This window comes from Streptomyces sp. NPDC005004 (assembly GCF_053600675.1).
Map to the genome: position 1 here is coordinate 281,021 of NZ_JBSGAH010000007.1, position 55,904 is coordinate 336,924.

A 55,904-nucleotide genomic window follows, 5' to 3' on the forward strand; every position below is an offset into this window, starting at 1 on the left:
TCGCGACGCGGGAGCGCACCCCGAAGGCGTCGTACCGCTGGTACCGCGAGCTGCTGCGGACGCTGCGCGGCCAGGGACGCGGCTAGGGCCTGTCTGGGGAGAGGCCCCTACAGGTCGTACCCGCCGGACACCTCGATGTTCTGCGCGGTGACCCAGCGGCTCTCGTCGGAGAGCAGCGTGGCGATCAGCGCGCCGACGTCCTCGGGCTCGCCGACCCGTCCGAACGCGGTGCGTGCGGCGAGGGCCGGGATCACCTCCGGGAAGCGGGTGAAGCCGTCGTCGCCGAGCCGGGTGCGGGTCGGCCCGGGCGAGACACCGTTGACGCGGATGCCGCGCGGGGCGAACTCCTTGGCCATGTACCGGGTGAGGACGTCGATGCCGCCCTTCAGGGCGGCGTAGGCGGAGTAGCCGGGCTCCGGGGAGGCGGCCGTCGCGGAGCTGCTGCTCGTGTTGACGATCGCGCCCCCGTCGGCCATCAGCGGCAGCAGCCTCTGCGTCAGGAAGTACGGCCCCTTCAGCAGGACCCGCGCCAGCAGGTCGAAGGTGTCCTCGGTCATGTCCTCGATCAGCGCGGAATGAGCGAGCCCGGCGTTGTTCACGAGGTGGTCGAACGTGTCCCGCCGCCAGGTGTCGCGCAGCACGCCGGCCACGGTGTCCCGGAAGGCGTCGAAGGTGCCGGACGCGCCGAGGTCCAGCGGCAGCGCGACGGCCGTGCCGCCCTCCTTCTCGACGGCGGCCACGGTGTCGAGCCCGCCCTGCCGGTTGCGGCCGTAGGTGAGGATGACACCGATCCCGCGCTTGGCGATCTCGACGGCGGCGGCGCGCCCGATGCCGGAGCTGGCTCCGGTGACGATGGCGACCTGCATGGTATTCCTCCAGGAGTGAGGGCCGATGGGCTTCCTCCCTCCATTAGGCGCCCCTGACCTGCAGAAACGTAGAGCAATCCTCCTCCGTACCTGCACGATCCTCTCGTGTGCGGGAGCCGGGACGGCCGGAGGTGCTGCAATGGCGGTATGCCGGAGGAGAGACGAACGGAAGCACTGCTGGAGGAGCTGCGCGCCCTGCTGGAGCGGCATGTGCGGCCCGACTGGACCACGGCCGTCGAGGGCGTGCTCATCTCGCGGGTCGACCGCCCCGATCCCCCGGAGCCCTCGATGTCGGGGACCGTGCTGGCGGTGATCGCGCAGGGCGCGAAGCATCTGGCCCTGGGCGACAGGGTGTTCGCGTACGGCGCCGGGCAGTATCTGGTGGCGTCGGTCGACCTGCCGGTGACGGGCCACTTCACCCACGCGGACCCCGGTCACCCGGCCCTCGGTTTCGGTCTCACCCTGGATCCCTCGGCCGTCGCCGAGCTGCTGCTCGATGCGGCACCCGGGGACCTCCCCCGTGCGGCTCAGAGCGCTCCGTCGGGCATCGCCGTCAGCGACGCGCCCGTCGCGCTCCTGGACGCGGTGGTCCGGCTGGTGCGGCTGCTGGGCGAGCCGCGCGACCGGGCCGTCCTCGCGCCGCTGGTCAAGCGGGAGATCCTGTGGCGGCTGATCACCGGGGAGCAGGGCGCGACGGTCCGCCAGCTCGGCCTGCCCGACAGCGGGCTCAGCCATGTCTCACGGGCGGTCGGCTGGATCCGCGAGCACTACGCGGAGCCCTTCCGGGTGGCGGACGTGGCGCGGCTGTCCGGGATGAGCGTCTCGGCGTTCCACCGCAACTTCCAGGCGGTGACGGCGATGAGCCCCATCCAGTTCCAGAAGCAGATCCGGCTCCAGGAGGCGCGGCTGCTCCTCGCGACCCGCCCCGGCGACGTCACGGGTGTCGGCCGGCGCGTCGGCTACGACAACCCGTCGCAGTTCAGCCGCGATTACCGGCGTCGGTTCGGGGCCCCGCCGAGCCGGGACGCGGCGCGCCTGCGGGAGGCGGTGCGGAGCCCGGCGGGGGTGCTGACGTGAGCGGGGGTGCCCGTCAGAATCCGAGCTTGCGGAGCTGCTTGGGGTCGCGCTGCCAGTCCTTGGCGACCTTGACGTGCAGGTCGAGGAAGACCGGCGTGCCGAGCAGCGCCTCGATCTGCTTGCGGGACTTGATGCCGACGTCCTTCAGGCGCTTGCCCTTGGGGCCGATGATGATGCCCTTCTGGCTGGGGCGCTCGATGTAGACGTTGGCGTGGATGTCGAGCAGCGGCTTGTCCGCCGGGCGGTCCTCGCGGGGCAGCATCTCCTCGACGACCACGGCGATGGAGTGCGGCAGCTCGTCGCGCACGCCCTCGAGCGCGGCCTCACGGATCAGCTCCGCGATCATGACCTGCTCGGGCTCGTCGGTGAGGTCGCCCTCGGGGTAGAGCGCCGGACCCTCGGGCAGCAGCGGCACGATCAGGTCGGCCAGCAGACCCACCTGCTTGTCGCCGGTCGCCGAGACCGGCACGATCTCGGCCCACTCGAAGCCCAGCTCCTTGCCGAGCTGGTCGATGGCGATGAGCTGCTCGGCGAGGGTCTTGGAGTCGACCAGGTCGGTCTTGGTGACGATCGCGACCTTGGGGGTCTTCTTGATCCCGGCCAGCTCCTTGGCGATGAACCGGTCGCCGGGACCGATCTTCTCGTTCGCCGGGAGGCAGAAGCCGATCACGTCGACCTCGGCCCAGGTGGTGCGCACCACGTCGTTCAGCCGCTCGCCGAGCAGGGTGCGGGGCTTGTGGAGGCCAGGGGTGTCGACCAGGATCAACTGGGCGTCGTCGCGGTGGACGATGCCGCGCACCGTGTGCCGCGTCGTCTGGGGCTGGTTCGCGGTGATCGCGACCTTCTGCCCGACGAGAGCGTTCGTGAGGGTGGACTTGCCCGCGTTGGGACGGCCCACGAAGCACGCGAAGCCTGCGCGGTGGACGCTGTCGCCCGACCGCTCGGATGACTGGGTACGAACGCTCATGCCGACCATTCTCCCTGATCCTCGGAGCGGCGCCGCACGGGCGGGTGCGGGGGTCCGGTGAGGGGTCGCGGTACGGCCGGTCAGCGCGGCCCGCGTCGTCGGGCATCACGCTCCGAAACATCACGGTAACGCCCCCGTAGGCGACCGGAAACGCGGACCGGTGACCCTCTGACGAGCCCGCGCCCCCTCCCGACCTTCCCGACCGCTGGAGACGCCCGTGACCCTCGCCGCCGCGCACGCCGACTCCGGCGACACCGCCTGGCTGCTCGCCGCCACCGCCCTGGTCCTGCTGATGACCCCGGGCCTGGCACTCTTCTACGGCGGCATGGTCCGCGCGAAGAGCGTGCTCAACATGCTGATGATGAGCTTCGTGTCCATCGCGCTGGTCACGGTGGTGTGGCTGGCCGGGGGCTACTCGCTCGCGTTCGGCACGGACGTGGGCGCGGGTCTGCTGGGCGGCCTGCACGAGGCCGGCATGGCCCACATCGGCCCCTCCGCCCTGCACGGCACCGTCCCCACCCTCCTCTTCGCAACCTTCCAGCTCACCTTCGCCATCATCACGGCCGCGCTGATCAGCGGGGCGGTGGCGGACCGGACGCGGTTCCCGGCGTGGCTGGTGTTCGTCCCGCTGTGGACCCTGCTCGTATACGTTCCGGTCGCGCACTGGGTGTGGGGCCCGGGTGGCTGGGTCGGCGGCGGGGGTCTGGGCGCGCTGGACTTCGCGGGCGGGCTGCCGGTGGAGATCACCTCGGGCGCCTCGGGGCTCGCGCTGTGTCTGGTGCTGGGCCCGCGGCTCGGCTTCAAGAAGGACGCGATGCGCCCGCACAACCTCCCGCTCGTCGTGCTAGGCGCCGGTCTGCTCTGGTTCGGCTGGTTCGGCTTCAACGCGGGCTCCGCGCTCGGCGCGAACGGGCTCGCCGCGGCGGCCTTCCTCAACACCCTCGCGGCCGGCTGCACCGGGCTGCTCGGCTGGCTCCTGGTCGAGCAGAAGCGGGACGGCCATCCGACGACGCTCGGCGCGGCCTCGGGCGCGGTGGCGGGACTGGTCGCGATCACCCCCGCCTGCGGGGTGGTCTCCTTGCCGGGCGCGCTGGTGGTCGGGCTCGCGGCGGGCGTCGTCTGCTCGTACGCCGTGAGCTGGAAGTTCCGGCTCGACTACGACGACTCGCTGGACGTGGTGGGGGTCCATCTGGTCGGCGGCGTCATCGGCACGCTGCTGATCGGGCTCTTCGCGGACCCGGCGCTGACCGGCGGGGCGGAGGGGCTGCTGCACGGGGGCGGGTTCGCTCTGCTGGGCCGGCAGTCGGTGGCCGTCCTCGCGGTGGGCGCCTACGCGTTCACGATGACGTACGGCCTCGGGAAGCTCCTCGACCGGGTGATGGGCCTGCGTGCGAGCGAGGAGCACGAACGGACCGGCCTCGACCTTACGGTGCACGCCGAGACCGCCTACGATCACGGGGTCCTGGGCCATGGCGCCCCCGTCCGGAAGGCCGGCACCCCCGCATGAAGCTCATCACCGCCGTCGTCAAACCCCACCGCCTCGACGAGGTCAAGGAAGCCCTCCGCGCCCTCGGCATCCACGGGCTCACCGTCACCGAGGCGAGCGGCTACGGCCGCCAGCGCGGACACACCGAGGTCTACCGCGGCGCCGAATACCAGGTCGACCTCGTCCCCAAGGTCCGCCTGGAGGTGCTGGTCGAGGACGCGGTGTCCGACGACGCGATTACGGCGGTGGTCGAAGCGGCGCGCACCGGGCGCATCGGGGACGGCAAGGTGTGGGCGGTACCGGTGGAGACGGTGGTGCGGGTGCGGACGGGAGAACGGGGACCTGCGGCGCTTTGACCAAGTCCGCCCACGCACCGGGAGGGGCGGCAGCGGCCGGGAGGTTCGGGGGCTCCGCAGGCGCCGAGGGGGCTCGGGCCGGCCGGCTGCGCCGGAGGCGTTCCCGGCGCCGGGGCCCTTCTCGCCCACCCGAGCCGCCACCCCGTCACGGTGCCCTCTCAGCCTCCCGAGACGGGTGCGTGGGCGGGCGAGGTGGGGGGTCCAGGGGGCGGAGCCCCCTGGGGAGCCTCAGGGGGCGGGGACGGTCAGGTGGACGACTCCGTCGGGGGCGGCGAGGAGGACCGGCGTGCCCGCGCCTCCCAAGTCGGCAACCGCGGCCAAGTCCTCAGCCGCAACCCCCTCCGCCGCGCTCACCACCGCCGCCGCCTCGAGAGACCTCGCCCCCGAAGCCACGGCCATCGCAACCGCCGTACGCAGCGCGCTCAGCGACAGCGACGGCAACTCCACGGACCCCGCCGCATACGTCCGCCCCGTCTCGTCCCGTACCGCCGCCCCCTCGGCGACACCGTTCCGCGCCCGTACCGACCGCGCCAGCGTCACGATCTTCCGGTCCTCAGGATCAAGCTCGTTCTCGCTCATGCCCCGAGCATACGAACAGCGGAACCCGCCCCCGCCAGCCACTCCAGCTTGGCGGCGGTGTCCGCCTCGTCCAGCGGGGTGTGGAGGACGACGAGGAGGTCGGGCCGGGCGGGCACCTGCATCGCCGTGGACTCGACGACGAGCCGCCCGGCCACGGGGTGCTCCAGCTCCTTGCGGATCTGCCCCTGGTCCTCGATGTCCCGCTCGGCCCAGATCCGGCAGAACTCGGCGCTGGCCGCGCTGACTTCGGAGAGGACCGCCTGGAAGCCCTCGTCGTCGGGGGAGCCCGCGTACATCGCGCGGAACTGCGCGACGACCGTGCGCGCGTTCCGGTCCCAGCTCCGGCTGCGCGACCGGTAGAGCGGGTCGGTGAAGAAGTCGACGAGGCAGTTCCCGGGGGAGCCCCCGCGCCCCATGCCGAACACCACCGCGGCCGCGTGGTTGAACATCACGCAGTTGTAGTAGCGGTCCATGATGTGCGCCGGATACGGCATCCACGTGTCGATCAGCCGCCGCAGCCCCTCGCACATGTCCCTCCGGTCCGGGGCGACTTGGGGCGCGGGCGGGTTGAGCCCGGCGAGCAGATAGAGGTGCCGCCGCTCGGCGTCGCTGAGCCGCAGCACCCGCGCGACCGCGTCGAGGACCTGCGGGGAGACGGAGATGTCCCGCCCCTGCTCCAGCCACTGGTACCAGGAGGCGCCCACGCCCGCGAGCACGGCCACCTCCTCGCGCCGCAGCCCCGGCGTACGGCGCCGTACCCCGCCGGCCGGGAGGCCCGCCTCCTGGGGGCTCACCCGGGCGCGCCTGCTCATCAGGAACTCCCGCAGCTCGGTGCGCCGTTCGCTTCTCGCCGCACCCGTGCCCGTACTCGTGCCCGTACTCGTGCCCGCAGGCGCCACGTGCCGCTCCCCCGTCGTAGCCGTGTCTGGTGGTGCCACCACCACCATAAGTTCCGACTCCCCGCGTTTCTTCCCGTGCCCGCAAGCTCGTGCCATGGCGATCGACACGACCGAACCGACCACCGCACCGACTCCGGAAGCGGACCTCTCCGCACGCGAACTCCCCACCCCCGTAAGCCCCGTACGGCTGTCCACCCGCGACAGGCTCGTCCTCTTCGTCCTGTGTGCCGCCCAGTTCATGGTCGCCCTGGACTTCTCCGTCCTGAACGTGGCGCTCCCCCGGCTCGGCGCGGACCTCGGCATGAGCCGTACGGCACTCCAGTGGGCGGTCACCGCCTTCGCGCTGCCGTCCGGCGGCTTCCTGCTGCTGTTCGGCCGCGTCGGTGACCTCTACGGGCGCCGCAGACTGTTCCTCGGCGGGCTCGGCTTGTTCGGCGCGGCCTCGCTGCTGGCGACGCTGGCCTGGAACCCGGAAATCTTCCTCGCCGCCCGCGCGCTGCAGGGAGTCGGCGCGGCGGCCATCGTGCCGACCGGCATGTCCCTGCTGACGACCACCTTCACGGAGGGCCCGGCCCGCGACCGCGCGCTCGGCGTCTCCGGCGCCCTGCTGTCCCTCGGCTTCACCACCGGCATGATCGCGGGCGGTGTCCTCACCGACACGCTCGGCTGGCGCTCCACGATGGCCCTGCTCACGCTCGTCACGCTGCTCGTGCTGCCGCTGGCCCCGGCCCTGCTGCCGGAGTCCCGCACCGGCGCGCACCGTCACCTGGACGTGCCCGGCGCGGTCACCGTCACCGGCGGTCTGCTGTCCCTGATCTACGCCCTCTCCAGCGCCGCCGACCGCGGCTTCGGCCATGCCGACGTGCTGCTCTGCCTGGTCGCGGGGCTCGCCCTGCTGGCCGGGTTCACCGTGATCGAGTCCCGTACGCCCGCCCCGCTGGTCTCGCTGCCCATGCTGCGCCGTCGCACGGTGGCGTGGGGCAACCTGGGCGGCCTGGTGACCTTCTCGATGATGTCCGCGGTCATCTTCGTGCTGACCTTGTACCTCCAGGAGATCCTGGGCCTGTCCGCCTTCGAGACCGGGCTCGTCTTCGGCGCGCAGGGCGTCCTGTCGGTCGTCGCGGGCACCCTCGCCCCGAGGGTCGTCGGCCGCCTGGGCGCTCCGCGCACCCTGGTCGTCTCGCTGACCGGTCAGGGCGCGCTGGTGGCGACCCTGCTCCTGCTGGACACCGGCTCCTGGTCGGCGTGGCTCGCCACCGCCGCCGTCTCGCTGGCGAGCATGTGCCACCTGGGCGCGATCGTGTCGTACGGCCTGACCGTCACCTCGGGGGTCCCGGACTCCGAACAGGGCCTGGCCACCGGCCTGGTGACCTCCACCCAGCAGGTCGGCATCACCGTCGGCATCCCCCTGCTCGGCAGCCTCGCCGCCGCCTCCCCCGACCTTCTCTCCGGCGTCCACACGGTGCTGGGCCTGGACGCGGCGATCGTGCTGGCCGCCGCCGCGCTGGTCGGGGCGGGGCTGCGCCGGGGCCGGGCAGGGGTCTGAACCCCCGCGGCGTCACGGGCGGTCGAGCCGCAGCCGCTCCGCCCGTGGCAGTCCGGCCACGACCAGGTCGTAGGAGTCCTCGACCAGTTCGCGCAGGAGGGCGTCCGGGAGGGTGCCGTCGGCGGTGACGGTGTTCCAGTGGCGCTTGTTCATGTGGTAGCCGGGGACGATGAGGTCCTCGTACTCGGTGCGGAGCCGGATCGCGTCCTCCGGGTCGCACTTGAGGTTGACCGTCAGGGGCCGCGCGCCCAGGTTCGTGAGGGCGAACATCTTGCCCAGCACCTTGAAGACCGAGGTCTCCGGGTTGAACGGGAAGTCCTCCACGACCGCGTTGAAGGACAGGCAGAGGGCGCGCAGCTCCTGGGGCTTCACTCGGGTTTCTCCTCCCGGGCCCGGCCTCCGGCGGGCTCGACCAGCACCGTCACGATCTTGTTCCGGCGGCCCGCAGAGGACTCGGCGGTGAGCTTCAGGCGCCGCTCGTCGGGGAGTTCGACCTCGGCCGAGGCGCCCGCGATGGGGACGCGGCCGAGCGCCTTGGCGAGCAGGCCACCGACGGTCTCCACGTCCTCGTCGTCGTACTCCTCCAGGCCGTACAGCTCGCCGAGGTCGGTGATGTCCAGGCGGGCGGTGACCCGGTAGCGGCCGTCGCCCAGCTCCTCCACGGGCGGCAGCTCACGGTCGTACTCGTCGGTGATCTCGCCGACGATCTCCTCCAGGATGTCCTCGATGGTGACGATGCCCGCCGTGCCGCCGTACTCGTCGATGACGACGGCGACGTGGTTGCGGTCCTTCTGCATCTCGCGCAGCAGGTCGCCCGCGTTCTTGGTGTCGGGCACGAAGACGGCGGGTCGCATCGCGGTGGAGACGAGGTCGTTCTCGGCGTCGCGGTTGATGTGCGTCTTGCGGACCAGGTCCTTGAGGTACACGATCCCGACGATGTCGTCCTCGCTCTCGCCGGTGACCGGGATACGGGAGAACCCGGAGCGCAGGGCGAGGGTGAGGGCCTGGCGGATGGTCTTGTACCGCTCGATGACGATCAGGTCGGTGCGCGGCACCATCACCTCGCGCACCAGGGTGTCGCCCAGTTCGAAGACGGAGTGCACCATGCGGCGCTCGTCGTCCTCGATCAGCGATTCCTGCTCCGCGAGGTCGACCATCGCGCGCAGCTCCGCCTCGGAGGCGAACGGGCCGCGCCGGAAGCCCTTGCCGGGGGTGAGCGCGTTGCCGATCAGGATCAGCAGCGAGGGGATCGGGCCCATGATCCGGGCGAGCGGCAGCAGCACGTACGCCGCGGCCGTGGCCGTGTTCAGCGGGTGCTGCCGGCCGATGGTGCGCGGGGAGACGCCGACGGCGACGTACGACACGAGCACCATCACCGCGATGGCGATCAGCAGGGCTTCCCAGGTGTCCGGGAACTCCCGCACGCAGGCGTACGTGACGAGCGCGGCCGCCGCCATCTCGCAGGCGACGCGGACCAGCAGGGCGACGTTCAGATAGCGGGTGGGGTCGGCGGCGACCTGGGCGAGCCTGGCGCTGCCCCGGCGGCCGGACTTGACGGCCTCCTCGGCGCGGAAGCTGGAGACCCGGGCCAGGCCCGCCTCCGCGCAGGCGGCGAGCCAGGCCACGACGATCAGCGCGACCGCGCCGATCACGATCTGCGAAGTCATGCGCCCCCGCCTACGAGACGGTCGGCGCCGGGGACGGCCCGGTCATCCCGCGCTCGGCGCGCCAGCCGTCCACGATGGCGGCCTGGAGCCCGAACATCTCGGCCTTCTCGTCCGGCTCCTCGTGGTCGTAGCCGAGGAGGTGCAGCACGCCGTGGACGGTGAGCAGCTGCAGCTCCTCGTCCATGGAGTGCTGGGTGGGCGCGTCGGCGCCCTGCTTGGTGGCGACCTCGGGGCAGAGCACGATGTCGCCGAGGAGGCCCTGCGGGGGCTCGTCGTCGTCCTTGCCCGGCGGACGCAGTTCGTCCATCGGGAAGGACATGACATCCGTCGGCCCCGGCAGGTCCATCCACTGGATGTGGAGCTGCTCCATGGCGTCGGCGTCCACGACGATCACCGAGAGCTCGGAGAGCGGGTGGATGCGCATCCGCGCGAGCGCGTAGCGGGCGATGTCGAGGATCGCCTGCTCGTCTACCTCGGTGCCGGACTCGTTGTTGACGTCGATCGACATGGTCGTGCTGGTCTACTTCCCCTTGGGTCCGGCCTTGCCGCGGCTGTGTCCCTTGCGGGCGCCGTTCTCGGTGCCGTGCGTGCTGTCGTACTGCTCGTACGCGTCGACGATACGGCCCACGAGCTTGTGCCGGACGACATCCTGCGACGACAGCCGGGAGAAGTGGACGTCCTCGACGCCCTCCAGGATGTCCTGCACCTGCCTCAGGCCGGACTTGGTGCCGTTCGGCAGGTCGACCTGGGTGACGTCACCGGTGATGACGATCTTCGAGTCGAAGCCGAGGCGGGTGAGGAACATCTTCATCTGCTCGGGGCTGGTGTTCTGGGCCTCGTCCAGGATGATGAAGGCGTCGTTGAGCGTGTTGTGCGTCAGCAGGTGGTCCTGGGTGACGTAGAGGGAGTCCTCGGCGGCCACCTGGATGCACACGCACTCCTCGCGGCCCGCGGGCTCGATGCTGTCGATGAACCGCATCGGCCGACCGCCGCCTCCGGCCGCGTGATACGTGTCGCGCTTACGGGCGAGACGGAAGGGCTCGACGCCTTCCGGGAGACGGATGTCGATGATGTGGGCGTCGTGCCGGTACCCGACCTCGCGCCCCTTGGCGAGGCCCGGCCTGCGGCCCTCGGCGGCCCTGCGGCGGGTGTACGCGACTCCGCCCAGCGACTGGACCAGCGCGATCACATCGTCGCGGAGCATGATCGACGTGGTCGTGTACTGAATCCGGCAGGTGCGATCCCGCTGGGTGACGGGACCTCCGTCGGAGTCGAGCAGGCCCTGGAGGACGGCCAGCCGGACTTCGGGCGAGTTGTACAGGTAGTCGTCCGGAACGGACTTGGAGTGCGAGCGGGTACGCAGGAGGTCCAGCTCACGCAGGACGCGCGTGACCGGGTTCTCCAGCGTCACCACGTCGCCCGGCGACTTGACGCGGTTGAGGACGTAGTCGGGTCCGCCCTTGTGGCGTACGGCAACGCCGGGCAGGGCGCCTTCCAGAGCCTCGGCCAGTTCCGGATCCTCCGTCGCGAAGGAGGGAGTGGTCGAACCGGTCAGGCAACCGTCGCCCAGCAGCAGACCCAGCGCGTACGGGTCCAGGGGGACAGGGCGCTCGGGGAAGCAGACCGGCGCCGTGAGGAGAGGCAGCTCGTACCGGCGGGCGTGCGCGGCCCGGAGATTGCCGATCATCTCCTTGGTCTCCAGGACACGCCAGGGCTTGTCGCGGCGTTTGTCGGACGCCGTACGGACCGTCCACAGGTGCTCGCCGCAGCACAGCGTCCAGGAACCGTCCTGGGCCGTGACACGGTAGATGTCCTTCTCGCCCTGCGGGTAGACACCCAGCACCGGCGTCGGTTCTCCGTTGGAACCGATGACCAGGTCACCGACCTGGAGGTCGCCGATGGGGCGCCACCCGTCCGGGGTGAGGACGTTGGTGAAGACCGGCTGGGCCCGGCCGCGCATGTACGCCAGCGGGGCGACCTCGATCGTGCCCGCCGCCATGAGCCGTGGGATCGAGTCGGGGTCGAGCATGTCGTGCAGGGCGTCGTAGAGCGGGCGCAGGTAGGGGTCGATCTTCTCGTAGAGCGTGCCGGGCAGGAAGCCGAGCCGCTCGCCGGCCTCGACCGCGGGGCGGGTGAGGATGATCCGGTTGACCTGCTTGGACTGCAGCGCCTGCACCGCCTTGGCCATGGCCAGGTAGGTCTTGCCGGTGCCCGCGGGGCCGATGCCGAAGACGATCGTGTGCTTGTCGATCGCGTCCACGTAGCGCTTCTGGTTCAGCGTCTTGGGGCGGATCGTGCGGCCGCGCGAGGACAGGATGTTCTGTGTCAGCACCTCGGCCGGGGTCTCCGGGCCGTCGCTCGTCCCGTCGTCGCTCGCCTTGAGCATGGCGATCGAGCGTTCCACTGCGTCCTCCGTCATCGGCTGCCCGGTGCGGAGCACGAGCATCATCTCGTCGAACACGCGCTGGATGAGGGCCACTTCCGCCGGGTCGCCCGTCGCGCTGATCTCATTGCCCCGGACATGGATGTCGGCCGCCGGGAAGGCCCTCTCGATCACGCGCAGCAGGGAGTCTCCGGACCCCAGCACGGTGACCATGGGGTGCTGGGCGGGAATGCTGATCTGCGCTCGCGCCCGCTGCGCGGAAGTCTGAGCTGTGGGTGTCTGAGTCATGGGCCGGCGCTCGGGGCCTGCGATTCCTCCTCATCACGGCCGCACCCCTGAGGGCGGCCTCACACCACCCAGAGTACGACGGGGCCCCGACAAGGCGGCAGCGGTTTTCCTCCGGTCGGGGGGTGCCCGTGCGGGGGCCGCGGCGGTGATCGCCTGGTACCGCGGGCCGCCGGGTGGCTCTGCGGCGCCCGGACGGCTCGCCGGACGGTCGGCCCCCGCCCGGGCTCGCCCCTATGCCGACCGCCCGAAGCCGATCGTCGGGACCGCTCGGCGCAGGGGCCAGGGGCGGTCCAGGTGGGGTGGGACCAGGTGGTCGAGGAAGGCGTAGCGGTGGAGGGCTGTGGGGTTCTGGGAGGGCAGGGACTGGACCCGGCGCCACCAGGCGCCGATCTCGGACCAGCCGGGGGCCGAGAGGGAGCCGCCGAATTCCTGGACGGAGAGGGCGGCCGTGAGGCCGGCCAGGGCCAGGCGGTCGGCGAGGGGCCGGCCGGCCAGGGTGGCCGTCACGAAGCCGGCCACGAAGACGTCGCCCGCGCCGGTGGGGTCCAGGGCCTCGACCTCGATCGCGGGGACCTCGGCCGTTTCGCCCGTGCGCCGGTCGACCGCGTAGGCGCCCTCCGCGCCGAGGGTGACGACGGCGAGGGGCACGTGTGCGGTGAGGGCGTGCGCGGCCGCGCGGGGGGAGCTCGCGCCGGTGTACCGCATCGCCTCCTCCGCGTTGGGCAGGAACGCCTCGCAGTGCTCCAGGTCGGCCAGCCCGGCGAGGTCCCAGGCGCCGGTGTCGTCCCAGCCCACGTCCGCGAAGATGCGGGTGCCGCGCCGGGCGGCCTGCGCGATCCAGGGGGCGCGCGTGCCGGGGGTGAGGGAGGCGACGGCGGCGCGGGCGGGGGGCGGGCAGTCGGGGGCCGGTTCCTCGGGCGGCGGCTCGTGGCCGTGGGAGATCATCGTCCGCTCGCCCTCGTACGCCATGGAGACCGTCACCGGCGAGTGCCAGCCCGGCACCGTCCGCGACGGCGTGAGGTCGATGCCCTCGCCCCGGGCGAGCGCGTCCCAGCAGTACTCGCCGTAGTGGTCGTCCCCGAAGGCCGCCGCGAGCGACGTACGCAGACCGAGCCGGGCCAGCGCGGCGGCCATGTTGGCGACCCCGCCGGGGCTGGACCCCATTCCCCGCGCCCACGACTCGGTACCCCGCACCGGGGCCGAGTCCAGGCCGGTGAACACGATGTCCAGGAAGACCGTGCCGGTGAGATACACGTCGAAGGGCGGATCGCCGGGCGCGCGCAGGCCGGCGAGCGGGTCGACCTGGGCCTGGTGGCGCGCTGCCTGCGTGAGGTGTTCCGGGTCTCCTCCGGCTTCCTCTCCGGCCATCGCGGGGGACGGGGTCACGGCTGGCTCCCTGTCGTGGTGCGGATCTGGCCAGTGTGCACCACGTCGGCGACGTACAGGGAAGGTCCCGTACGACGTCAGCCCCACGTGGTACCCGGGGCCGAGCCGCAGGGAGGGGCCGCGTCCTCACCAGCGCGGCATCACCGGTGTCCGCCATCCCGGTTCGGCCACCCGCATCGCCGCCGCGTCGTCCCGGTCGCGCAGCGTTCCGTCGTCGTCGACCCAGCGCCGATGCAATCGGGCCAGCTCGTCACGGTCCAACTCGACGCCCAGTCCGGGTCGTTCGGACACCGCGACCCGGCCCTCACAGAACTCCATCCGTTCGGTCAGCACGTCCTCCGACTGCCACGGATAGTGCGAGTCGCACGCGTGGTGCAGGTTCGGCACGGTCGCCGCGACCTGGGTCATGGCCGCGAGGCTGATGCCCAGATGCGTGTTGGAGTGCATGGACACCCCGACCCCGAAGGCCGCGCACGTCGCGGCGAGATGCCGGGTGTTGCGCAGCCCGCCCCAGTAGTGGTGGTCGGAGAGGACGACCTGCACGGCGTCGCGCAGGAACGCCTCCCTGATCTCCCCGAAGGTGGTCACGCACATGTTGGTCGCGAGCGGCACCCCGCACCCGGCGGCCACCTCGGCCATCGCCGGGGTGCCCAGCGTCGGGTCCTCCAAGTACTCCAGCACGTCCGCGAGTTCCGCCGCCACCTTCAGGGAGGTCGGCACGGACCAGGCGCCGTTGGGGTCGAGCCGGAGCGGCTGCCCGGGGAACGCCTCGGCGAGCGCCTGGACGGCGGCGACCTCCTGCTCCGGCGGGAAGACCCCGCCCTTGAGCTTGAAGGAGGTGAACCCGTACCGCTCCGCGAAGAGGCGGGCCTGCGCCACGATCCCCGCCGGGTCCAGCGCGGCACCCCAGTCGTCCGGCTCGTGCGGCACGCCGTCCGGGTGGGCGCCCCACTTGTAGAACAGGTACGCGCTGTACTCCACCGCGTCCCGCACCCGCCCCCCGAGCAGCGCGTGCACGGGAAGCCCGAGCGCCCGCCCCTGCGCGTCCAGACAGGCGACCTCGAAGGCGGAGAGCACCGAGAGACGGAGCTTGTCCGCGCTGCGCACCCCGCGCAGTCCGCCCGCGTCCAGCGCCCCGCGCACCCGCTCCTCGTCCACGTCGAGCCCGAGACCGAACAGCGCGTTCACATCCGTGACCGAGCGGCCGACGAGGTGATCGGCCAGCGGGCGCGCCAGCTCCAGGTAGTCGGTGTCCCCGTAGGTCTCCCCGAGCCCGGTCGCCCCGCCGGCCGTGACCACCTCCACGATCAGCCGCGGGGTGTACGGCTGGTGCACGCCCTGGGCGTTGAGCAGCGGCGGGTCGGCCACCAGGACGGGGGTCAACCGGACCTCGACCACGGTCAGTTCGCGGTTCACAGCGCGGCCCCCACGAGGTCGAGCCCCGCGGCCAGCAGCTCCCGCAGCGCGCCGAGGTCGGCGTCCGACGGGTCGACGAGCGGGGCGCGCACGGGTCCGACCCGCTGTCCGCGCAGCCGGGCCGCCGCCTTGACCAGGGAGACCGCGTAGCCGGGCGCCCGGTCGCGCAGGTCGGCGAAGGGGCCGTAGAACTCCCGGAGCAGCTTCTCGGTGGTGCCGTGGTCGCCGCCGCGCAGGGCGGCGAAGAAGGCGCCCGCGATCTCGGGGGCGAAGGCGTGCACGGCGGAGGAGTAGGCGGGGACGCCGACGGCGGCGTAGGCGCGGGCCTGCAGTTCGGCGGTGGCGGCGCCGTTGAAGAAGAGGAAGTCCTCGGGGGCGGCGAGGGTGAGGCGCCGGAGGCGGTCGAGGTCGCCGTGTCCGTCCTTGAGGCCGATGACCTGGGGGGTGCGGGTCAGGCGCCGCAACGAGCGGGTGTCGTAGGTGACTTGACCGCGCTGGTAGGTGATGAGCGGGAGCCGGGTGCGGGCGGCGAGCTGCTCCAGTTGAGCCACGAGGCCGGTCTGCGGGGCGGCGGTGAGGTAGTGCGGGAGGACGAGCAGGGCGTCGGCCCCGGCCTCCTCGGCGATCCGGGCGAAGCGGGCGGCCTGCGCCCAGCCGTACCCCGTCCCGGCGACCACGGGCACGCGCCCGGCCGCCTCCTCGACGGCGAGGGCGACGACCTGCCGGTACTCGTCCTCGTCCAGGGAGAAGAACTCGCCCGTGCCGCAGGCCGGGAAGAGGGCGCCGGGTCCGGTCGCGAGCCGGGAGGCCACATGGGCGCGGGAGCCCTCGGGGTCGAGGGTGCCGTCGTCGTGGAAGGCGGTGAGCGGGAAGGACAGCACACCGTGCGCCATGCCCTCCCGCAGCCGTTGTGCCACGTTCCGCGCATCCGGGTCGTCGCTCACCGGCCACCATCTCCCCTTGTGAATGCCGATCACGTATGAGAACAGAGGCTAGGTACACGTACATGACACCGTCAATGGCGCCTCGGGGAAGGCGGGGAGAGGGAGCGGGGGTGTGCGCGGCCGGAGTGCGGCGGCAGACCGGAGCGCGGGCGCGCGGACGCGCACAGCGAAGAGCCCCACCCCGCCAGAGGCGGGATGGGGCTCGGTCGAGCGCCGGGCAGGCCTTGCACCTGCATTTCCCCGCAGGAAGCGGGGCGTCTTTCCTTGGACCACCAACGCACTGTCCGCCACCGGGAGTTCCGGCGACCGCGACGTGATCAACCATAGCGCATCCATGGCCGTTTGTGATCACCCGAGATCGGAAACCGACCGCCCGCCCGATCCTCCACCAGTCACCCGCCCGGAGGAGCGCACTCAAATACCCGCACTCACACACTCCAAACTATATGTGATCCAGATCACACGTACTCAACTTCTGCTCGAAACCACGTGCTTGATACAACTTGCTCGCGCCCTCCCGTCCCCCGGACCACCGGCGCCCCTCTCCCCCTTTCGCATCCTCTCGAGCTGTCGCTCTCGCCTGCCCTGGGAACGCCCGTGTCCGCCCCCCGCACCACCCCCTGGCCCCTCGTCGCCCTTTTCACGGCCGGGTATCTCGCGCCGTATCTGCTGCCCACCACCGTCGGCAGACTCGACGCCGGGCTGCCGCTCACCGCCACCGAGGCAGGCGCCACCGGCAGCGCACTGCTGCTGAGTTCCGCCACGGCCGGTTTCCTGCTGGCCGCGCGCGGCGGGCGAGCCGGGGCGCGCACCCTCGCCCGCGTCGGCCTCGCTCTCGCCGTCCTGGGCTACGGCACCGCCGCCCTCACCGGTGCGATCCCGGCGGTCGTCGCGGGCGTGCTCGTCGGCGGCCTCGGCTCGGGCACCGCCACGGCCGTCGCCGCGAGCGGCATAGCGGGCCGCACCGACCCGCACCGGGTCACCACGCTCGGTCTGCTCACCGTCTCCGCCCTCGCGGGCGCCCTCTATCTGACGATCCCGCACCTCGGCCCGGGCCACGGCCTGCCGCTCGCCGCGATCGCCCTGACCGCGCTGGCGGTCCTCCCCCTCACCGGCCGCCTGGACGCCCGTACGGCCGCCACCACGGCGAGCACCGGCCACACCCGGCTCCCCCACCGGGGCACCGGACTGCTGCTGGCCGCCGCCATGCCCTGCTGGTCCCTGGCGCAGAACTCGCTGTGGGGGGTCAGCGGCCGGATCGGGCTGACCCAGGCGCACCTGAGCGAGGTCACCGTCGGCGCGGTGTTCGCCGTCGCGCTCGGCGCCGGGCTGCTCGGCGTCCTCGGCGCGGGCGCGCTCGGTCCGCGCATGGGCCGCGCGGTGCCGATCGGCGTCGGTACGGCGCTCATCGCGGTCTGCGTCGTGCTCAGCGCGTCGGCCTCGGGACCGGTGTCGTTCGCGGGCGGGGAGATCGCCTGGAACGCCTGCTACCCGCTCGTGCTGTCGTACGTCATCGGGCTCGCCGCCTCCCTCGACCCGCGCGGGCGCTGGGCGGTGCTGGTCGGCTCCGCGGGCTCGCTCGGCACCGCGGCCGGACCGCTGGCCGGCAGCCTGCTGTCGGCGTGGGCGGGCTACCCGGCGATGGGCCGGATACTGGCCGTCGTCCTGCTGGTGTCAGCGGTGCCGATGACGGCCGCGGCCCTGCGCGCGACCGCCCCGGCCCGCCGGACGAGGCGGATCGCGGACCTGCCGGTGGTGGAGATCCCGCTGGCGGAACTCCCGCACGCGGAAACCTCCCTCGCGGGCGCCTCTCCCGCGCAGGTCCCCCTCACCGAGGTCTCTCTCGCGGAGGTCTCGCCGGCGAGGATCCCCCTCGTGGAGATCCCCGCCCTGGAGCCGCTCCTGGCGGAAACGGCACCCGGTCTCCCGGTCCGGGCCCTCCCGGGTCACTCGAACTCGTACGCCTCCACCTCGGCGAGGTAACGGGCGCGCAGCTCCTCGTCGTCCTCCAGGAAGGAGGCGAGGAAGGAGTTGCGGGCCAGTTCGCGCAGGCGGTCCCGGGACAGGTCGAGCGTCTCGTGGACCGCGGCGAAGTTGTCGCCCGCGTAACCGCCGAAGTAGGCGGGGTCGTCGGAGTTGACCGTGCACATCAGGCCCGCTTCCAGCATCGCCGGGAGCGGGTGGTCGGCCAGGGTGTCCACGGTGCGCAGACGCACGTTGGACAGCGGGCACAGGGTGAGCGGCACCCGGTCGCGGACCAGCCGCTCGACCAGCGCCGGGTCCTCCATGCAGCGCAGCCCGTGGTCCACGCGCTCCACGCCGAGGACGTCCAGCGCCTCGGTGATGTACTCCGGCGGGCCCTCCTCCCCCGCGTGCGCCACGCGGCGCAGACCGAGCGCGGCGGCGGCCTCGTACACCTCGCGGAACTTCACCGGCGGGTGGCCGACCTCGGCGGAGTCCAGGCCGACACCGGTGATCCGGTCCAGGTACGGCTTGGCCGCGTCCAGGGTGGCGAGCGCGGACTCGGCGGACTCGTCGCGCAGGAAGCACATGATCAGCTTGGTGGAGACGCCGTGGTTCTCCACGCTGGAGCCCAGCGCGCGCCACAGCCCCTCGACCACGGTGCCCATGTCCACGCCCCGGGCCAGATGCGCCTGCGGGTCGAAGAAGATCTCGGCGTGCCGGACACCCTGCGCGGCGGCGCGCGCGAGATAGGCGTTGGCGAGGTCCTCGAAGTCCTGCTCGGTGCGCAGGACGGCCATCAGCTCGTAGTACAGGTTCAGGAAGGACTGGAGGTCCTCGAACCGGTACGCCTCGCGCAGCGCCTCGGTGTCCGCGTACGGCAGTGTGACGCCGTTGCGTCCGGCCAGCCGGAAGGCCAGCTCGGGCTCCAGGGTGCCTTCGATGTGCAGGTGCAGTTCAGCTTTGGGGAGGGGCATCAGAGCATCGTACGGCCCTTTACCAGCCCATTCATCCGCCCGCCCGGGTGGTGCTCAGCGGCGTTTGGGCACCGGTACGCGCTGGAGGTCCCGGGCCACGGTCAGCTCCCCGGTGAAGCCCGCCGCGCGGGCCTGGCGCTCGAAGGCTTCGGGGTCGGAGTACCGCTGGCTGAAGTGGGTGAGGACGAGGTGCCGCACGCCCGCGTCCCGGGCCACGGCCGCGGCCTGCCCTGCGGTCAAGTGACCGTATTCCTCGGCCAGTCGTGCGTCCTCGTCCAGGAAGGTGGACTCGATGACGAGCAGGTCGCAGCCCTCGGCCAGCGCGTGGACGCCGTCGCACAGCCGGGTGTCCATGACGAACGCGAATCGCTGTCCGCGCCGGATCTCGCTGACCTCCTCCAGCGTCACCCCGCGAAGCGAGCCCTCGCGCTGGACACGGCCCACGTCCGGGCCAGCGATGCCGTGCGCGGCGAGCCGGTCGGGCAGCATCCGCACGGCGTCGGGCTCGGTCAGGCGGTAGCCGTAGGACTCGACGGGGTGGGAGAGGCGGCGGGCCTCCAGCGTGTAGCCGGGGGTCCGCGCCAGGATGCCGTCGGCGTCGGCGGGTGCCTCGGTGAGGGCGACGGTCTCGCGGTAGGCGGTGGCGTACCGCAGCCGGTCGAAGAAGCGCTGCCCGGAGCGCGGGTAGTGCGCGGTGATCTCGTGGGGCACCCGGTCGAGGTTGATCCGCTGGATCACCCCGGCGAGTCCCAGGCTGTGGTCGCCGTGGAAGTGGGTGACGCAGATCCGGTTCAGGTCGTGCGCGGCGACCCCGGCGCGCAGCATCTGCCGCTGGGTGCCCTCGCCGGGGTCGAACAGGATGCCCTCGCCGTCCCAGCGGAGCAGATAGCCGTTGTGGTTGCGGTGCCGGGTCGGGACCTGGCTGGCGGTGCCGAGGACGACGAGTTCGCGTACGGACATCTCTTTTACCCGGGGGGCCATTCGAGGCCGCGGCCGCCGAGGACGTGCGCGTGGGCGTGCCAGACGGTCTGCCCTGCGCCGGCGCCGGTGTTGAACACCGTGCGGTAGCTCTCGAGCTTTTCCTCGTCGGCGATGTTCTGCGTCTCGGCGAGCACGTCCGCGGCGAGCTGCGGGGCCTCGGCCGCGAGGGTGGCGGCGTTCTTGTAGTGCGCCTTGGGGATCACCAGGATGTGCGTCGGCGCCTGGGGGTTGATGTCCCGGAACGCGAGGGTGGTGTCCGTCTCGCGGACCACGGTCGCGGGGATCTGGCCTGCGACGATCTTGCAGAAGAGGCAGTCCTCTTGGGGTTCCCCAGCCATTTCGCTGCGCTCGCTTTCGCCGGTTCGGTGGTCTTCGGGCATCGTAATCGGTTCGGTGCGGGTGCGTTGGGGCTGGTCACGCAGTTCCCCGCGCCCCTTGGGTTGGCAGGGTGCGGGTGTTTTCGCGGTGCCCCACGTGCCCTCAGGTGGGCAGGCCCGGAGGAGTCTTCGCCGGCTGCCGCTCCAGCGCCTCCAGTGCCAGCCTTATCGCCTCGTCCAACTGGGTGTCCCTGCCCGCCGCGTAGTCCTGGGGCTTCTGGACGACCTCCACGTCGGGGTCCACGCCGTGGTTCTCGACGCCCCAGCCGTAGCCCTCCAGCCAGAAGGCGTACTTCGGCTGGGTGATCAGGGTGCCGTCGACCAGGCGGTAGCGGCTGTCGATGCCGATGACGCCGCCCCAGGTGCGGGTGCCGACGACGGGGCCGATGTCCAGGGCGCGGATGGCGGCGTTGACGATGTCGCCGTCGGAGCCGGAGAACTCGTTGGCGACGGCGACGACCGGGCCGCGCGGGGCGTCCTGGGGGTAGCTCTCGGGTCGCATACCGCGCGGGAGGTCCCAGCCGACGACGCGGCGGGCCAGCTTCTCGACGACCAGTTGGGAGGTGTGGCCGCCGCGGTTCTCGCGGACGTCCACGATCAGGCCCTCGCGGGCGACCTCGACGCGCAGGTCGCGGTGGATCTGCGCCCAGCCGGGGGCCTGCATGTCCGGGACGTGGAGGTAGCCGAGGCGGCCGCCGGACTTCTCGTGGACGTAGGCGCGCCGGTCCGCGACCCAGGCGTGGTAGCGCAGCGGCTCCTCGTCGGCGACGGGGACGACGACGGCGTGCCGGGGTTCGCCGCCGCCCGCCGGGGAGACCGTCAGCTCGACGGGCTTGCCCGCGGTGCCGGTGAGCAGCGGGGCGGGGCCGGTGACCGGGTCGACGGGGCGGCCGCCGACGGCCACGAGCGCGTCGCCGGGGCGCACGGCGACGCCGGGCGCGGCGAGCGGGGAGCGGGCCTCGGGGTCGGAGGTCTCGGAGGGCAGGATGCGGTCCACCCGCCAACTGCCGTCCTCGTGGCGGGAGATGTCGGCGCCGAGCAGACCCTGGCGGGGGCCGCCGCCGTAGCCGCCGCCGGGGGTGACGTAGGCGTGCGAGGTGCCGAGTTCGCCGTGCACCTCCCACAGGAGGTCGACCAGGTCGTCGTGGGTGGCGAGGCGGTCGAGGACCGGGCGGTAGCGGTCGAGCACGCCGTCCCAGTCGGTGCCGCCCATGTCGGGGCGCCAGAAGTTGTCCCGCATGATCCGGCCGGTCTCTTCGTACATCTGCCGCCACTCGGCGACCGGGTCGACGGTGTGCCGGATGCGGCCGAGGTCCACGACGATGTGGGAGTCGCCGTCCTCGTCGTCGGAGGCGCGCCGGTCGGCGGGTACGACGCGCAGGCGGCCGTCGCTCCACAACAGGACCCGCTTGCCGTCGCCGCTGACCCGGAAGTGGTCGGCGTCGGCGGCCAGGTGTTCCAGGCGCTGCTGGGCGAGGTCGTAGCGCTCCAGCTCGGTCTTGGGGTCGGGGGCGTCGGGCGTGGCGCGGGCGGCGCCGAGGACTCCCCGCACCGGATGGCGCAGCCAGAGGACGCCGTCGCGGGCGGCGCGCAGGTTGGTGTAGCTGGCGGCCTCGACCGGGAAGGGCACGATGCGGTCCGCGAGCCCGTCGAGGTCGATCCGGGTGACCGGGGCGCCCTCGCTCTCCGGGGTCTCGTCCTTGTCGGGGGTGCCGAAGGGGCGCCCGTGGCGCTGCGGTCCGAAGGGGGACGGCGTGGTGGCGGCGAGGGTGATCAGGTGCGGGCGGACGCTGTCGACGAAGGCCAGGTCGAAGACGTGCCGGTCGTAGACGGGGTCGAAGGAGCGGCTGGAGAGGAAAGCGAGGTGCTTGCCGTCCAGGGTGAAGGCGGGCGCGTAGTCCTGGAAGCGCAGCGGGGTCGCCTCGGTGACCGTGAGGTCGGTGGTGCCGGCGATGCGGATCTGGGAGAGCGGGCGGGGGCCGGGGTGGGCCCAGGCGAGCCAGCCGGAGTCGGGCGAGAAGGCGAGGCCGTGCACGTCGCCGTGCTCGCTGCGGTCGACCTCGCGGACCTCGCCGGTCTCCCGCTCGACCAGCAGCAGCCGTCCGTCGTGCGAGGCGACGGCGGCCCGGCTGCCGTCGGGGGACATGGCGAGCGCCAGGACACGGCCGAGCCGTCCCGCCGCGATCCGGCGGGGTACGGCGCCGGGGGCTAGGCCGGTGGCCGGGGCGAACTCCAGGGCGTCCTCGCCCTCGGCGTCGGTCACCCAGACCACCCACTCCTCGCCGTCGGCGCGGAAGGTGCGCGGCAGCCGGGCGCGGACGCCTGGCTCGGCGGCCAGGGCACGGGCGGGGCCGCCCCGGTGGGTGACCCAGTGGACGGTGCCGCGCACGGCCACGGCGCTGCCGCGTCCGGTGTGGTCCGGGGAGGCGGAGCCGAACCAGCGGGCGGTGCTGACCTGGTGGGGCTGGAGGTCGACGCGGGCGCCGCCGAGGCGGATGTCCAGGCGGCGGGGTTCGGCGCCGTCGAGGTCGTCCAGGATCCAGAGTTCACCGGCGCTGGACCAGATCACCCGGGTGCCGTCGGTGGCGGCCTGGCGGGCGTAGAAGCCGGCGAGCGGGGTGTGGCGGCGCAGGTCGGTGCCGTCGGCGAGGGAGGAGTAGAGGGCGCCGGTGCCTTCGTGGTCGGAGAGGAAGGCGATGCGGTCCCCGACCCACAGGGGGCTTTCGAGGTTGCCGTCGAGGTCCTCGTGGAGGCGGACGAACTCGCCGTCGCCCTCGCGGTCGATCCACAACTTGCCTGCCGTGCCGCCCCGGTAGCGCTTCCACCAGGCGGCCTCGCGGCCCATGGGCGCGGAGAGCAGGACGGTGTGCGGGCCGTACGCGATGTCACCGACCGGGCCGTACGGCAGGGTGGTGGCGGGACCGCCGTCCAGCGGGACGGCGCGGGCCCAGGTGCGGCGGAGGCTGGCCTGGCCCTGGGTGCTGACCGCGAGGACCTCTCCGCCGGGGGTCCAGCCGAGCACCTGGGTCTTCCAACTTCCCCAGTAGGTCAGGCGCTTGGCGGATCCGCCGTCGACCGGGGCGATGTGCACCTCGGGGGCGCCGTCGCGGGTCGAGGTCCAGGCGAGGGTGGTGCCGTCGGGGGATATGCGGGGGTGGTTCACCGGCACGTTGTCCGCGCTCACCCGCCAGGCGCGGCCGCCGTCGAGCGGGGCCACCCAGACGTCGTCCTCGGCGGTGAAGGTCACCAAGTCGCCGCGCAGGTGCGGGAATCGGAGATACCCAGAGGTCGTCGTGGTCTTCGTGTCTGCCGTGAGGTCCTTGCCAGCGCCCTGAGTCACGCGGTCACCTTACGCGCGGTCCGGCGTCGTGGCGCCGGATTTGGATCACTTGCCTTCGACGGGCCAGCAGGTCGGATCGCCCTTGCACCACAGGGTCCGGGTGACGGTGACCGTCACGGTGGGCCGGGGCTGTCCCGGCGGGCGATAGGTGGCGGGCGGGGTGTAGGCGGAGCTGGGTTCCGCGTCGCAGTCGCCGAGTCCGCTGACCCGGAAGACCCGGCGACCGTCGACGGTGGCGGTCAAGTGGCCGCGCACACACGCTCCGTTGACCGCGCGGGTCACCTCACCGGTGACGGCTATCTTCTTGCCGTCCTTGGTGCGGCCCTGGCAGTCGACGCTGACGACGGTGGCCGTGGAGGGCGAACTCGACCTGGCCGGAGTGGCGCTGTCGCCCTGTTGCCCGACGCAGGTCAGCCAACTCACGTCCACGTGGCGACGGTTCAGCTCGGCGGTCGCGGTGGAGTCGGTGGTGTAGGCGACGGTCGCGGACCCGAGATCGGTCGGCTGACACGCGGTCATCGCACCGATCCCCAGTGCCGCGAGCCCGCTCACGGCCAGCAGCCGTCCACAACGGCGCCGATCCCACCTCGAAGCCCCCATGCCTCCCAGCGTGCCACCGACTCCCACCCCGCGGAAGGCCGCCTCCGGCCAGTCACCCGAACGTGCGGCGCACGCCCGGCAGCCCGTGCGCGGCGTGCGCTGCCTTCCCGGGATGCGCGGCGAACGCAGGGTGCGGCGGCTGGTCCTTCCGGACGGCACCGCCTACCGGTGGACCGTCGTCACCGGCACGCGCCGGAGACCGGGTGCCGGGAGGTGCTGACCCTCGGCCGGGACGGCGCCGTGCTGCGGATCGTCTTCCGGGACGGCCCGGGGCGGGTGCTGGGCACCGGGGCGGCCTACGCCCACTCCGGGCTGGTGTGCGACGAGCAGGGCCGCCGGGCGAACCTCCACCGGCCCGCCGTCGTACGGGCGTTCGTGGACGAGGTGCGCCGCCGCGGGTCCACGGGCGGAGAGCTGGACGGCTGGGAACTCCTGCCCGTCGTCACGCTCGGTCTCGAAGCGGCAGCCACTCCTGAAGCTCCACCAGGTTCCCCTCCGGGTCCTTGAGGTGGGCCACGCGTATGCGGTCGGTCATCGGGACCGGCCCGTGCAGGATCTCGGCCCCGCGCCCGGAGACCTCGGCGCAGTACGCGTCGAGGTCGTCCACGCGCAGCACGATCAGTGAGCGGTGACCGGCGGCGGTGTCGCCCAGTTCGTCCAGGACCCCGGCCATGCCCGCGCGGTCCTGGAGCGCGATCCCGGCCGAGCCCGCGTGGGGGCTGAACTTCTCGTAGGGCCCGTTCCGCGCGCCCGACTGGGGCCGCAGGCCGAGGACGTCGGCGTAGAAGCGGTAGCAGGCGGGGAAGTCGGTGACCAGCAGCCGTACCTGGCTCAGTTCCACTAGTGGCTCCGGTGTCAGGACCAGCGGCCGGTGCGTCCCAGCAGGAGGGCGGCGGCGGCCGTTCCGGCGGTGGAGGTGCGCAGGACTGACGGGCCGAGGACGCAGGCGCGGGCGCCGGCCTCCTCGAAGAGCGCCAACTCGTCGCGGGAGACGCCGCCCTCGGGTCCGACGACGAGCACGATGTCGCCCGTCGCGGGGAGGTCGACGGTGGCCAGCGGCACGCTCTCGTGCTCGAAGTCCGAGTGCAGCACGGCGGCGAAGTCGGCCTCCGCGAGCAGCGCGGCGACCTGCTTGGTGGAGGCGGCGTCGGCGACCTCGGGGAAGCGGACCCGGCGGGACTGCTTGCCCGCCTCGCGCGCGGTGGAGCGCCACTTGCCGAGCGCCTTCAGACCCCGGTCGCCCTTCCACTGGGTGATGCAGCGGGCCGCCTGCCAGGGCACGACCCGGTCGACGCCGACCTCGGTCATGGTCTCGACGGCGAGTTCACCCCGGTCGCCCTTGGGCAGCGCCTGCACGACGGTGATGCGCGGGGCGGGCTCGGGCTCCTCCACGACGGCGCCGAGCCGGACGAGCAGCCGGTCCTTGCCCTCGGTGCCGGTCACCTCGGCCACGGCGTGGCGTCCGGCGCCGTCGGTGAGGACGACCTCCTCGCCCGCCTGGAGCCGCTTCACGGAGACGGCGTGCCGTCCCTCGGGGCCGTCCAGGACGAACGGTCCGCCCTCCGGGCCGAAGTCCTCCACCACGAACACGGGAGCGGTCATCCCGCGCCACCTCCGTCAGCCGACTCTGTTGTCGCAGCGCGCAGTTCGGCGGCCAGTACCTCCACCAGCCGCCCGGCCGGCAGCGCGCGGGCCAGCCGGTGTCCTTGTCCCGCCCACAGCGCCATGCCCTGCGCGTCCCCCGTCCCGGTGGCGGCCCGGCGCAGCGGGGCGGTCAGGTGGTGCACCGCCGGGTAGGCGGCGGGCGCGTCCGCGCCGTGTTCGCGCAGGAAGCGGTTGACCAGGGCCCGCGCGGGGCGTCCGGTGAAGGCGCGGGTGGGCTCGGTGTCCGGGAAGGCGGGGTCGGTCAGCGCCCGCTTGTGGGGGTCGGGGGCGCCGGACTCGGGGGTGGCGAGGAAGGCCGTACCGAGCTGGGCGGCACTGGCGCCGGCCGCGAGCACGGCGGCGATCTGCGCGCCGCGCATGAGCCCGCCCGCCGCGACGACCGGCAGGTCCACGGCCTCGGTGACCTGTGCGAGCAGCGCGAGGAGCCCGAGCCCGGTGCGGTCGCGGGCGGGGTCGTCCCGGTGGGTGCCCTGGTGGCCGCCCGCCTCGATGCCCTGCGCGATGACGGCGGCGGCCCCGGCGCGCTCGACCGCGCGGGCCTCCTCGGCGGTGGTGGCGGTGACCAGCGTGACGGTCCCGGCGCGGCGCAGCGCGTCCAGCGCCTCGGGCTCCGGCACGCCGAAGTGGAAGGAGACGACGGGCACCGGGTCGGCGAGGAGCAGGGCCAGTTTGGCGTCGTAGGCGTCGTCGACCGGGCCGTAGGGGTCGCCGGTCGCGGTGCCGTAGCGCTCGCTCTCCCCGGCGAGGCCGCGGGCGTACGCCTCGACGGCGGCGGGGTCGGCGGTCTGCCGCTGGGGCAGGAAGAGGTTGACGCCGAAGGGGCGGCTCGTCAGGCCGCGCAGCCGCTCGATGTCGGCGCGCAGCGCGTCCAGGGCGCGGTAGCCCCCGGCGAGGAAGCCGAGGCCGCCCGCCTCGCAGACGGCGGCGGCCAGTTCCGGCGTGGAGACGCCGCCCGCCATGGGTGCCTGCACGATCGGAAGCGTGAGGAGATCGGCGAGGGTGCGGGGCATGTCCGCATCGTGTCACGTCCGCCGCGCGAGTCCGAATCGGACCCGGCGCCCCTGCCGCGGAAACGGAAGGAGGGGGGTGCCGGGCACCCCCCTCCTTCTGCCGGCGCTCTCGGTCAGCGGCCGTTGAACGCGTCCTTCAGCCGGGAGAACAGACCCTGCTGGCCGGGCTGGAACTGGCCCGTGGGCCGCTCCTCGCCGCGCAGCTTGGCCAGTTCGCGCAGCAGCCGCTCCTGCTCGGGGTCGAGCTTGGTCGGCGTGGTCACCTCGACGTGGACGATCAGGTCACCCCGGCCGCCGCCGCGCAGATGCGTGACGCCCCGGTTGTGCAGCGGGATCGACTGGCCGGACTGGGTGCCGGGCCGGATGTCGACCTCCTCCATGCCGTCCAGCGTCTCCAGCGGCACCTTGGTGCCGAGGGCCGCGGCGGTCATCGGGATGGTGACCGTGCAGTGCAGGTCGTCGCCGCGCCGCTGGAAGGTCGAGTGCGGCAGCTCGTGGATCTCGACGTACAGGTCACCGGCGGGGCCGCCGCCGGGGCCGACCTCGCCCTCGCCCGCGAGCTGGATGCGGGTGCCGTTGTCGACACCGGCGGGGATCTTGACCGTCAGGGTGCGCCGGGAGCGGACCCGGCCGTCGCCCGCGCACTCGGGGCACGGGGTCGGGACCACGGTGCCGAAGCCCTGGCACTGGGGGCAGGGCCGCGAGGTCATGACCTGGCCCAGGAAGGACCGGGTGACCTGGGAGACCTCGCCGCGGCCGCGGCACATGTCACAGGTCTGCGCGGTGGTGCCGGGGGCGGCGCCCTCGCCGTTGCAGGTGTTGCAGACGACCGCGGTGTCGACCTGGATGTCCTTGGTCGTGCCGAAGGCCGCCTCGTCCAGCTCGACCTCGATCCGGATCATGGCGTCCTGGCCACGGCGCGTGCGCGAGCGCGGACCGCGCTGCGACGCCGTGCCGAAGAACGCGTCCATGATGTCGGAGAAGTTGCCGAAGCCACCGGCTCCGAAGCCGCCCGCGCCGCCACCGGCGCCGCCGGCCTGCGAGAGCGGGTCGCCGCCGAGGTCGTAGACCTGCTTCTTCTGCGGGTCCGACAACACCTCGTAGGCGGCGTTGATCTCCTTGAACCGCTCCTGGGTCTTCGGATCCGGATTGACGTCCGGGTGCAGCTCGCGCGCGAGCCTGCGGAACGCCTTCTTGATCTCATCCTGCGACGCGTCGCGGCGCACGCCGAGAACGGCGTAGTAATCCGTGGCCACTTACGACTCCGCCAGGATCTGTCCGACGTACCGTGCCACTGCGCGTACCGCTCCCATCGTTCCCGGGTAGTCCATGCGGGTCGGTCCGACCACGCCGAGCTTGGCAACCGCCTCGCCGCCCGAACCGTAGCCGACCGACACGACGGACGTGGAGTTGAGTCCTTCGTGGGCGTTCTCGTGCCCGATACGCACGGTGACGCCCGGATCTTTGGCCTCGCCGAGGAGCTTGAGCAGCACGACCTGCTCCTCAAGTGCCTCCAGGACGGGCCGGATCACCAGGGGGAAGTCGTGTCCGAAACGGGTGAGATTGGCGGTGCCGCCGATCATCAGCCGTTCCTCGTTCTCCTCGACCAGTGTCTCCAGCAGTGTGGAGAGCACTGTGGAGACGGTACCGCGATCGTCGGCCTCGAACGCATCGGGGAGGTCCTCGACCAGTCGCGGCACGTCGCTGAACCGGCGTCCGGCGACCCGGCTGTTGAGCCGGGCGCGCAGATCGGCGAGCGAGGATTCGCCGAACGGCGCCGGGCAGTCGACCATCCGCTGCTCGACCCGGCCGGTGTCCGTGATCAGCACCAGCATCACGCGCGCGGGGGCGAGCGAGAGCAGTTCCACGTGCCGCACGGTCGAGCGGGTCAGCGAGGGGTACTGCACGACGGCGACCTGCCGGGTCAGCTGCGCGAGCAGCCGGACCGTGCGGGCCACCACGTCGTCCAGGTCGACGGCGCCGTCCAGGAAGTTCTGGATCGCGCGCCGCTCGGGCGCGGACATCGGCTTGACGCCCGCGAGCTTGTCGACGAAGAGGCGGTACCCCTTGTCGGTGGGGATGCGCCCCGCGCTGGTGTGCGGCTGGGCGATGAACCCCTCGTCCTCCAGGGCGGCCATGTCGTTGCGCACGGTGGCCGGGGAGACGCCGAGGTTGTGCCGCTCGGTGAGCGCCTTCGACCCGACGGGCTCCTCGGTGCCCACGTAGTCCTGGACGATGGCGCGCAGCACCTGAAGCCTGCGTTCACTCAGCATTCGGCGCGCACCTCCATCTTGTCGCCCTGCGGCACTCGACCTGCTCCCTGGCACTCTGCTGGGGCGAGTGCCAGACTTCCCCCGCCCAGTGTACGGCCGTGGGGTACCGCCCGGGCAAGGTCAGCGGTACTGCGCCGGCTTCTTGCCGATAGCGTCCCGGTATGAGCGTGACTTGGGAAGACCTGGGGTGGGAGCGGCTTGGCGAGGGTGTCGGACGGTGCCGGCTGCCGGGCTGGGACTGTACGGCGGGGCTGGTGGTGGGCTCGGGTGCGGCGCTCCTCGTGGAGGCGGGGTCGAGCCTCGCGGAGGGTGCCCGCCTCGAGACGGCGGTGCGGGAGCTGACCGGCCACGATGTGACCCATCTCGCGCTGACCCACCCACATTTCGATCACGTGCTGGGCGCGGCCGCGTTCGCGGCGGCGGAGACGTACGCGGCGGTGGGCATGGACGCGGTGCTGGCGCACGAGGCCGGGGAGCTGCGGCACGACGCGATCACCCAGGGTCTGCCGGTCGCGGAGGCGAACGAGGCGGTCGCCACGCTGCCGGTGCCGCTCCACCCCGTCTCGGGCGAGCTGACGCTCGACCTCGGCGGCGGCCGTCAGGTGCTCCTCGCCAACGTCGGTCCGGGCCACACCGCGCACGATCTCGCGGTCCTGGTGCCCGGCTCGCCGGAGGTCGTCTTCTGCGGCGACCTGGTCGAGGAGTCCGGCGAACCCCAGGCGGGCCCGGACGCCGTACCCGCCCGCTGGCCCGCCGCCCTGGACCGGCTGCTCGCCCTCGGCGGCGAGGACGCGCTGTACGTGCCCGGTCACGGAGCGGTGGTCGACGCGCACTTCGTTCGGCGCCAACGCGACGCCCTGGCAGCCCGTTTCGGCGTGTCGTGACAGGGGCGGTACGGGTTCTCCTATCGTCATGGGAATGCGCGAGTACTCCCCCGATCTGACCGCCCCCTGGAAGAAGCCGCAGCCGGTGCCGCAGGTCGCGGCCGAGCCGGGTCTGGTGGTGGAGGAGCCCGGCACCGGGTTCTGCGGAGCGGTGATCCGCTGCGAAGCGGGCACGGTGACGCTGGAGGACCGCTTCGGCAAGCACCGGGTGTTCCCGCTGGAGCCGCGCGGCTTCCTCCTCGAAGGGCGCGCGGTGACCCTCGTACGCCCCTCCGCCGCCCCCGCACGCCCCACCCGCACCGCCTCCGGCTCCGTGGCCGTCCCGGGCGCCCGCGCCCGCGTGGCCCGCGCCGGGCGCATCTACGTCGAGGGCCGCCACGACGCCGAACTGGTCGAGAAGGTCTGGGGCGACGACCTGCGCGTCGAGGGCGTGGTGGTGGAGTACCTGGAGGGCGTGGACGACCTGCCTGCCGTCGTCGCGGAGTTCTCCCCCGGCCCGGACGCCCGCCTGGGCGTCCTGGTGGACCACCTGGTCCCCGGCACGAAGGAGTGGCGCATCGCCCAGTCGGTGACCAGCGAGCACGCCCTGGTGGTCGGCCACCCCTACATCGACATCTGGGAGGCGGTGAAGCCCTCCGCCCTCGGCATCTCCGCCTGGCCCCGGGTGCCCCGCGGCCAGGACTGGAAGACGGGGGTGTGCCGCGCGCTGGGCTGGCCGTCGGAGAACACCGGGGCGGTGTGGCAGGCGATCCTGGCGAAGGTGACGTCCTACAAGGACCTGGAGCCGGAGCTGCTGGGACGGGTCGAGGAACTGATCGACTTCGTCACGGACGGCGGCGGGGCCTGACGCCGCCCGGCGTGATCAGTCCACCAGGTCCCGCACCACCGCGTCCGCGAGGAGCCGTCCGCGCAGGGTGAGCACCGCGTGGCCCGCGTCGTACGGGCCGGGGTCGAGCAGGCCGCCCGACAGGGCCCGGCGGGAGGCCGCGAGACCGTCGGGCTTCAGGAGGGACAGGGGGACGCCCTCGCGCAGCCGCAGCTCCAGCAGGACGCGCTCCACTCGGCGGTCCTCATCGGAGAGGAGTTCGCGGCCCGCGCCCGGGGAACGCCCGGCGGACAGCGCGGCGGCGTACGCGCCGGGGTGCTTGACGTTCCACCAGCGGACGCCGCCCACGTGGCTGTGGGCGCCCGGTCCCGCGCCCCACCAGTCGGCGCCGCGCCAGTACAGCTCGTTGTGGAGGCAGCGGCCCGCCTCGGAGGTGGCCCAGTTGGAGACCTCGTACCAGTCGAAGCCCGCCGCCGAGAGCATCTCCTCGGCGATCAGATAGCGGTCGGCGTGGACGTCGTCGTCCGTCATGGGGACCTCGCCCCGGCGGATGCGGCGGGCGAGCTGGGTGCCCTCCTCGACGATCAGGGCGTAGGCGCTGACGTGGTCGGGGCCCGCGCCGAGGGCCGCCTCCAGGGAGGCGCGCCAGTCGTCGTCGGACTCGCCGGGCGTGCCGTAGATCAGGTCGAGGTTGACGTGCTCGAACCCGGCCGCGCGGGCCTCCGCGACGCAGGCCTCGGGGCGGCCCGGGGTGTGTGTGCGGTCCAGGATCTTCAGCACGTGCGGCTTCGCGCTCTGCATGCCGAAGGAGATCCGGTTGAAGCCGCCGGCGCGCAGCTCGGCGAGGTAGGCGGGGGTGATCGTCTCCGGGTTGGCCTCGGTGGTGATCTCCGCGTCCGGCGCGAGTCCGAACTCGTCGCGGATCGCGCCCAGCATCCGCACCAGGTCCCCGGCGGCCAGCAGGGTCGGCGTGCCACCGCCGACGAAGACCGTGCGGACCTCGCGCGAGTCGTCGCCGAGCACCTTGCGGGCCAGGCGGACCTCGTCGGTGAGGGTGTCCGCGTAGTTGTCCCGGGAGGCGAGCACGCCGCCGGTGCCGCGCAGCTCGGTGGCGGTGTAGGTGTTGAAGTCGCAGTAGCCGCAGCGGGTCGCGCAGTAGGGGACGTGCAGATAGAACCCGAGGGGCCGCTCGGCGGCGCCGGCGAGCGCGGCGGGGGGCAGCGCGCCGTCGTCGGGGACGGGCTCGCCGTCGGGGAGTGCGGAAGGCATGTCCTCCATTGTCCCGTACTCGGGACGGCACCCTGCCGGACCTCACTCCGCCTGGAGCACCAGCAGCGCCAGGTCGTCGTCCGGCAGGTCGGGGGCGAAGCCGAGCACCAGGTCGTGGATGCGCTCCGCGATGCGCTCGGCGTCCAGGCCCGCGCACCCCGCGAGGGCGTGCGCGAGCCCGTCCTCGTCGTCGAACTGGCTGGAGCCGGAGCGGCGCTCGGTCACCCCGTCCGTGACGCACAGCAGGCTGTCGCCGGGCAGCAGCTCGACGCTCTCGCTGGTGTACGTCTCGTCCTCGACCACGCCGAGCAGCGTCTGCGGCCGGGCGGCGCTGCGGACCGCGCCGTCGGGGCTCAGCACCAGCGGCAGCGGGTGCCCGGCGGAGGCGAGGACGCAGCGGAAGCCGCCATCCGCGTGCGGGATCAGCTCGCCGTAGAGCAGGGAGAGGAAACGGCTCTGCGGGCCCTCCCCCGGCGCGAAGGGGCCGCCGCCCGCCGCGATCAGCGCGCGGGCGGCCGCGTCGGCGGCCTCGGTGGCGTCGTCCAGGAGGAGCTGGTTGAGGCGGTCGAGGACGCCCGCGACCGGGTAGCCCTCGCGCGCCAGCAGCCGGATCCAGGGCCGGGCCAGGCCGATCACCACCGCGGCCTCCGGGCCCTTGCCCTGGACGTCGCCCACGGCGAAGCACCAGCGGCCGTCGCCCGCCGGGAAGATGTCGTAGAAGTCGCCGCTGGGGCCGCCCTTGTCGCGGGGCTCGTAGACCAGCGCGCTGCGCACGCCCGGGATCTCCGCGACCGCGCCGGGCAGCAGGCCGCGCTGGAGGACGGCGCTGATGGTGGCCTGGCGGGCGTACTGCCGGGCCGCGCCGATGGCCAGCGCCACCCGGCGCCCCAGGTCCTCGACCAGCCCGGTGACCTCGTCGGGGAAGCGGAGCAGCCCGCAGCGGCCGATCACCAGAGTGCCCAGCGGGCGGCCGCCCGCGATGAGCCGGTAGGCGAGCGCGGTGCCGTGGGTGCCCTCGGGTCCGAGCGCGGCGCCCGGCCAGGGGTAGGGCTCCGGGCCCGAACGCACGCCGTCGGGGCGCGGCGGCTCCTTCTCCAGGGCGCGGAGCAGCTCCTCGATACGGCTCTCGTGGGCGTGCCAGACCCGCACGGGCCCGGAGCCGCAGCCGGTGCGCACGGTCGCCTCGTCCTCCAGCCACACCGCGCACCAGTCGGCGAGCCGGGGCACCAGGAGCTGGCCGGTGAGGGCGGCGACCAGGTTCTCGTCGAGCTGGCCGGCGAGCAGGTCGGACGCCTCGGCGAGGAAGGACAGCGCGCCCCGGCCCAGCCAGTCCCGGTCGCCGCCGGGGCGCTGCGGCTGCGGTGCCAGGGCCTCGGCGGCGCGCAGCGCGGGTACCGGCGCGGGTCCCTCGGGTTCCTCCTTGCCGCCGGGCGGCAGCCGGGCCCACAGGGTCTTGCCGTGGGAGCGGTAGGTGACGCCCCAGGTCTCGGCGAGGGTGGCGACCAGGCGCAGTCCGCGCCCGTGCTCGGGCATCTCGGGCGCGTCGGGGTCGGCGGGGTCGCGGGGGGCGCGCGCCGGGTGGTGGTCGTGCACCTCCACGGTGAACGCGCCGGTCGCCTCGAGGCGCCAGGCGACCTCGACCTCGGTCCCCGCGTGCACGACGGCGTTGGTGACGAGTTCGCTGACGACGGCCATCGCGTCGTCGGCCAGCCGCGCGTCACCGTCCGGTCCGGTCAGTCCGAGTCCCGCCCACTCGGTGAAGGCGCCGCGCACCAGCGCGCGGGCCGAGCCGGGCGCGGCGAGGCTCCCGGCGAGGGTGACCCGCCCTTCGCCGAGCGGGCCCGCGCCGGGGTACGCGGGCGTGTCACCGACGGGGGCGTCGGTCGCCCGCTGGGTCGGTATGGCCGCCATGTCCATGCGGCCAGGGTGACAGACAGGGGGCGCACATAAGCACTGTGTCACCGAAATGAGCGGCCGTGACGGGGAACTGTGCTACTGGTGTGCCAGAAGACGAACACTTTCGAGCGGAGACGGGCGCGAACTCCCCACTTCGGAGGGTTCACGCCCGTTCCCTGGACGCGTGTGCGTGCGGTCGTGGAACTGCGCGCCGGTGGGCCGGGGGCCGGGCGGGCTGGACCCCCGACACCCGGAGCCCGGTCAGGCCTCGCGGGCCCCCGCGTACATCTCGTCGATCAGCCCGCGGTACTCCCGCTCGACGACCGGCCGCTTCAGCTTCAGGCTCGGGGTGATCTCGCCGTGCTCCACGTCGAGGTCACGGGGCAGCAGGCGGAACTTCTTGATCGTCTGCCAGCGCTGGAGACCCTCGTTGAGCTGCTTCACGTACCCGGCGACCAGCTCGACGGTCTGCGGCGCGGCGACGACCTCGGCGTACGACTTGCCCTCCAGGCCGTTGTCGGCGGCCCACTGGAGGATCGTGGGCTCGTCGAGGGCGATGAGGGCGGTGCAGTAGTTCCGGTCGGCGCCGTGCACCAGGATGTTGGAGACGTACGGACACACCGCCTTGAACTGGCCCTCGACCTCGGCGGGCGCCACGTACTTGCCGCCGGAGGTCTTGATGAGGTCCTTCTTGCGGTCGGTGATCCGCAGGTAGCCGTCGGCCGACAGCTCGCCGATGTCCCCGGTGTGGAACCAGCCGTCGGACTCCAGGACCTCGGCGGTCTTCTCGGGCTGCTGGTGGTAGCCCTGCATGACGCCGGGGCCGCGCAGCAGGATCTCGCCGTCCTCCGCGATGCGCACCTCGGTGCCGGGCACGGGCTTGCCGACCGTGCCGGTGCGGTACGCCTCGCCCGGGTTGACGAAGGAGGCGGCGGAGGTCTCGGTGAGGCCGTAGCCCTCCAGGATGTGGATGCCGGCGCCGGAGAAGAAGTAGCCGATCTCGGGGGCGAGGGCGGAGGCGCCGGAGACACAGGCGCGCAGTTGCCCGCCGAACGCCTCGCGGATCTTGGCGTAGACCAGGGCGTCGGCCACCTTGTGCTTGGCGGCGAGCGCGAACGGCACGGAGGCGGTGCCGGTGCGGCGGAAGCTGTCCTGGGACGCCTTGGCGTACTCGCGGGCGGTCTCGGCGGCCCACTGGAAGATCTTGTACTTGGCGGCGCCGCCCTCGCGGGCCTTGGCCGCCACGCCGTTGTAGACCTTCTCGAAGATGCGCGGCACGGCGGCCATGTACGTCGGGCGCACGACCGGCAGATTCTCGATGATCTTGTCCACGCGGCCGTCCACGGCGGTGACGTGGCCGATCTCGATCTGCCCGGAGGTGAGCACCTTGCCGAAGACGTGCGCGAGCGGCAGCCACAGGTACTGCGTGTCGTCCGGGCCGAGCAGCCCGGTCGCGGCGATGGCCTTCGCCATGTACGACCAGTTGTCGTGCGGCAGGCGCACGCCCTTGGGGCGGCCGGTGGTGCCGGAGGTGTAGATCAGGGTGGCGAGCTGCTCGGCGGTGATCGCGCCGACCCGCTCCTTGATCAGCTCGGGGTGCGTCTCCAGATAGGCCGCGCCGCACTTCTCCAGCTCGGCCAGGGTGATCACCCAGTCGTCGGTCTCCACGCCCTCGGAGTCGATGACGACGACCTTGGTGAGCGTGGGCAGCTCGGCGCGCCGCTCGACCGCCTTGGCGACCTGGGCGGCGTCCTCCGCGATCAGCACCCGGCTCTCGGAGTCGGAGAGGATGAACGCCGACTCGTCGGAGTTGGTCTGCGGATAGACGGTCGTGGTGGCACCGCCCGCGCAGAGGATGCCGAGGTCGGCGAGGATCCACTCGACCCGGGTCGAGGAGGCGAGCGCCACCCGCTCCTCGGGCTCGATGCCCAGCTCGATGAGGCCGGCCGCGATGGCGTACACGCGCTCGGCGGCCTGACTCCAGCTCAGCGACTTCCACTCGTCCGGACCGGTGCCCGCCGGAGACGGGACCGGGTAGCGGTATGCCTCGGCGTCCGGTGTCGCCGCCACGCGCTCCAGGAAGAGGGCCGCCACGGAGGGCGGTCGGTTCTCGATCAGGGTCTGTGTGTCGCTCACGACATCCTCCGGGGCCCGCGACGGTGCGGCTGACTCGGTGCGGCTGGGTTGACTCACGTGGGGAACTCGAACGGGTACGGCCTGTTGTTTAACTCGCGAGTAACTATGGGGCAGGGATCAGGGTAAGGCGCGACCGCCCGTCGCGTAAGAGGACTCGGCCTGCGACTTCCCCACAGGGGCCCACGGAACGTCCACGCAGAGCGACCCGCCGCACACGCAGGGGCCCGCCGCACTTGTGTGCGACGAGCCCCTTGTGCCCGGAATTGCGTGTACGGCCCGGAGCCGCGCGCGGTTACTTCTTGGCCTTGCCCGATCCCGTGCTGTCATCGCTGGAGAGCACCGCGATGAAGGCTTCCTGCGGAACCTCCACGGAACCCACCATCTTCATCCGCTTCTTGCCTTCCTTCTGCTTCTCCAGCAGCTTCCGCTTACGGGAGATGTCACCGCCGTAGCACTTGGCGAGGACGTCCTTGCGGATGGCGCGGATGGTCTCGCGGGCGATGACGCGCGAACCGATGGCGGCCTGGATCGGCACCTCGAAGGCCTGCCGGGGGATCAGCTCGCGCAGCTTGGCGACGAGCCGCACCCCGTACGCGTACGCGGCGTCCTTGTGGGTGATCGCCGAGAAGGCGTCGACCTTGTCGCCGTGCAGGAGGATGTCGACCTTGACCAGGCTGGAGGTCTGCTCACCCGTGGGCTCGTAGTCCAGCGAGGCGTAGCCGCGGGTTTTGGACTTGAGCTGGTCGAAGAAGTCGAAGACGATCTCCGCGAGCGGCAGCGTGTAGCGGATCTCGACGCGGTCCTCGGAGAGGTAGTCCATGCCGAGCAGGGTGCCGCGCCGGGTCTGGCACAGCTCCATGATCGAGCCGATGAACTCGGTGGGCGCCAGGATGGTGGCCCGCACGACCGGCTCGTAGACCTCGTTGATCTTCCCCTCGGGGAACTCGCTCGGGTTGGTGACGACATGCTCGCTGCCGTCCTCCATGACCACGCGGTAGACCACGTTGGGGGCGGTGGCGATCAGGTCGAGGCCGAACTCGCGCTCCAGGCGCTCCCGGATCACGTCCAGGTGCAGCAGGCCGAGGAAGCCGACGCGGAAACCGAAGCCGAGGGCGGCGGAGGTCTCCGGCTCGTACACCAGGGCGGCGTCGTTGAGCTGGAGCTTGTCCAGGGCCTCGCGCAGCTCCGGGTAGTCCGAGCCGTCCAGCGGGTACAGGCCCGAGAACACCATCGGCTTCGGGTCCTTGTAGCCGCCGAGAGCCTCGGTCGCGCCCTTGACCTGGCTGGTGACGGTGTCACCGACCTTGGACTGGCGGACGTCCTTCACACCGGTGATCAGATAGCCCACCTCGCCGACGCCCAGGCCGTCGGCCGGGAGCATCTCGGGCGAGTTGGTACCGATCTCCAGCAGCTCGTGGGTCGCGCCGGTCGACATCATCCTGATGCGCTCGCGCTTGTTGAGCTGGCCGTCGATGACACGGACGTACGTCACGACACCGCGGTAGGAGTCGTAGACCGAGTCGAAGATCATCGCGCGGGCGGGGGCGTCCTTGACGCCGACCGGGGCCGGGATCCGCTCGACGACCCGGTCGAGGAGCGCCTCGACGCCCATGCCGGTCTTCGCGGAGACCTTCAGCACGTCGTCGGGGTCGCACCCGATGAGGTTCGCCAGCTCCTCGGCGAACTTCTCCGGCTGCGCGGCCGGCAGGTCGATCTTGTTCAGCACGGGGATGATCGTGAGGTCGTTCTCCATCGCCAGGTAGAGGTTGGCGAGGGTCTGCGCCTCGATGCCCTGAGCGGCGTCGACGAGGAGGATGGTCCCCTCGCAGGCGGCCAGCGACCGCGAGACCTCGTAGGTGAAGTCGACGTGCCCGGGGGTGTCGATCATGTTGAGGATGTGCGTCGTGCCCTGGTCGGGGCCCTCGGTCGGGGCCCAGGGCAGACGCACCGCCTGGGACTTGATCGTGATGCCGCGCTCGCGCTCGATGTCCATCCGGTCGAGGTACTGAGCACGCATCTGCCGCTGCTCGACCACACCAGTGAGCTGGAGCATCCGGTCGGCGAGCGTGGACTTGCCGTGGTCGATGTGCGCGATGATGCAGAAGTTGCGGATCAGAGCCGGGTCGGTACGGCTCGGCTCGGGCACATGGTTAGGGGTCGCGGGCACGCAGGGTCCTGTCTCTTGAGGCGCCTTATGCCTCGGGTCGGATCGATACGTAGTCTCCATGGTCCCACGGAGAGCGACCGGGAGCCGTTTTGGGCCGCCGAGAGGGCCACTGGTACTGTTGATGGCTGTGCCTCATGCCCTCTCGGCGCGAGACACGTACTGAAATCCTTGGATCACCGGTCCGGGGCCCGCGCGGTCCCGTGCCTGAACCTGAAAAGGCTCCTTCGTGGCGAACATCAAGTCCCAGATCAAGCGGATCAAGACCAACGAGAAGGCGCGGCTGCGCAACAAGGCCGTCAAGTCCTCCCTGAAGACCGCGATCCGCAAGGCCCGTGAGGCCGCTGCCGCGGGTGACGTCGAGAAGGCCACCGAGTACCAGCGCGCTGCCGCGCGTCAGCTCGACAAGGCCGTCTCGAAGGGCGTCATCCACAAGAACCAGGCCGCCAACAAGAAGTCGGCGCTGGCCGCCAAGGTCACCGACCTCAAGGGCTGAGTTCTCACCTGATCTGAACGCCGGCGGGACTCAGGGCGGGCCCTCTCTCTTCCGCCCCCCACCGGCTCCCGAACTCGCACGCGGCCTGCGTTCGCCACGCGGGTGCGAGTTCAGATGCTTCATCCGAAGGCCCCGGCCGGACCCTTCCCCAAGGGTTCCGGGCGGGGTCTTCGTCATGCGCGGGTGCGGGTGCGGGTGCGGCGGGACGGTGGCCGGTCGGTGCGGCCGGTCAGTGGCCGCTCTGGTCTGCAGCCGGTCAGTCGTCCTCGCGCAGCCTGCGCCAGATCCGGGTGCGGTGCAGGACGTAGAGGGAGAGGAGCAGGACGAGGATCTGCAGCCCGATGGCGAGCAGCCAGAACTCGTCCCTGCTCTCCAGCTTGTCCGTCAGGAACGTGAAGTTCATCCCGAAGAACCCGGTGAGGAACGACAGCGGCAGGAACACCACCGACACGATGGCCAGCCGGTTGATCACGCCGTTCTGCTCCCCGGCCACCAGCGAGGAGTAGCTCGCGAACGCCCGGCGTGTGGCCTCCTGCAACGACTCGATCTCCGCCAGCACCAGCCTCCCGCTGGTCTGGAACTCCCGCGCGAGCCGCTGCCGCTGCTCGGGGAAGGTGGGGCTCATCATCCGCCGGGTGAGTACCTCGTCGGTCAGTTCCAGGAACGGCCGCAGGTAGTGGTGCAGGAGGGCCGAGCGGCGCCGCAACTGCGCCAGCCGGCGCACCTGCTCGGGGAGCCGCTCCTCGAACATGTCGTCCTCCAGCTCCTCGGTCTCCAGCAGCGCCTCCACCGCGGCCCGGCGGAACGTGCCGAGCGCCTCCCCGAGCAGGAGGAAGAGCACCGCCACGGCGTCGGAGGGCCGCTCGTGCGTCAGCGCCCGGCCCATGGGTGTCGCGAGACCCGCCCGTCCCCGGTGCACGGTGGCCAGGAAGCGGTCGGTCACCAGCACGTGGACGAGGGCGATCCCCTCCCCATGGACGATGGGCACCACCAGTCCGGCCCTGTCCCCCAGATACTCGGCCCGCGGCGGCTCGTCCGCCCGCCCGAACCAGTCCAGCCCCTCCGCGTCCAGGCCCAACTGCTCGGCCATCGACCACGCCTCCGGCCGCTCCTCACTCTCCTCCTCCGGCAACTCGATGTCGACCAGCACGAACCGGTCCCTCGCCAGCCGCTCCCTGGCCTCCGCGACATCCGCCCGCGCGACCGTCGCCTCCGGCATCGACACCACCGTTACGATCATCGCCCCTCGCCGTCCGTGCCGGATGCTGCGGGTTCCAGCGTGGCGTTGGCTTCGGCACTTCCGCACCTGGAGGCACTCGTGCGGGTCGGGGGATGGGGCGAACGGATGAGGGGGGTGCGGGCGTCGGTGCCTGGCGGGGCGGCTCCGATGACGGCCGGGCGGACTTCGACGTCGGATCGCGCGGGCGCCGGTGCCGGGCTGCACCGCAGTGCCGGGCGGTGCGGGTGCGACCCGCGCACCCAGCGGGCGCGGCTCGGGCCGTGGGGCGCGGCTCAAGCCGAACGCGCCACGCCCCGCGAACCGGTCGCCTCTACGCCCTGCCCCTGGAGCGGGCCGCTCGGGCGATGATGACGACCGCCTTCTCCAGGGCGTACTCCGGGTCGTCGCCGCCGCCCTTCACCCCCGCGTCGGCCTCGGCGACCGCGCGCAGGGCTTCGGCGACGCCGTCCGGGGTCCAGCCGCGCATCTGCTGCCGGACACGGTCGATCTTCCACGGGGGCATTCCCAGCTCGCGGGCGAGGTCGGCGGGGCGGCCACCGCAGGCCGAGGAGAGCTTGCCGATCGCCCGCACGCCTTGGGCGAGCGCGCTGGTGATCATCACCGGGGCCACACCGGTCGAGAGCGACCACCGCAGGGCTTCCAGTGCCTCGGCGGTGCGCCCCTCGACCGCCTTGTCGGCGACGGTGAAGCTCGACGCCTCCGCGCGGCCGGTGTAGTAGCGCCCGACGACCGCCTCGTCGATCGTGCCCTCGACATCGGCCACGAGCTGGGCCACCGCGGAGGCCAGCTCGCGCAGGTCGCTGCCGATCGCGTCCACGAGCACCTGGCACGCTTCCGGCGTGGCGGACCGCCCGAACCCCCTGAACTCCCCTCTCACGAACGCCAGCCGGTCGGCCGGCTTGGTCATCTTCGGACAGGCCACCTCCCGTGCGCCCGCCTTGCGCGCGGCGTCGAGCAGCCCCTTGCCCTTGGCGCCGCCGGCGTGCAGCAGTACGAGGGTGATCTCCTCCGCGGGCGAGCCGAGGTACGCCTTGACGTCCTTGATCGTGTCGGCGGACAAGTCCTGCGCGTTGCGTACGACCACGACTTTGCGCTCGGCGAAGAGCGAGGGGCTCGTCAGCTCGGCGAGGGTGCCGGGCTGGAGCTGGTCCGGGGTGAGGTCGCGTACGTCCGTGTCGGCGTCGGCGGCTCTGGCGGCGGCCACCACCTCCCGCACGGCACGGTCGAGCAGGAGGTCCTCCTGGCCCACGGCGAGCGTCACCGGGGCGAGAGGGTCGTCATTCGCAGTCTTTCTTGCCATCGCTCAAAGCATCCCACGCGCCACCGACAACGAACCGGCCCGCACACCCTGACCGGCCCCCGAAGCGACCCCGAGACGATCTCGGGGTCACCCCCGGGACATGGGCGGAATCACGGCAGAGGCGCCACACGGCACCGACTGCGCCCGAGGCGCAGCCGCCCTCACGGCTCCTCGCGCCAGCCGTCCCACTCCCCCGCGAAGGCGTCCAGCTCGGCGGGGTCGAGCCGCCCCGCCTCGTCCCGCAACACCACCAGCCACTGCGCGTCCTCGGCGTCGTCCTCCCCGGCCAGGGCGTCCCGGACGAGCCGCGGCTCCTCGTCGATCCCGAACCGCTCCCCCAGCGCCTCGGCCGCCTCCTCGGCGGCATCCCGGTCGGGCAGCACCAGCACGTGTCTCACATCGCTCACCGTGACATTCTCCGGCACGGTCCCGGCGGCCCGACGCGTCGCCCCCGGTGCCTCACGCCTTGGGGACGATCTGGACGTCCAGCTCCACGCGGATGCTGCGGCCGACCACCGCGATGCCGCGGGCCAGCATGGTCTGCCAGCTGATCGTGTAGTCGTCGCGGTGGAGTTCGGTGGTGGCGCGGCAGGCGGCGCGGGGTTCGCCTTCCATGCCGCTGCCGAGGCCGAGGTATTCGGTGTCGAGGGTGACCGTGCGGGTCACGCCGTGGAGGGAGAGGGCGCCGGTGACGGCCCAGCGGTTGCCGCCTCGGTGGGTGAAGCGCTCGCTGTAGAACTCCAGCGTCGGGTACCGCTGCACGTCCAGGAAGTCCGGGGAGCGCAGGTGGTCGTCGCGCATACGGACGCCCGTGTCGATGGCCGCGGCGTCGATCACCACGTGCATCGCGGAGTTCTCCATGCGGTCGGCGATGCGCACCGCGCCCGCGAAGGAGTTGAACCGCCCGTGGATCCGGGCCAGTCCGATGTGCCGCGCGGTGAAGGCGATGGAGGAGTGCGCGGGGTCGATCTCCCAGTCGCCGCGCGCCGGGGGCTCCGGGGGCTGTGCGACCTGGAGGGTCACATCGCCCAGGGAGGCGAGGGAGTTCTGGCCGACCATCGCGGTCGCGCGGTAGGGCGCGTACCCCTCGGCCGCGACCGCGAGCCGGTACTCCCCCGCCGGGACCGTGGCCATGAACAGGCCGTAGGGGTCGGTACCGCCGCTGACCACCTTGCGGCCGACGCTGTCGATGACCGTCAGGTCCGCGTTGCCCACGGGCTCGTAGACCGGATCGAGCACCCGGCAGCTCAGCACGCCGGCGTCGGGCGGGGTACGGACCGCCGCCAGGGGACTCGTCCGGTGGAACCGGTTCGTTCGTTTTTCCAGCCACCGGCCGAACATGTACGACACCTCTGTGCGCCTCGACATCATATGTTGCCGAAGATTCATTCGATCACCTGATGCGGCTTTCGAGCAACACGAGCCCACATCAAGGCAATCCGGCCCATGCGCCGGACTCGACCGAATTGGCGGTTCCGACAGTCGCCGGTCAGCCCTTCGCCACCTGGAGCCGCCCGTGCGCCCCGCCTCCTCCCGTGAGCGCGAGGGCGCCGTCCCGGTCCGTGCGCAGCACCACCGCTCCACCCGCGCGCAACGCGGCCACCGTGGACGGGGCCGGGTGTCCATAGGGGTTGTCGACGCCGCAGGACACGAGGGCGAGCCGCGGGGACGCCAGGCGTATCAGGTCGGGGTCCTGATAGGCGGAGCCGTGATGGGCGACCTTCAGTACGTCCACGCGCGCCAGATCGGCCGCGCCCGGCGACAGCAGCAACTCTCTTTGCGCGGGCGGTTCGAGGTCGCCCAGCAGCAGGAGCCGCAGGCCACCGGTCCGCACGAGCACGGCGACGCTCGCGTCGTTCGGTCCGTCCGGGTCCGGCGCCGGGGCGGCCGGGGGCCACAACACCCGCCAGTCGAGCGGTCCGATACGGCGCTCCTCTCCCGCCACGGCCCGGGTGACCGGGATGTGCCGGGCGGCGGCCGCTCTGCGTACCGCCTCGGCCTGGTCCGGCGGTTCCGCGAAGCCGGTGGTCTCGATGGCGGCCACCGAACGGCCGCGCAGCACGCCGGGCAGGCCCGCGACGTGGTCGGCGTGGAAGTGGGTGAGGATCACCAGGGGAACGCGGGTGATGCCCAGTTCCCGCAGACAGCGGTCGACCGGCGCCGGATCGGGTCCGGCGTCCACGACCACGCCGGCGCCCGGCCCGGTCGCGAGCACCGTGGCGTCGCCCTGGCCGACGTCGCACATGGCGTACCGCCAGCCCGGTGGCGGCCAGCCCGTGACCACCCGGGTCAGCGGGGCGGGCCGCACCACCGCGAGGAGCAGGACCACACCGAGCGCCCCGCACCACCACGGGTGCCGGACCAGCCGCCGCCCGGCGAGCACGAGCACGACCGTGAGCGCGGCCAGCAGGAACGCCCCCGGCCAGCTCCCGGGCCAGTCCACCCCCGCACCGGGCAGCGCCGCCCCGGTCCTGGCCACCCCGGCGATCCACCGAGCGGGCCAACCCGCGCCCCACGCGAGCACCTTGGCGGCGGGCATCGCCACCGGGGCGACCGCGAGCGCGGCGAATCCCAGCACCGTGGCCGGGGCGACGGCCACCTCCACGAGGAGGTTGCACGGCACCGCCACCAGGCTCACCCGCGCCGACAGCACCGCGACCACCGGCGCGCACACGGCCTGGGCGGCGGCAGCGGCGGCCAGCCCCTCGGCCAGCCTGGCGGGAACCCGGCGCCGCCGCAGTGCCTCGCTCCAGCGGGGCGCGAGGAGCAGCAGGGCGCCGGTCGCCAGCACCGAGAGCACGAAGCCGTAACTCCGGGCCAGCCACGGGTCGTAGAGGACCAGCAGCAGGGCCGTCGCGGCGAGCGCGGGGACCAGGGACCTGCGGCGGCCGGTGGCCAGCGCCAGGAGGGCGACCGCGCCACAGGCAGCCGCCCGCAGCACGCTCGGGTCGGGACGGCAGACGACGACGAAGCCGAGGGTCAGGGCCGCCGCGAGGAGCGCGGTGGTCCGCAGCGAGAGTCCCAGGCGCGGGGCGAGTCCGCGCCGTTCGGCGCGCTGGGCCAGGCCGGGTGGTCCGATGAGCAGGGCGAGCAGGATGGTGAGGTTGCTGCCGGAGACGGCGAGCGTGTGCGCGAGGTCGGTCTCCTTGAACGCCTCGTCCAGCTCGGGTGTGATCCGTGAGGTGTCGCCGACGACCAGCCCGGGCAACAGGGCCCGCGCGTCCGACGGCAGCCCCTCGGTCGCCTCGCGCAGTCCGGCCCTGAGCCCGCCCGCCAGCCGCTGGGGCCCGCTCGGGCCTCCGACGACCCGGGGCACCGGCCAGTCGCGCACCCGCAGTACGGCGGCGCTCCGGTCGCCGTCCGCGTCGGCCGGTGCCAGCCGGCCCGCCACCCGCAGCCGCGTCGAGGGCAGCAGCGCGAGCCACGGCGGCCGGTCCGGCTCCCCCACGGCACCGGTCGGCGGCGGGACCTTCGTGTCGACGATCAGCAGCACAGGACTCCGGGTCCGCACAGGCGCCCTGCCGCCGTCCTCGTTCGTCACCTCCCGCACCTCGGCCCTCGCCAGCACCGCCACCGGTGCCGCGTGGTCGCCCCGCACGCGCGGTCTGCTCGTCCAGGGGTCACCCGTCAGCTCGATCTCGGCGGTGACGCTCGCGAACCGCCGTGCCGCCTCGGGCACCGGTCCGCGCCGTACGTCCTCCCCGTGCAGCCCCGCCGAGACGGCTGCCGCCGCGGTGCACAGCAGCACGGCCGCGACCGGCGCCCGGGGCCAGGAGAACCGCCGGCCCGGCGACCGCCGGACCGACAGCAGCCCGGCGACCAGGCAGACGGCCGCCACCCCGAGGCTCCATCCCAGCGGGACCACGATGAGCAGCGCCGAGGCACCCCAGGCCGCGAGGGTGGGCGGTACGAGCCGCAGGTCCGCCGGGCCCGCCTCCGGGGGCTCCCGCCCGGTGGGTCCCTCGGCGGAGACGGACTCGGCGGCCGCACCGCGTACCGCGTTCATGGCCGCACCAGCGGCTTCAGGTCCGAGAACCGGCTGTCCCCGATGCCGTTGACCTGCTTCAGTTCCTCCACCGCGCGGAATCCGCCGTGCCGGGTGCGGTAGTCGAGGATGTGCTGGGCGAGGACCGGGCCGACGCCGGGGAGGGTATCGAGCTGTTCGGGCGTCGCGGTGTTGAGGGAGACCGGGGAGGCGGGGCCGCCCGTACCCCCGCCGCCCACGGGTCCCGGTGGCGCGGCCGGAGCCATCGTCGAACCCACGAGGATCTGTTCCCCGTCCACCAGGAACCGCGCCCTGTTGAGCCCCTCGGCGCTCACCCCCGGCCGCATCCCGCCCGCCGCCTTCAGCGCGTCGGCGACCCGCGAACCGGCGGGCAGCTCCCTGATCCCGGGTTCCCGCACCTTGCCGCCCACGTCCACCACGATCTGCCCGCCGGGAGGCGCCGAACCGGCCACGGTCACAGGGGATTTCACACCGCCCGAGCCCTGCGCCCCTGCGTACGGCCTCTTCGCGTGCACCACCTCGGGCGCGCTCACCGTCTGGGTACGCCCGCTCCAGAAGTGCTGTGCCGCGAGTGCGGCGGCGATCAGGAGCACCGCGGTGAGCGCGATCACGCTCCGCCGTTCGACCCCGCACCGGGTCTGGAGCCACAGCGGCATCCGCTCCCGCAGCGCGAGCCCGGCCCGCTCCCGCCAGCCGGGGCCGGGAGGCGGCGGCTCGGGATCCTCCAACGGAGCGCGTACATAGCGGGGTTGATACCGGGACCTGGTGCCTCCTGGTGGGGCGTTGCCCGACTCCCCGGTTTCCACGGGTGGTTCACCGAAGAGAAGCCCGGCGCGGCGGCGCAGCTCGTCCGCCGGTACGGGCGCCCGGTGCCGGGCCCGTCCGTTGTGCGCCCGGCCGTTCTGCTGCGGGCGGCGATGCCGGGTGCGGCCGTCGGAGTCGGGACCCCGGCCCGGACCGCTGGTGGGAACGGCTGTGCGTGTGTCTGATCGAAGTGTCATGCGACGAGGATCGGACATTCCGCCGACTCGCGATGATCTTGCTCAATTTCCGTGGAACCGGACCTGGTTGTGGACAACTCCGCCACCCTCACGAGTGACACCACCGCCTCACGGCAAGCCCTCGCCCGAGCCTCGCGCGAGCCCTCCCAAGGCCCCTCACCGGGGCGAGACCACGACCCCCAGCAGCCCCGGCCCGGTGTGCGCCCCGATGACCGCCCCGACCTCGCTCACATGCATCTCGCCCAGCCCGGGCAGCCGCTCCCCCAGCCGCTCCCCCAGCACGGACGCCCGCTCCGGCGCGGCGAGATGGTGGACGGCGATGTCGACCTCTCCGGTGCCCGCCCGCTCCACGGCGATCTCCTCCAGGCGGGCAATCGCCTTGGAAGCGGTGCGGACCTTCTCCAGGAGTTCGATGCGGCCGCCCGTGAGCTGGAGCAGGGGTTTGACGGCGAGAGCGGAGCCGAGCAGGGCCTGTGCGGTGCCGATCCGGCCGCCCCGGCGCAGATAGTCGAGGGTGTCCACGTAGAAGTAGGCGGACGTGGTCGAGGCGCGCTTCTCGGCGGCGGCCACGGCCTCGTCCATCGTGCCGCCCGCCTCCGCCGTCCCGGCCGCCGCCAGCGCGCAGAAGCCGAGCGCCATGGCGACCATCTGCGTGTCCACGACCCGTACCGGCACGGGCGCCTGACGGGCCGCCAGGACGGCCGCGTCGTAGGTGCCGGACAGTTCGGCGGACAGGTGGAGGGAGACGATGCCGCTCGCGCCGGAGGCGGCGACCTCGCGGTAGACCGCGGCGAACTCCTCGGGGCTGGGCCGGGAGGTGGTGACCGGGCGGCGTTTCTGGAGCGCCTGGGCGAGGGAGCGGGTGGAGATCTCGGTGCCCTCTTCGAGCGCCCGGTCGCCGAGGACCACGGTCAGCGGCACCGCGGTGATGCCGTGGCGCTCCATCGCCCCGTGCGGCAGGTAGGCCGTTGAATCGGTGACGATCGCGACATGGCGGGACATGAGCTGGAGGTTACCTGGCGTAGGAGGGGTGCGGCAGCCCGACCCCGGTCGGGGGAACCGGGACGGGCCGAGGGGCCGGGATCAGGCGGTGGTCTCGGGGCGCGGCTTGCGCTGCCAGGGGTGGACCGGGCGCGGTCCTGGCGGAGTGATCGCGTGCGGTGCGACCGGGTCCGGGCGGTCGGAACCGGCGGCCGGGGGCCAGTCGCCGCCCGCATTCGTCTGGGTTTCCGGCCAGGGGGCGCCCGGGTCGCCGGTCCGGGTCCAGTGGCGCAGGGCGCCGGTCTCGATGTCGATCTGGGCGCTGAGGGAGTCCAGGTCGTCGTCGGCGAAGCGGCCCGCGCGGTCGCGGACGGCCCAGCGCAGGGAGTCGGCGGAGGCGGTGATGCGTTCGGTGCGGGTGCGCAGCTCGGGCAGCCGTGCGGCGAGGGTGGAGCGGTCGGGCTCGGACTCCAGACGCCGCAGGATGCCGTCCAGTTCCTGGCCGTGCGTGCTGAGGCGCTCGAAGAGGCCGAGGGACTCCTTCAGGGACTCGTCCTGGACGACGCCCGAGTGCAGTGCGTCCTGGGTGGCGCGCATCGAGGTGCGCAGGGCGAGCCGCAACTGGGCGATCTCGCCGGCCGGCCCGGGGCGGCCGTAGGACTTGGCGCGCAGGGTGTGGTCCTCGACCGTGCGGCGGGCCTGGGCCACCGTGCGGTCAACGGTGCGCTTGGCGGCGCCGACCACCTTGACCGTGGCGTAGACGCCGAGGCCGAGGCAGAGCAGGACGAGCAGGGCGACCACGGTGAGCACGGTTTCCATGACGCTCCTCCTCGACCCCTGGGCGGCACGCGCCGCCTCGCTCTTTACGGTAAACGCAACGGGCAGGCCCGGGGTTCCGTCCGAACCCCGAACCTGCCCGTAGGGGATCACCCCGAGGTCCGGTTTCCCGGGCGCGGCAACGCCCGGTCCGCCGGGCGGCAGGCGCCCGGCGGCGGATGTCTGCGCGTGCGTCAGCCGGTCACGATGTTGACCAGCTTGGGCGCCCGCACGATCACCTTGCGGATGGCGGCGCCGCCGAGCGCGGCGACGACCTTCTCGTCGGCCAGCGCGGCCTTCTCCAGCTCCTGGTCGGAGATGGCCGGGGACACCTCCAGGCGGGCCTTGACCTTGCCCTTGATCTGCACGACGCAGGTGACGGTCTCGTCCACCACGTACCGCGGGTCGGCGACCGGGAAGTCCTGGTGGACGACCGAGTCGGTACGGCCCAGCTTGCGCCACAGCTCCTCGGCGATGTGCGGGGCCAGCGGCGCGACCATCAGGACCAGCGACTCGGCGACGCTGCGCGGCAGGGCGGCGCCGGTCTTGGTCAGGTGGTTGTTCAGCTCGGTGATCTTGGCGATCGCCGTGTTGAAGCGCAGGCCCTCCAGGTCCTGGCGCACGCCGTCGACCGCCTTGTGCAGGGCGCGCAGCGTGTCCTCGTCGGGCTCGGCGTCGGTGACGGTGATCTCGCCGGTGTTCTCGTCGACGATGTTGCGCCACAGCCGCTGCAGCAGCCGGAACTGGCCGACCACCGCGCGGGTGTCCCAGGGGCGGGAGACGTCCAGCGGACCCATCGCCATCTCGTACAGGCGCAGGGTGTCGGCGCCGTACTCGGCGGCGATCTCGTCCGGGGTGACGGCGTTCTTCAGGGACTTGCCCATCTTGCCGAGCAGCCGGGAGACCTTCTCGCCCTCGTAGTAGAAGGCGCCGTCGCGCTCCTCGACCTCGGCGGCCGGGACGGCGATGCCACGGCTGTCGCGGTAGACGTAGGCCTGGATCATGCCCTGGTTGAACAGCTTGTGGAACGGCTCGGCGGACGAGACGTACCCCAGGTCGAAGAGGACCTTGGACCAGAAGCGGGCGTACAGCAGGTGCAGCACCGCGTGCTCGGCGCCGCCGACGTACAGGTCGACACCGCCGTGTGGCATACCCTCGCGCGGGCCCATCCAGTACTGCTCGATCTCGGGGTCGACCATGCTCTGGTCGTTGCGCGGGTCCAGGTAGCGGAACTCGTACCAGCAGGAACCGGCCCAGTTGGGCATGGTGTTGGTCTCGCGGCGGTACTTCTTCGGGCCGTCGCCCAGGTCCAGGGTGACGTGGACCCACTCGTCGTTGCGCGAGAGCGGGGTCTCGGGCTGGGTGTCGGCGTCGTCCGGGTCGAAGGTGCGCGGGCTGTAGTCCTCGACCTCGGGCAGCTCCAGCGGCAGCATCGACTCGGGCAGCGCGTGGGCGACGCCGTCCTCGTCGTAGACGATCGGGAAGGGCTCGCCCCAGTAGCGCTGGCGGCTGAACAGCCAGTCGCGCAGGCGGAAGTTGACGGTGCCCTCGCCGATGCCCTCGGCGGCCAGCCACTCGGTGATGCGGGCCTTGGCCTCGGGGACGGCCAGTCCGTCCAGGGTGACGCCCGCGCCCGCGGAGTTGACCAGCTTGGCGTCGTAGGAGGCGAACGCGTCGTCCCAGGTGGAGGTGTCCGTGCCGCGGCCGTCGGTCGGCTCGACCACGCAGCGGATCGGCAGCTCGAAGGCGCGGGCGAAGGCGAAGTCGCGCGTGTCGTGGGCGGGGACGGCCATGATGGCGCCGGTGCCGTAGCCCATCAGCACGTAGTCGGCGATGAAGACCGGGACCCGCTCGCCGTTGACCGGGTTGACCGCGAACACACCGGTGAAGACGCCGGTCTTGTCCTTGGCCTCGGCCTGGCGCTCCACGTCGGACTTGGCGGCGGCCTGCGCGCGGTAGGCGGCGACGGCCTCGGCGGGGGTGGCGTGACCGCCGGTCCACACCTCGTGGGTGCCCTCGGGCCACGCCTCGGGGGTGAACTTCTCGACCAGCGGGTGCTCGGGGGCCAGCACCATGTAGGTCGCGCCGAACAGGGTGTCGGGGCGGGTGGTGAAGACGGTGATGCGCTCGCCGTCGACGGGGAAGTCGACGCGGGCGCCCTCGCTGCGGCCGATCCAGTTGCGCTGCTGGAGCTTGATGGCCTCGGGCCAGTCCAGCTCGTCCAGGTCGGCCAGCAGGCGGTCGGCGTAGGCGGTGATGCGCATGTTCCACTGGCGCAGCTTGGCCTTGAAGACCGGGAAGTTGCCGCGCTCGGAGCGACCGTCGGCGGTGACCTCCTCGTTGGCCAGCACGGTGCCCAGGCCGGGGCACCAGTTGACCGGCGCGTCGGAGGCGTAGGCCAGCCGGAAGTCGCCGAGGACGTCGGCGCGCTCGGTGGCGCTCAGCTCGCTCCACGCGCGCGTGTGGCCCGGTACGGGGCGCTCACCGGACTCGAACTGCGCGATCAGCTCGGAGATCGGGCGGGCCTTGTCGGCCTGCTCGTCGTACCAGGAGTTGAAGATCTGCAGGAAGATCCACTGGGTCCACTTGTAGTACTCCGGGTCGATCGTGGCGAACGACCGGCGCTTGTCGTGGCCCAGACCCAGCCGGCGGAGCTGGGCCTTCATGTTCTCCATGTTGGCCTCGGTGGACACGCGCGGGTGCGTGCCGGTCTGCACGGCGTACTGCTCGGCGGGCAGGCCGAAGGCGTCGAAGCCCAGGGTGTGCAGGACGTTGTGGCCGGTCATGCGCTGGAAGCGGGCGTAGACGTCGGTGGCGATGTAGCCCAGCGGGTGGCCGACGTGCAGGCCCGCGCCGGAGGGGTACGGGAACATGTCCATGATGAACTTCTTGGGCCGGGCGACCAGCTCGGGATCACCGCCCAGGGTGCCCTTGGGGTTCGGGGCGGCATAGGTGCCGTCCGCGTCCCAGAAGTCCTGCCAGCGTGCCTCGATCTCGGCGGCCATGGCGGCCGTGTAGCGGTGCGGCGCGGCCTCCGCCGACGCGGCAGCGGTGGCGGAGGGGTTCGTCTCGCTCATGATCCTCAAAGCTCCATCGATCGTCTCTGCCTGCGGAAACGAAAAATCCCCTCACACAGGAGGGGATGCCGCGCCGGCTCCGACCGTCCGGTTCGACCGGTGGTCGGCACTGTCAGCGCGGCTCGCTAAGCAGAAGGCGTACAGCACGCATGGCGCTAGGGTACCGCAGCCCTTGAGCAAGCCGCGACGCTCTTGCGTATGCCATGGAGACATGTCCGTACGGCCGTCAGATCTGGACCCGGGTCAAGGATTACTTCGCGTAACAGTCACTAAGGGACGGCACCCTCGCGGTTCCGTTCTTGGATAACAACGCAATAACTCAAACCTCGTACCGATCGGTATGGCTCCACTTAGAGTTCGGCAGCGGGACCGCCTTCCCGAAACTGCTCGGAGTTGCCCCCATGAACCCTCGTCGTAGTAACAGCTCGCTCCCCAAGCCAGGCCGCTCGGCCTACGGGGTGGCGTCCGCTGTCGTCCTGCTGCTCATACCCGTGGTCGTGCTGGTCGGAGGCAGCCAGTTCCAAGAATTCCTGAACTTCGGCGCGGGCGTGCTGTCCCTCGTCTCGCTCAGCTGCTCGGTGATCTGGGGCCTGGTCGCCCAGGACCGCATCCTGCTGAACATCCGGCAGCGGATCGTCGGCCAGGCCATCCACCGGACGACGGCGGTCGCCTCGATCGCGTTCCTGCTGCTGCACATCACCACCAAGATCGCGCTGGACCACACCGTGGTGATCGCCGCGCTCATCCCGTTCTCGCTCGGCTTCACCGGCAGCGGCGGCCTGATCGGCCTCGGCTCCCTGGCCGGACTGCTCATGATCTTCGTGGGCGTCACCGGCGCCCTGCGCAGCAACTTCGCCACCCCGGCCCCGGTCGCCGCCCGCTGGCGCGCGATGCACATGCTCGCCTACCCGGCGTGGTGCGCGGCCCTGGTCCACGGCCTGTACGCGGGCCGCGCGGCCAAACCGATCTTCACCATCCTCTACAGCCTCTCCCTGCTCGGCGTGATGGCAGCCCTCGCGCTGCGCGCCGCGCCGCGCCCGGTCAAGCGCAGGCTCTCCGACCGCGTCATGGCGATGCTCGGCAACTCCAACCGGCCCGGTATGGAGGAGCTGGAGGCCAGCCGCAACCGGGTCGCCGAGTCCGGTGTCCGGGACCGTGAGCCCCGGCGCGACGGCGGAGGTCCGGGCGCCGGTTCCGGTGGTCTGTACCAGTCCCCCGCCGCGGGTGCGGGCGGCGCCGGTTTCGCCGCCGCGTACCGCACGGCCGGCCCCCCGCAGCAGCCGTACCCGGGCGGCCGCCCGGACACCCCGATGGACATGCGTCCCACCGAGGCCATGCCGCGCGTGAACGACCCCTCCGCCCCGAGCTGGCCGGTCCCCTCCCCGCCGCCCGTGGGCGAGGCCCCGCCGTCGGCCTACGACCCGCTCCAGGACACGGGATACTCCATCCCCGTCTACGGCAATCCGGGCACGCCGGGCGGCGGCGGAGGTGATGTGCGCAACACGGGTGAGACGAACGCCCGGTACGGCACGTACAACTCGTCCGAAACGTTCAACAGTGGTCCCGCCACCGAACCAACCCCCGGCGCCTCCTTCGACGCGCCGGGTTCGGGCGAACCTTGGAACATGCCTTCCGGAGGCTATAGGTGAACGAGGCCCTGCCCGACGTCCCCGAAGTCCGCGTGGTCGGGCTTCCCCAGCTCACGTCGGGCTTCGACCTTGTGGAGCGGCTCGACCTGCCCATGCATCTCAAGGTGCACGGGCCGCTCGACCCGCTCGGCGGCGAGCAGCTCGCGCAGCTCGCCGAGAGCATCAATCTCAAGGGCCGCGGCGGCGCGGGCTTCCCCTTCCACAAGAAACTCCGCTCGGTCGCCGAGTCGGCGATCAAGAAGGGCGTCCGGCCGGTCGTCGTCGTCAACGGCAGCGAGGACGAGCCGGCCTGCCGCAAGGACACGGTGCTCATCAACCGTGCCCCGCACCTCATCCTGGACGGCGCCCTGCTGTGCGCCGAGGCGATGGGCGCGCGCACGCTGGTGATCGGCGTGACCCGTGAGTCCACCCAGCGCTCCATGGAGGCCGCGCTCGCCGAACGCGGCCTGAGCAACAGCCGTCGCTCCGCGCTGCGCGCCTGGGTGCAGCGCAACCCGGTGCGCATGGTCACGGGCGCCGCCGCCTCCCTGATCCGCTCGGTGGACGGCGGCCCGGCGATCCCGCCCGGCCGCAAGGTCAGCGCCTCGCAGAGCGGCGTCGGCGGCGCGCCCACCCTGCTGTCGAACGCGGAGACGTTCGCCCAGCTCGCGATCGCCGCCCGCATCGGCCCCGAGCGCTACGGCAACACGGGCCTGTACGACGAGCCGGGCACCGTCATGCTGACGGTCTCCGGCGCGGTCGCGCGCCCCATGGTCATCGAGGTGCCGACGGGCGTGCCGCTGCGCTACGTCCTCCAGCTCGCCGGGGCCCCGCCGGTCCCGCAGGGCGTGCTGACCGGTGGGTACCACGGCAAGTGGATCGACGCGGCGACCGTGAACGAGGCGATCGTCTCCCGCAACTCGCTGGACGCGGTGGGCGGCGCGCTCGGCGCGGGCGCGATCCTGCCGATCAGTCAGGAGACCTGTCCGCTGGGCGAGTCGCTGCGGGTGGCGCAGTGGCTGGCCGAGGAGAGCGCCGGCCAGTGCGGGCCCTGCTACCTCGGACTGCCCGCCGCCGCGCGCGGCATGGAGGACATCATCAACGGCGGCGGTCCGGCCGCCCTGGAGGCGCTGAAGCAGGTCGCCAAGAGCGTGAAGCGGCGCGGCGCGTGCTCGCACCCGGACGGCTCCGCGATGTTCCTGGAGTCGACCATCAAGGCGTTCACGGACGACCTGGCCGCCCATGTCCTCGGCAACGGCTGCGGACGGCCCGTGGAGGGCGTTCTGCCGCTCTTCGAGGGCGGCAAGATGCCCACGGGCATCCCGGGCGGCGGAGAGCCCGAGGACTCCGGCGGCAGCCGCCAGAAGATCTACGTGGACTGGACGCTGTGCCGGGGCCACGGGCTGTGCGCGGACATCCTCCCTGAGGTGTTCGAGCTGGGCGCGGACGGCTTCCCGACCGTCGCCCAGGCATCGGTGCCGCGCTACGCGGAGGCGAAGGCGCTGCGCGCGGTGCGGCGCTGCCCGGCGCTCGCACTGCGGATCGAGGAGGACACCCGGGGGCAGGCGCCGTCGAAGAACCTGCCGGTGGTCTCCCAGGGACGCGGACGGCGCGCGCTGGGGCGCTGAGAGGCGACAAGGCGGGCCGCCCGGTTCCGGGTGGCCCGCCTTCGTCGTGTCACGGCCCGTGAGCGCCGTACGTCCCGTCTCGCGCCTCCTCGCGGAAACGCCGAGGGCGGACCATCCGTCCGGATGATCCGCCCTCGACTTCTGTGGAGCTAAGGAGAATTGAACTCCTGACCTCCTGCATGCCATGCAGGCGCTCTACCAACTGAGCTATAGCCCCTCGCGGCGCTCTTCCGGATTCCTCCGGAGGCGTCGCAAGCCTTCTTCGATTTTCTGTGGAGCTAAGGAGAATTGAACTCCTGACCTCCTGCATGCCATGCAGGCGCTCTACCAACTGAGCTATAGCCCCTCGCGGTGCCCTTCCGGGTTCCCCCGGAGGCGTCGCCAACCTTACACGGTCCCCGACGGTGAGCACCAAACCGATTTCCGGTACGACACCATAAGGGGCTTTATGTCCGTTTCCGGCTGCCCGGTTCAGGCGGTGACGAAGGAGTAGAACCGCTTGAGCGTGCAGTGCTCTTCGAGGAGCCGGCCGTAGATCGGCTCGCCCTCCAGCTCACGGTAGGTCTCGATGGGGTCGCCTTTTATGATCAGCGCCCGGGCGCATTCCTCGCACCAGTACTGGTAGTCGGGGTTGATCGGTTCCATGTCGCGGACGATGGGCGTACCACTGCCGCACCAGTCGCACTTCCGCCTGTGTGCACCCATCGCTCAGCTCCAGCTATGGCCGCAGGCCGTGCACACGTAGGAGATCCCGCCGTTGTCGCCGAGGACCTGGGCGACATGGGCCGAACCGCAGGAAGGGCAGCGGAGCCGGGTGGCCGTGTCCCGTATCCAGGCCGTCCCGAGGAGGTGGCCGACCTCCCCAAGGATGCTCGCAGGCATCGCCACTCCCTCCCGTGCGGGCCGCGTCCCCTTCCGGCCGTCTGATTCTGCCACGGCCGGGCCGATACGGTCAGCGACGCCTGAGTACCAGTCCGGACACGGCCGTCGGCGCGGCAGTCGCGGCAAGCGCCCAGGCAGCCACCCGGAACGCCTCCGCCGTTGTATACGCCCGCGGCCCCCCGTCCGACTCAAGCCGGTCGAGATCATCCGCCGCCGGAACACGAAAAATCCCGCCCTCTGGAGGACGGGATCTTTCCCTGTCGATCTTTGACGACTCAACCGAGTGTCGATCTGTGGAGCTAAGGAGAATTGAACTCCTGACCTCCTGCATGCCATGCAGGCGCTCTACCAACTGAGCTATAGCCCCTCGCGTTCTTCCCGCTCGGCGGGCGAACAAGAAGAACTTTAGCCTGTGACCTGCCGGAAAGTGAAATCCGGGCTCAGTCGTCGTCGCCGAGGACCGGCACCGGCAGGGTGCCCGCGTTGTGCTCCAGCAGGCGCCAGCCCCGGGCACCCTCGCCGAGCACGGACCAGCAGCAGTTGGAGAGGCCGCCCAGGCTCTCCCAGTGGTGGGAGTCGATGCCGAGGAGCCGGCCGATCGTGGTGCGGATGGTGCCGCCGTGACTGAC

The 55,904-nt window shown here is 72.4% G+C and carries 49 protein-coding genes and 3 tRNA genes (2 of these 52 running past the window's edge); 12 read left to right on the forward strand and 40 right to left on the reverse strand.

The features are described 5' to 3' along the window. Nucleotides 1–86: the 3' portion of a GH1 family beta-glucosidase gene (locus ACWEEU_RS12695; RefSeq protein WP_385742898.1), read on the forward strand. 1,243 nt of this gene lie to the left of the window's left edge; 86 of the gene's 1,329 nt are visible here — the last part of the coding sequence; its start codon lies beyond the left edge, outside the window; the stop codon is at nucleotides 84–86. A gap of 21 nt (nucleotides 87–107) precedes the next feature. Here ACWEEU_RS12695 and ACWEEU_RS12700 read toward each other — a convergent pair whose 3' ends face one another. Continuing rightward, nucleotides 108–866, reverse strand: coding sequence for an SDR family NAD(P)-dependent oxidoreductase (locus tag ACWEEU_RS12700; RefSeq protein ID WP_451731487.1), 759 nt, complete (start codon nucleotides 864–866; stop codon nucleotides 108–110). Nucleotides 867–1,013: 147 nt separating this feature from the next. Between ACWEEU_RS12700 and ACWEEU_RS12705 the strand changes: the two genes are divergently transcribed. Next, entirely contained in the window at nucleotides 1,014–1,943 is a 930-nt protein-coding gene (locus ACWEEU_RS12705) for an AraC family transcriptional regulator (protein ID WP_385742902.1), read from the forward strand. A gap of 13 nt (nucleotides 1,944–1,956) precedes the next feature. On the opposite strand, the gene era is transcribed toward ACWEEU_RS12705, so the two are convergent. Beyond that, complete coding sequence (gene era / locus ACWEEU_RS12710; RefSeq protein ID WP_451731491.1) at nucleotides 1,957–2,910, reverse strand: GTPase Era; 954 nt, start codon at nucleotides 2,908–2,910, stop codon at nucleotides 1,957–1,959. Between the two features lie 217 nt (nucleotides 2,911–3,127). On the opposite strand from era, the gene ACWEEU_RS12715 reads away from it, so the two are divergent. Beyond that, entirely contained in the window at nucleotides 3,128–4,417 is a 1,290-nt protein-coding gene (locus ACWEEU_RS12715; RefSeq protein WP_451731494.1) for an ammonium transporter, read from the forward strand. Further along, nucleotides 4,414–4,752 carry a P-II family nitrogen regulator gene (locus ACWEEU_RS12720; RefSeq protein WP_385744214.1) on the forward strand — a complete coding sequence of 113 codons (339 nt, stop codon included), beginning with the start codon at nucleotides 4,414–4,416 and terminating at the stop codon, nucleotides 4,750–4,752. Before ACWEEU_RS12715 ends, ACWEEU_RS12720 begins: the two co-directional genes overlap by 4 nt. 228 nt (nucleotides 4,753–4,980) lie before the next feature. On the opposite strand, the gene ACWEEU_RS12725 is transcribed toward ACWEEU_RS12720, so the two are convergent. Both ACWEEU_RS12725 and ACWEEU_RS12730 read right to left on the reverse strand, forming a co-directional pair. Next, nucleotides 4,981–5,331: a cytidine deaminase gene (locus tag ACWEEU_RS12725; RefSeq protein WP_385744212.1), complete on the reverse strand. Its 351-nt coding sequence runs from the start codon at nucleotides 5,329–5,331 to the stop codon at nucleotides 4,981–4,983. Next, entirely contained in the window at nucleotides 5,328–6,143 is an 816-nt protein-coding gene (locus tag ACWEEU_RS12730) for a helix-turn-helix transcriptional regulator (RefSeq protein ID WP_385744210.1), read from the reverse strand. Before ACWEEU_RS12730 ends, ACWEEU_RS12725 begins: the two co-directional genes overlap by 4 nt. Nucleotides 6,144–6,324: 181 nt before the next feature. On the opposite strand from ACWEEU_RS12730, the gene ACWEEU_RS12735 reads away from it, so the two are divergent. After that, nucleotides 6,325–7,776, forward strand: a complete 1,452-nt coding sequence (locus ACWEEU_RS12735; RefSeq protein ID WP_385744208.1) for an MFS transporter — start codon at nucleotides 6,325–6,327, stop codon at nucleotides 7,774–7,776. A 12-nt stretch (nucleotides 7,777–7,788) separates the two neighbouring features. Here ACWEEU_RS12735 and ACWEEU_RS12740 read toward each other — a convergent pair whose 3' ends face one another. The 7 genes from ACWEEU_RS12740 to ACWEEU_RS12770 all read right to left on the reverse strand — a co-directional run bounded on the left by ACWEEU_RS12740 (nucleotide 7,789) and on the right by ACWEEU_RS12770 (nucleotide 15,860). After that, on the reverse strand, nucleotides 7,789–8,148 hold the full coding sequence (locus ACWEEU_RS12740) for an MmcQ/YjbR family DNA-binding protein (protein ID WP_385744205.1): 360 nt from the start codon (nucleotides 8,146–8,148) through the stop codon (nucleotides 7,789–7,791). Continuing rightward, a complete protein-coding gene (locus ACWEEU_RS12745; RefSeq protein ID WP_385744203.1) occupies nucleotides 8,145–9,443 on the reverse strand; it encodes a hemolysin family protein in 1,299 nt (432 codons plus the stop codon). The genes ACWEEU_RS12740 and ACWEEU_RS12745 overlap by 4 nt, the downstream gene beginning before the upstream one ends. A 10-nt stretch (nucleotides 9,444–9,453) precedes the next feature. After that, nucleotides 9,454–9,951, reverse strand: a complete 498-nt coding sequence (gene ybeY / locus ACWEEU_RS12750) for an rRNA maturation RNase YbeY (protein WP_385744201.1) — start codon at nucleotides 9,949–9,951, stop codon at nucleotides 9,454–9,456. A 12-nt stretch (nucleotides 9,952–9,963) separates the two neighbouring features. Continuing rightward, a complete protein-coding gene (locus ACWEEU_RS12755) occupies nucleotides 9,964–12,114 on the reverse strand; it encodes a PhoH family protein (protein ID WP_385744199.1) in 2,151 nt (716 codons plus the stop codon). Between the two features lie 231 nt (nucleotides 12,115–12,345). Beyond that, nucleotides 12,346–13,482, reverse strand: a complete 1,137-nt coding sequence (locus ACWEEU_RS12760; protein WP_451731588.1) for a carbohydrate kinase family protein — start codon at nucleotides 13,480–13,482, stop codon at nucleotides 12,346–12,348. Between the two features lie 144 nt (nucleotides 13,483–13,626). Further along, nucleotides 13,627–14,916 (reverse strand): glucarate dehydratase family protein, encoded by a 1,290-nt coding sequence (locus tag ACWEEU_RS12765; protein WP_451731503.1) that lies wholly within the window; start codon nucleotides 14,914–14,916, stop codon nucleotides 13,627–13,629. After that, nucleotides 14,913–15,860 (reverse strand): 5-dehydro-4-deoxyglucarate dehydratase, encoded by a 948-nt coding sequence (locus tag ACWEEU_RS12770; RefSeq protein WP_451731506.1) that lies wholly within the window; start codon nucleotides 15,858–15,860, stop codon nucleotides 14,913–14,915. Before ACWEEU_RS12770 ends, ACWEEU_RS12765 begins: the two co-directional genes overlap by 4 nt. 597 nt (nucleotides 15,861–16,457) lie before the next feature. Between ACWEEU_RS12770 and ACWEEU_RS12775 the strand changes: the two genes are divergently transcribed. Then, nucleotides 16,458–17,843, forward strand: a complete 1,386-nt coding sequence (locus ACWEEU_RS12775) for an MFS transporter (RefSeq protein ID WP_451731509.1) — start codon at nucleotides 16,458–16,460, stop codon at nucleotides 17,841–17,843. Here ACWEEU_RS12775 and ACWEEU_RS12780 read toward each other — a convergent pair. The 5 genes from ACWEEU_RS12780 to ACWEEU_RS12800 all read right to left on the reverse strand — a co-directional run bounded on the left by ACWEEU_RS12780 (nucleotide 17,807) and on the right by ACWEEU_RS12800 (nucleotide 24,016). Further along, nucleotides 17,807–18,799 carry an adenosine deaminase gene (locus tag ACWEEU_RS12780; RefSeq protein WP_451731512.1) on the reverse strand — a complete coding sequence of 331 codons (993 nt, stop codon included), beginning with the start codon at nucleotides 18,797–18,799 and terminating at the stop codon, nucleotides 17,807–17,809. The genes ACWEEU_RS12775 and ACWEEU_RS12780 overlap by 37 nt on opposite strands. Before the next feature lie 54 nt (nucleotides 18,800–18,853). Continuing rightward, entirely contained in the window at nucleotides 18,854–19,759 is a 906-nt protein-coding gene (locus ACWEEU_RS12785; RefSeq protein WP_385744189.1) for a ribonuclease Z, read from the reverse strand. Between the two features lie 5 nt (nucleotides 19,760–19,764). After that, a complete protein-coding gene (locus tag ACWEEU_RS12790) occupies nucleotides 19,765–20,118 on the reverse strand; it encodes a histidine triad nucleotide-binding protein (RefSeq protein WP_385744187.1) in 354 nt (117 codons plus the stop codon). A 142-nt stretch (nucleotides 20,119–20,260) separates the two neighbouring features. After that, nucleotides 20,261–23,407: a S41 family peptidase gene (locus ACWEEU_RS12795; RefSeq protein WP_385744238.1), complete on the reverse strand. Its 3,147-nt coding sequence runs from the start codon at nucleotides 23,405–23,407 to the stop codon at nucleotides 20,261–20,263. Nucleotides 23,408–23,542: 135 nt separating this feature from the next. Further along, the gene (locus ACWEEU_RS12800; RefSeq protein WP_451731515.1) at nucleotides 23,543–24,016 is read right to left on the reverse strand and encodes a hypothetical protein; all 474 of its coding nucleotides are present in this window, start codon (nucleotides 24,014–24,016) and stop codon (nucleotides 23,543–23,545) included. 249 nt (nucleotides 24,017–24,265) lie between these two features. Here ACWEEU_RS12800 and ACWEEU_RS12805 point away from each other — a divergent pair, with 249 nt between their 5' ends. Further along, nucleotides 24,266–24,604: a hypothetical protein gene (locus ACWEEU_RS12805; RefSeq protein ID WP_451731518.1), complete on the forward strand. Its 339-nt coding sequence runs from the start codon at nucleotides 24,266–24,268 to the stop codon at nucleotides 24,602–24,604. On the opposite strand, the gene ACWEEU_RS12810 is transcribed toward ACWEEU_RS12805, so the two are convergent. From ACWEEU_RS12810 to hrcA, 5 genes are all read right to left on the reverse strand, one after another. Then, a complete protein-coding gene (locus ACWEEU_RS12810; RefSeq protein ID WP_385744181.1) occupies nucleotides 24,540–24,938 on the reverse strand; it encodes a VOC family protein in 399 nt (132 codons plus the stop codon). The two genes, ACWEEU_RS12805 and ACWEEU_RS12810, sit on opposite strands and share 65 nt — an antisense overlap. A gap of 14 nt (nucleotides 24,939–24,952) precedes the next feature. Continuing rightward, nucleotides 24,953–25,699 (reverse strand): 16S rRNA (uracil(1498)-N(3))-methyltransferase, encoded by a 747-nt coding sequence (locus ACWEEU_RS12815; RefSeq protein ID WP_451731521.1) that lies wholly within the window; start codon nucleotides 25,697–25,699, stop codon nucleotides 24,953–24,955. After that, entirely contained in the window at nucleotides 25,696–26,772 is a 1,077-nt protein-coding gene (locus ACWEEU_RS12820) for a nitronate monooxygenase (RefSeq protein WP_451731524.1), read from the reverse strand. The genes ACWEEU_RS12815 and ACWEEU_RS12820 overlap by 4 nt, the downstream gene beginning before the upstream one ends. A gap of 113 nt (nucleotides 26,773–26,885) precedes the next feature. Further along, on the reverse strand, nucleotides 26,886–28,028 hold the full coding sequence (dnaJ, locus tag ACWEEU_RS12825; protein ID WP_199583761.1) for a molecular chaperone DnaJ: 1,143 nt from the start codon (nucleotides 28,026–28,028) through the stop codon (nucleotides 26,886–26,888). Continuing rightward, nucleotides 28,029–29,045 (reverse strand): heat-inducible transcriptional repressor HrcA, encoded by a 1,017-nt coding sequence (gene hrcA / locus ACWEEU_RS12830; RefSeq protein WP_199583762.1) that lies wholly within the window; start codon nucleotides 29,043–29,045, stop codon nucleotides 28,029–28,031. A 161-nt stretch (nucleotides 29,046–29,206) separates the two neighbouring features. Between hrcA and ACWEEU_RS12835 the strand changes: the two genes are divergently transcribed. Both ACWEEU_RS12835 and ACWEEU_RS12840 read left to right on the forward strand, forming a co-directional pair. After that, nucleotides 29,207–29,929 (forward strand): MBL fold metallo-hydrolase, encoded by a 723-nt coding sequence (locus ACWEEU_RS12835; RefSeq protein ID WP_385744174.1) that lies wholly within the window; start codon nucleotides 29,207–29,209, stop codon nucleotides 29,927–29,929. Nucleotides 29,930–29,963: 34 nt separating this feature from the next. Beyond that, nucleotides 29,964–30,776, forward strand: coding sequence for a DUF3097 domain-containing protein (locus tag ACWEEU_RS12840; RefSeq protein WP_385744172.1), 813 nt, complete (start codon nucleotides 29,964–29,966; stop codon nucleotides 30,774–30,776). 15 nt (nucleotides 30,777–30,791) lie between these two features. Here the strand turns inward: ACWEEU_RS12840 and hemW are convergent, their stop codons facing one another. The 4 genes from hemW to lepA all read right to left on the reverse strand — a co-directional run bounded on the left by hemW (nucleotide 30,792) and on the right by lepA (nucleotide 38,223). Next, nucleotides 30,792–32,024, reverse strand: coding sequence for a radical SAM family heme chaperone HemW (gene hemW, locus ACWEEU_RS12845; protein WP_385744170.1), 1,233 nt, complete (start codon nucleotides 32,022–32,024; stop codon nucleotides 30,792–30,794). A gap of 42 nt (nucleotides 32,025–32,066) precedes the next feature. Beyond that, nucleotides 32,067–33,935, reverse strand: coding sequence for a SpoIIE family protein phosphatase (locus ACWEEU_RS12850; RefSeq protein ID WP_451731591.1), 1,869 nt, complete (start codon nucleotides 33,933–33,935; stop codon nucleotides 32,067–32,069). 246 nt (nucleotides 33,936–34,181) lie between these two features. Beyond that, nucleotides 34,182–36,056, reverse strand: coding sequence for an AMP-dependent synthetase/ligase (locus ACWEEU_RS12855; protein ID WP_451731530.1), 1,875 nt, complete (start codon nucleotides 36,054–36,056; stop codon nucleotides 34,182–34,184). Between the two features lie 292 nt (nucleotides 36,057–36,348). Next, the gene (gene lepA / locus ACWEEU_RS12860) at nucleotides 36,349–38,223 is read right to left on the reverse strand and encodes a translation elongation factor 4 (protein ID WP_385744166.1); all 1,875 of its coding nucleotides are present in this window, start codon (nucleotides 38,221–38,223) and stop codon (nucleotides 36,349–36,351) included. A 226-nt stretch (nucleotides 38,224–38,449) separates the two neighbouring features. Between lepA and rpsT the strand changes: the two genes are divergently transcribed. Further along, nucleotides 38,450–38,716 (forward strand): 30S ribosomal protein S20, encoded by a 267-nt coding sequence (gene rpsT / locus ACWEEU_RS12865; protein WP_161178162.1) that lies wholly within the window; start codon nucleotides 38,450–38,452, stop codon nucleotides 38,714–38,716. A 256-nt stretch (nucleotides 38,717–38,972) separates the two neighbouring features. On the opposite strand, the gene ACWEEU_RS12870 is transcribed toward rpsT, so the two are convergent. The 9 genes from ACWEEU_RS12870 to leuS all read right to left on the reverse strand — a co-directional run bounded on the left by ACWEEU_RS12870 (nucleotide 38,973) and on the right by leuS (nucleotide 51,137). After that, a complete protein-coding gene (locus ACWEEU_RS12870) occupies nucleotides 38,973–39,956 on the reverse strand; it encodes a CorA family divalent cation transporter (RefSeq protein ID WP_451731535.1) in 984 nt (327 codons plus the stop codon). 310 nt (nucleotides 39,957–40,266) lie between these two features. Continuing rightward, nucleotides 40,267–41,256, reverse strand: a complete 990-nt coding sequence (gene holA / locus ACWEEU_RS12875) for a DNA polymerase III subunit delta (RefSeq protein ID WP_451731538.1) — start codon at nucleotides 41,254–41,256, stop codon at nucleotides 40,267–40,269. Between the two features lie 161 nt (nucleotides 41,257–41,417). Continuing rightward, a complete protein-coding gene (locus tag ACWEEU_RS12880) occupies nucleotides 41,418–41,663 on the reverse strand; it encodes a hypothetical protein (RefSeq protein ID WP_161178987.1) in 246 nt (81 codons plus the stop codon). A gap of 52 nt (nucleotides 41,664–41,715) precedes the next feature. Continuing rightward, nucleotides 41,716–42,597: a YceI family protein gene (locus ACWEEU_RS12885; protein ID WP_385744159.1), complete on the reverse strand. Its 882-nt coding sequence runs from the start codon at nucleotides 42,595–42,597 to the stop codon at nucleotides 41,716–41,718. A gap of 148 nt (nucleotides 42,598–42,745) precedes the next feature. Then, on the reverse strand, nucleotides 42,746–45,262 hold the full coding sequence (locus ACWEEU_RS12890) for a ComEC/Rec2 family competence protein (protein WP_451731542.1): 2,517 nt from the start codon (nucleotides 45,260–45,262) through the stop codon (nucleotides 42,746–42,748). After that, nucleotides 45,259–46,263: a helix-hairpin-helix domain-containing protein gene (locus tag ACWEEU_RS12895; protein ID WP_451731545.1), complete on the reverse strand. Its 1,005-nt coding sequence runs from the start codon at nucleotides 46,261–46,263 to the stop codon at nucleotides 45,259–45,261. Before ACWEEU_RS12895 ends, ACWEEU_RS12890 begins: the two co-directional genes overlap by 4 nt. Before the next feature lie 156 nt (nucleotides 46,264–46,419). Then, complete coding sequence (locus ACWEEU_RS12900; RefSeq protein ID WP_451731548.1) at nucleotides 46,420–47,265, reverse strand: DegV family protein; 846 nt, start codon at nucleotides 47,263–47,265, stop codon at nucleotides 46,420–46,422. Nucleotides 47,266–47,346: 81 nt separating this feature from the next. After that, nucleotides 47,347–48,063 carry a hypothetical protein gene (locus ACWEEU_RS12905; protein WP_451731551.1) on the reverse strand — a complete coding sequence of 239 codons (717 nt, stop codon included), beginning with the start codon at nucleotides 48,061–48,063 and terminating at the stop codon, nucleotides 47,347–47,349. 191 nt (nucleotides 48,064–48,254) lie between these two features. Then, entirely contained in the window at nucleotides 48,255–51,137 is a 2,883-nt protein-coding gene (gene leuS / locus ACWEEU_RS12910; RefSeq protein ID WP_451731554.1) for a leucine--tRNA ligase, read from the reverse strand. A 401-nt stretch (nucleotides 51,138–51,538) separates the two neighbouring features. Here leuS and ACWEEU_RS12915 point away from each other — a divergent pair, with 401 nt between their 5' ends. Both ACWEEU_RS12915 and ACWEEU_RS12920 read left to right on the forward strand, forming a co-directional pair. Beyond that, a complete protein-coding gene (locus ACWEEU_RS12915) occupies nucleotides 51,539–52,786 on the forward strand; it encodes a cytochrome b/b6 domain-containing protein (RefSeq protein ID WP_451731557.1) in 1,248 nt (415 codons plus the stop codon). After that, entirely contained in the window at nucleotides 52,783–54,393 is a 1,611-nt protein-coding gene (locus ACWEEU_RS12920) for an NADH-ubiquinone oxidoreductase-F iron-sulfur binding region domain-containing protein (protein WP_385744142.1), read from the forward strand. Before ACWEEU_RS12915 ends, ACWEEU_RS12920 begins: the two co-directional genes overlap by 4 nt. Nucleotides 54,394–54,537: 144 nt before the next feature. Here the strand turns inward: ACWEEU_RS12920 and ACWEEU_RS12925 are convergent. The 6 genes from ACWEEU_RS12925 to ACWEEU_RS12950 form a co-directional block, all read right to left on the reverse strand. After that, nucleotides 54,538–54,610, reverse strand: a tRNA-Ala gene (locus ACWEEU_RS12925). Nucleotides 54,611–54,666: 56 nt separating this feature from the next. Continuing rightward, a tRNA-Ala gene (locus ACWEEU_RS12930) sits at nucleotides 54,667–54,739 on the reverse strand. A gap of 125 nt (nucleotides 54,740–54,864) precedes the next feature. Beyond that, nucleotides 54,865–55,098: a hypothetical protein gene (locus ACWEEU_RS12935; protein ID WP_006136074.1), complete on the reverse strand. Its 234-nt coding sequence runs from the start codon at nucleotides 55,096–55,098 to the stop codon at nucleotides 54,865–54,867. A 3-nt stretch (nucleotides 55,099–55,101) separates the two neighbouring features. Beyond that, a complete protein-coding gene (locus ACWEEU_RS12940) occupies nucleotides 55,102–55,275 on the reverse strand; it encodes a hypothetical protein (RefSeq protein ID WP_199588441.1) in 174 nt (57 codons plus the stop codon). A 294-nt stretch (nucleotides 55,276–55,569) separates the two neighbouring features. Next, nucleotides 55,570–55,642: transfer RNA gene (locus tag ACWEEU_RS12945), tRNA-Ala, on the reverse strand. A 73-nt stretch (nucleotides 55,643–55,715) separates the two neighbouring features. Further along, a protein-coding gene (locus ACWEEU_RS12950) for a histidine phosphatase family protein (protein ID WP_385748931.1) crosses the window boundary here: on the reverse strand, nucleotides 55,716–55,904 show its 3' end. Its footprint extends 480 nt past the window's final position; only the last 189 of its 669 coding nucleotides appear in the window; its start codon lies beyond the right edge, outside the window — the gene reads right to left on this strand; the stop codon is at nucleotides 55,716–55,718.

Bases quoted from the DNA above. Each gene is read 5' to 3' on its own strand.
- ACWEEU_RS12700 (WP_451731487.1), bottom strand. From the start codon at position 866: ATGCAGGTCGCCATCGTCACCGGAGCCAGCTCCGGCATCGGGCGCGCC.
- ACWEEU_RS12705 (WP_385742902.1), top strand. From the start codon at position 1,014: ATGCCGGAGGAGAGACGAACGGAAGCACTGCTGGAGGAGCTGCGCGCC.
- era (WP_451731491.1), bottom strand. From the start codon at position 2,910: ATGAGCGTTCGTACCCAGTCATCCGAGCGGTCGGGCGACAGCGTCCAC.
- ACWEEU_RS12720 (WP_385744214.1), top strand. From the start codon at position 4,414: ATGAAGCTCATCACCGCCGTCGTCAAACCCCACCGCCTCGACGAGGTC.
- ACWEEU_RS12725 (WP_385744212.1), bottom strand. From the start codon at position 5,331: ATGAGCGAGAACGAGCTTGATCCTGAGGACCGGAAGATCGTGACGCTG.
- ACWEEU_RS12730 (WP_385744210.1), bottom strand. From the start codon at position 6,143: ATGAGCAGGCGCGCCCGGGTGAGCCCCCAGGAGGCGGGCCTCCCGGCC.
- ACWEEU_RS12735 (WP_385744208.1), top strand. From the start codon at position 6,325: ATGGCGATCGACACGACCGAACCGACCACCGCACCGACTCCGGAAGCG.
- ACWEEU_RS12745 (WP_385744203.1), bottom strand. From the start codon at position 9,443: ATGACTTCGCAGATCGTGATCGGCGCGGTCGCGCTGATCGTCGTGGCC.
- ybeY (WP_385744201.1), bottom strand. From the start codon at position 9,951: ATGTCGATCGACGTCAACAACGAGTCCGGCACCGAGGTAGACGAGCAG.
- ACWEEU_RS12755 (WP_385744199.1), bottom strand. From the start codon at position 12,114: ATGACTCAGACACCCACAGCTCAGACTTCCGCGCAGCGGGCGCGAGCG.
- ACWEEU_RS12760 (WP_451731588.1), bottom strand. From the start codon at position 13,482: ATGGCCGGAGAGGAAGCCGGAGGAGACCCGGAACACCTCACGCAGGCA.
- ACWEEU_RS12780 (WP_451731512.1), bottom strand. From the start codon at position 18,799: ATGCCCCTCCCCAAAGCTGAACTGCACCTGCACATCGAAGGCACCCTG.
- ACWEEU_RS12785 (WP_385744189.1), bottom strand. From the start codon at position 19,759: ATGTCCGTACGCGAACTCGTCGTCCTCGGCACCGCCAGCCAGGTCCCG.
- ACWEEU_RS12790 (WP_385744187.1), bottom strand. From the start codon at position 20,118: ATGGCTGGGGAACCCCAAGAGGACTGCCTCTTCTGCAAGATCGTCGCA.
- ACWEEU_RS12800 (WP_451731515.1), bottom strand. From the start codon at position 24,016: ATGACCGCGTGTCAGCCGACCGATCTCGGGTCCGCGACCGTCGCCTAC.
- ACWEEU_RS12815 (WP_451731521.1), bottom strand. From the start codon at position 25,699: ATGACCGCTCCCGTGTTCGTGGTGGAGGACTTCGGCCCGGAGGGCGGA.
- ACWEEU_RS12820 (WP_451731524.1), bottom strand. From the start codon at position 26,772: ATGCCCCGCACCCTCGCCGATCTCCTCACGCTTCCGATCGTGCAGGCA.
- hrcA (WP_199583762.1), bottom strand. From the start codon at position 29,045: ATGCTGAGTGAACGCAGGCTTCAGGTGCTGCGCGCCATCGTCCAGGAC.
- ACWEEU_RS12835 (WP_385744174.1), top strand. From the start codon at position 29,207: ATGAGCGTGACTTGGGAAGACCTGGGGTGGGAGCGGCTTGGCGAGGGT.
- ACWEEU_RS12840 (WP_385744172.1), top strand. From the start codon at position 29,964: ATGCGCGAGTACTCCCCCGATCTGACCGCCCCCTGGAAGAAGCCGCAG.
- hemW (WP_385744170.1), bottom strand. From the start codon at position 32,024: ATGCCTTCCGCACTCCCCGACGGCGAGCCCGTCCCCGACGACGGCGCG.
- ACWEEU_RS12850 (WP_451731591.1), bottom strand. From the start codon at position 33,935: ATGGCGGCCATACCGACCCAGCGGGCGACCGACGCCCCCGTCGGTGAC.
- ACWEEU_RS12870 (WP_451731535.1), bottom strand. From the start codon at position 39,956: ATGATCGTAACGGTGGTGTCGATGCCGGAGGCGACGGTCGCGCGGGCG.
- holA (WP_451731538.1), bottom strand. From the start codon at position 41,256: ATGGCAAGAAAGACTGCGAATGACGACCCTCTCGCCCCGGTGACGCTC.
- ACWEEU_RS12885 (WP_385744159.1), bottom strand. From the start codon at position 42,597: ATGTTCGGCCGGTGGCTGGAAAAACGAACGAACCGGTTCCACCGGACG.
- ACWEEU_RS12890 (WP_451731542.1), bottom strand. From the start codon at position 45,262: ATGAACGCGGTACGCGGTGCGGCCGCCGAGTCCGTCTCCGCCGAGGGA.
- ACWEEU_RS12895 (WP_451731545.1), bottom strand. From the start codon at position 46,263: ATGACACTTCGATCAGACACACGCACAGCCGTTCCCACCAGCGGTCCG.
- ACWEEU_RS12900 (WP_451731548.1), bottom strand. From the start codon at position 47,265: ATGTCCCGCCATGTCGCGATCGTCACCGATTCAACGGCCTACCTGCCG.
- ACWEEU_RS12905 (WP_451731551.1), bottom strand. From the start codon at position 48,063: ATGGAAACCGTGCTCACCGTGGTCGCCCTGCTCGTCCTGCTCTGCCTC.
- leuS (WP_451731554.1), bottom strand. From the start codon at position 51,137: ATGAGCGAGACGAACCCCTCCGCCACCGCTGCCGCGTCGGCGGAGGCC.
- ACWEEU_RS12915 (WP_451731557.1), top strand. From the start codon at position 51,539: ATGAACCCTCGTCGTAGTAACAGCTCGCTCCCCAAGCCAGGCCGCTCG.
- ACWEEU_RS12935 (WP_006136074.1), bottom strand. From the start codon at position 55,098: ATGGGTGCACACAGGCGGAAGTGCGACTGGTGCGGCAGTGGTACGCCC.
- ACWEEU_RS12940 (WP_199588441.1), bottom strand. From the start codon at position 55,275: ATGCCTGCGAGCATCCTTGGGGAGGTCGGCCACCTCCTCGGGACGGCC.